This window comes from Streptomyces sp. NPDC058000, assembly GCF_042886435.1.
Lineage (GTDB): Bacteria > Actinomycetota > Actinomycetes > Streptomycetales > Streptomycetaceae > Streptomyces.
In genome coordinates this window covers 170,578-228,248 of the sequence record NZ_JBHVQS010000008.1, presented here as the reverse complement: position 1 = coordinate 228,248, position 57,671 = coordinate 170,578, and the positions used below count along the sequence as shown (strand labels likewise).

Below are 57,671 nucleotides of genomic sequence, written 5' to 3'. Positions count from 1 at the left end.
CCTCGACACCCTCTACCGGGCCCTGGAGGAGCGGCTGGGGGCCAAGAACCGCCCGCTGCCGCAGCGCGCCCAGGAGAACGGCGTGGGACGGCTGCCGCTGGCCCGCAACCGCGCGCTGGCGCAGCGCCGCGGGCCCGCCGGGCCGGTGCTCGACGCCGAGGTCCGCGCCGCCATGGTGGCGTCCGGCCTCAGCCTGGCGCGGATGCTGCGGGCGGCCGGCAACAGCCGCGATGCGCTGCCGGTGCTCCGGCTCGCCCTGAGGGAGCGCGGCCCGGACGGCGGGGGCGACCTGTTGCCCGTACAACTGGAGCTCTCCGAACTCCTCGCCGAGACCGGGCAGATCAAGGAGGCCATCGAGGTCCTGGAGCAGGCGTTCCACCGGGCCCGTCAGGTCTACGGCCCGGAGGCCGTGCTGGTCTGCCGGCGGCTGGCCGACCTGCTCCAGGAGTCCGGCAACCACATCCAGGCGTGCGAGGTGCTCAAGCACGCCCTGGACCTGATGGAGACCGGCAGCCGCAGCCGGCGGTGAACCGCCCCGACCACGCGGAACGGCCCGCCGGGAAACCCCGGCGGGCCGTTCCGCGTGCGGCACATCGGCCATCGATTGAGGAGCCCCCACGGCGAGCAACCACCTCCGCGAAAGCGGCGGCGGCTCAGCCGCAAAAAGGCGCGCTCAGCCGCCGAACTCCTCCAGGCCCTTCAGCGCCTGGTCCAGCAGCGCCTTGCGGCCCTCCAGCTCCCGGCCGAGCTTGTCGGCCTTGGCGGTGTTGCCGGCCGCCCGGGCCGCGTCGATCTGCTTCTGGAGCTTGTCGACGGCGTCCTGGAGCTGACCGGTCAGCCCCGCGGCGCGCGCCCGCGCCTCAGGGTTGGTCCGCCGCCAATCGGCCTCCTCGGCCTCCTGGATGGCCCGCTCGACCGCGTGCATCCGGCCCTCGATCTTGGGACGGGCGTCCCGCGGCACGTGACCGATGGCCTCCCACCGCTCGTTGACCGCCCGGAACGCGGCCCGGGCCGCCTTCAGGTCGGTGACCGGGAGCAGCTTCTCCGCCTCGGCGGCCAGTTCCTCCTTGCGGGTCAGGTTCTCCTGCTGCTCGGCGTCGCGCTCCGCGAAGACCTCGCTGCGCGCCTGGAAGAAGACGTCCTGCGCGCCGCGGAAGCGGTTCCACAGATCGTCCTCGTGCTCGCGCTGGGCGCGGCCGGCGGCCTTCCACTCCTGCATCAGGTCGCGGTAACGGGCGGCGGTGGTCCCCCAGTCCGTGGAGCCGGACAGCGACTCGGCCTCGGCGACCAGCTTCTCCTTGGCCTTGCGGGCCTCCTCGCGCTGCGCGTCCAGCGAGGCGAAGTGCGCCTTGCGCCGCTTGGAGAACGCCGACCGGGCGTGCGAGAAGCGGTGCCACAGCTCGTCGTCGGTCTTGCGGTCCAGCCGCGGCAGGCCCTTCCAGGTGTCGACCAGCGCCCGCAGCCGCTCGCCCGCCACCCGCCACTGCTCGCTGACGGCCAACTCCTCGGCCTCGACGACCAGCTTCTCCTTGGCCTGCCTGGCCTCGTCGCTCTGCTGGGCCTTCGCCGCCCGGCGCTCCTCGCGCCGCGACTCGACCGCGCTGACCAGCGCGTCCAGCCGCTTCTTCAGTGCCTCCAGATCGCCCACCGCGTGGTGCTCGTCGACCTGCACGCGCAGGTGGTCGATCGCGGCCTGGGCGTCCTTCGCCGAGAGGTCGGTGGTCCTGACCCGTCGCTCCAGGAGGTCGATTTCCACGACCAGGCCCTCATACTTGCGCTCGAAGTAGGCGAGGGCCTCTTCGGGAGTGCCCGCCTGCCACGATCCGACGACCTGCTCGCCGTCGGCGGTACGCACGTACACGGTCCCCGTCTCATCGACGCGGCCCCATGGGTCGCTGCTCACAGCGCCTCCTCCACATGATGCCGACGCGGGCCTGTGGCCCCCCGGCATCGTCCACAGTTTCTGTCCGGCGGGGCAGCGCCCCGGCCGGTCCGACGGGCTGAATTGCGGTGAGGGTGGCAGGCCGTCGGAGCAGGCACCCTACACAACGCCAATCTAGGCGACCGGCGGTCGGCTGTCCGCATCCAGCACGACCGAAATTCCAGCGGGGACGACGGAACGCGCCCCACACCTGTCGCCCCCGATCAGGACTTTTTGACCACCGCCTCATTGATGACGACCGTGGCGTTGGGTGCGGTGCTGCCGGTCGCCGGGTCGGGGTGCGAACCGGCGTCGGCGATCTTCTTCAGGACGTCCATCCCGCCGGTGATCCGCCCGAACGGCGTGTAGTTCGGGGGCAGCTGGCTGTCCTGGTAGACGAGGAAGAACTGACTGCCGCCGGAGTTGCGGGTCTTGGGGTTGCTGCCGTCGTAGCGGTTGGCCATGGCGACCGTGCCCGCCGGGTAGACGTCGCCCTTGAGCTGCGGGTCCTTGAGGTTCTCGTCCGGGAGGGTGTAGCCGGGCGTGCCCTCGCCGGTGCCCTTCGGGTCGCCGCACTGCAGGACGTGGATCCGCTGGTCGACCAGGCGGTGGCAGCGGCTGTGGTCGAAGTAGCCCTGGCCCGCCAGGAAGGCGAACGAGTTGACGGTGTGCGGCGCCTTGGCCGCGTCCATGGTGAAGGTGATCCGCCCGCAGGTGGTGGTCAGCTCGGAGGTGTACGACGCCGAGGTGTCGACCGTCATCGCCGGCTCCTTCGGCCAGGTCTTCTTCGACGGTGTGCCCTTGGCGGGCCGGGCGCACGGGTCGCCGGCCGGGGCGGCCGCGTCGTCGCTGGTCTTCCGATCGCCGCCGATCAGCGTGACGGAGGCGTACGCGGTGGCACCGGCGGTCAACGCGACGGCCACGACGCCCGCGATGATCACGTTGCGGCGCTTGGTGCGCCGCTTGGTCTCGACCCGCCGCTCGTGCTGGCGCGCGTACTTCTGCCGGGCGAGCTCGCGCCGCCGCCGGTCCTTGCTGGCCACCGGTCGTCTCCTTGTCCTGAGCGTCGATCGCTGCCGCTGGGCCCTGCCGTCGGACTCCCGCCTGCCGTTCGACGTCCGGCCCGCCCTCCGGGCGGACGAGGGGAGTCTGACGGCAGGGCCCAGCCGTGGCCGTACCGTATACGGGTTCGCCCTGCCGGGAGTCCCGCCGGTAGGCTCTGGAGCTGCCGAGATGTTCCGGGCGCGGTCCCGCAGGCCGCCCCCACCGATCTTTAAGGACGAACGTGCTGATTGCCGGGTTCCCCGCCGGGGCCTGGGGGACCAACTGCTACTTGGTCGCCCCCGCCGCCGGCGAGGAGTGCGTGATCATCGACCCGGGCCACCAGGCGGCCCCAGGAGTCGAGGACGCGCTCAGGAAGCATCGGCTCAAGCCCGTCGCGGTGATCCTCACCCACGGCCACATCGACCATGTCGCGTCTGTCGTCCCGGTGTGCGGCGCGCACGACGTCCCCGCCTGGATCCACCCCGAGGACCGCTTCATGATGAGCGATCCGGAGAAGGCGCTCGGCCGCTCCATCGGGCAGCAGCTCATGGGCGAGCTGACCGTGGGCGAGCCGGACGACGTCAAGGAGCTGACCGACGGGAGCGCGCTGGAGCTGGCCGGGATGGAGTTCTCGGTCGCACACGCCCCGGGCCATACCAAGGGGTCGGTGACCTTCCGGATGCCCGAGCAGGCCGACGTTCCGCCGGTCTTCTTCTCGGGCGACCTGCTGTTCGCCGGCTCCATCGGACGCACCGACCTGCCGGGCGGCGACCACGCCGAGATCCTCCGGTCGCTGGCACGTGTGTGCCTGCCCCTGGAGGACTCCACCGTCGTCCTGTCCGGCCACGGCCCCCAGACCACCATCGGCCACGAGCGCGCCACCAACCCCTTCCTCCGGCAGGTGGCCGCCGGCCTCGGAGACGGCACCCCGACCGCCGCTCCGCGACGAGGAATGTGACGAGAACCTTCCGTGAGCACCTTTCAGGCACCCAAGGGCACCTACGACCTGATCCCGCCGAATTCCGCGACGTACCTCGCGGTGCGCGAGGCGATCTCCGCACCGCTGAAGAACTCCGGATACGGCTACATCGAGACGCCCGGCTTCGAGAACGTCGAGCTGTTCGCCCGCGGTGTCGGTGAGTCCACCGACATCGTCACCAAGGAGATGTACGCCTTCGAGACCAAGGGCGGCGACAAGCTCGCCCTGCGGCCCGAGGGCACCGCGTCCACGCTGCGCGCCGCGTTGGAGGCCAACCTCCACAAGGGCGGCAACCTCCCGGTCAAGCTCTGGTACTCCGGCTCGTACTACCGCTACGAGCGCCCGCAGAAGGGCCGTTACCGGCACTTCTCGCAGGTCGGCGCCGAGGCGATCGGTGTCGAGGACCCGGCGCTGGACGCCGAGCTGATCATCCTGGCCAACCAGTCCTACCGTGCGCTCGGCCTACGGAACTTCCGCATCCTGCTCAACTCGCTGGGCGACAAGGAGTGCCGTCCCGTCTACCGCGCCGCGCTCCAGGACTTCCTGCGCGGGCTGGACCTGGACGAGGACACCCGGCGCCGGGTCGACATCAACCCGCTGCGCGTCCTGGACGACAAGCGCGAGGCGGTCCAGAAGCAGCTGACCGGTGCGCCGATGCTGCGCGACTACCTCTGCGAGGCGTGCAAGACCTACCACGAGCAGGTGCGCGAGCTGCTGACCGCGGCGGGCGTGGCCTTCGAGGACGACCTGAAGCTGGTCCGCGGCCTGGACTACTACACCCGCACCACCTTCGAGTTCGTCCACGACGGTCTCGGTTCGCAGTCCGCGGTGGGCGGCGGCGGCCGCTACGACGGCCTCTCGGAGATGATCGGCGGTCCCGCGCTGCCGTCCGTCGGCTGGGCGCTGGGCGTCGACCGCACGGTGCTGGCCCTGGAGGCCGAGGGCATCACCCTCGACCTGCCGGCCGCCACCTCCGTCTACGCGGTCCCGCTCGGCGAGGAGGCCCGCCGGGTGCTCTTCGGCAAGGTCACCGAACTGCGCCGGGCCGGGGTGGCCACGGACTTCGCCTACGGCGGCAAGGGCCTGAAGAACGCCATGAAGTCCGCCAACCGCTCCGGCGCGCGGCTGGCCCTGGTGGCCGGCGAGCGGGACCTGGCCGAGGGCGTGGTCCAGCTCAAGGACCTGCAGAGCGGTGAGCAGACCGCGATCGCGCTGGACGCGGTGGTCGACGAGGTCCGGCGGGCGCTGGCCTGAGCCGGGTGGTACCGACCCCGAGGGGGCCCGGACGGCAGTGCGCCGTCCGGGCCCCCTCGCGTCAACGCCGGGTGGTGCCGAATCACCCCGGATCCGCCCAGGGCACCCCAGGTTCACAGGGAGGTGCGGCACAATGAATGACGCGGCCGGGAACCGCCGGCCGAGCCCCATCTCCCCACGGGACCGACGGAACGGCCATATGACGACGACAGCGCTTGACGACGTGTCCACCGACGACGACCGCGCGAGCGCCGCGGAAACCATCGGCTCCGGTCGAGGCTTCGCCCTGCTCCTGGTGATCACCGGCGCGCTCGGCGGACTGGCCGCCTGGATCATCACCCTGGACAAGTTCGAGCTGCTGAAGGACCCGAACTTCAAGCCGGCCTGCAGCCTCAACCCGATCATCTCCTGCGGCAGCGTCATGCAGAGCAAGCAGGCGGCTGTCTTCGGCTTCCCCAACCCGATGGCCGGGCTGGTCGGTTTCGCGGTGGTCATCGCGATCGGCATGGCCCTGCTGGCGGGTGCCCGCTTCCGCCGCTGGTACTGGCTCGGTCTGAACGTGGGCACCTTGCTGGCCACGGTCTTCTGCATGTGGCTGATGACCCAGTCGCTGTACCACATCAACGCGCTCTGCCTGTGGTGCACGCTGACCTGGTGCGTGACCCTCCTGATGTTCTGGTACACCACCGTGCACAACCTCAAGCACGGCATCATCCCGGCGCCCCGGGGGCTGCGCGACGCGGTCGTGGAGTTCCACTGGGTGGTCCCGGTGCTCTGGTACGGCGTGATCGCGCTGCTGATCCTGACCCGCTGGTGGTCGTACTGGAGCAGCCTGCTCTGAGTCGTCCCCCGGAGTCGTCCCGGACGCCTCCGGAGCCTCTTCCGCGCCCCGGCCCGCCGACCCCGGCGGCCGGGGCGTTGTCAGTGCGGTGGCATAGGCTCCGTAGACGTGGAGCCCGACCTGTTCACCGCCGCCGCAGAAGACCGTCAGGAGAAGGACCCCGCGGGGTCCCCTCTCGCCGTACGCATGCGCCCCCGCACCCTCGACGAAGTCGTCGGCCAGCAGCATCTGCTCAAGCCCGGTTCGCCGCTGCGGCGGCTGGTCGGCGAGGGCGCCGGCGGACCGGCGGGGCCGTCGTCGGTGTTCCTGTGGGGGCCGCCCGGCATCGGCAAGACGACCCTGGCGTACGTCGTCAGCCAGGCGACCAACAAGCGCTTCGTCGAGCTCTCCGCGATCACGGCCGGCGTCAAGGAGGTCCGGGCGGTCATCGACGGCGCCCGCCGCGCCTCGGGCGGCTACGGCAAGGACACCGTCCTCTTCCTCGACGAGATCCACCGCTTCAGCAAGGCCCAGCAGGACTCCCTGCTGCCCGCGGTGGAGAACCGCTGGGTGACGCTGATCGCCGCCACGACCGAGAACCCGTACTTCTCGGTGATCTCCCCGCTGCTCTCCCGCTCGCTGCTGCTGACCCTGGAACCGCTCACCGACGACGACCTGCGGGGCCTGCTGCACCGCGCGTTGACCGCCGAGCGCGGGCTCGGCGGGGCGGTCACCCTCCCCGAGGACACCGCGGCCCATCTGTTGCGGATCGCGGGTGGCGACGCCCGGCGGGCGCTGACGGCGCTGGAGGCGGGTGCCGGTTCCGCGCTGGCCAAGGGGGAGGAGGAGATCACCCTCCAGACCCTGGAGGAGGCGGTGGACCGTGCGGCGGTGAAGTACGACCGGGCCGGCGACCAGCACTACGACGTCGCCAGCGCCCTGATCAAGTCCATCCGCGGCTCCGACGTCGATGCCGCGCTGCACTATCTGGCGCGGATGATCGAGGCGGGGGAGGACCCGCGGTTCATCGCCCGCCGGCTGATGATCTCGGCCAGTGAGGACATCGGCCTGGCCGATCCGTCGGCGCTGCAGACCGCGGTGGCCGCCGCCCAGGCGGTGGCGCTGATCGGCTTCCCCGAGGCCCGGATCACGCTGAGCCAGGCCACCATCGCGCTCGCCCTCGCCCCGAAGTCGAACGCCGCGTACATGGCGATAGACGCCGCCCTGGCGGACATCCGGGCCGGCAAGGCCGGGCCGGTGCCCCCGCACCTGCGCGACAGCCACTACCAGGGCGCCCAGAAGCTCGGCCACGGCCAGGGCTACCAATACCCGCACGATCTGCCGGGCGGTATCGCGGCCCAGCAGTACGCCCCGGACGAGGTGCACGGCACGCGCTACTACACCCCCACCCGGCACGGCGCCGAGGCGCGCTACGCCGATGTCGCCGAGCGGGTCCGGGCCCGGTTGCGCGGCGAGCACGGCGACTGACCGGGGCGCGGCCGGCGGGGCCGCGGCAGCGGTCAGCTGGCCGCGGCCTCGAAGAGCACGTGCATCGCCCGGCGCAGCTCGGCGACGTCCCGGACCGGCTTGGGGAAGTCGAAGCGGGCGTCGAAGGTCCGCCGGGCGCCGTCGGTGCCGCCGTCTCCCGGGGTACGACCCCCGGACCCCCGAACGAAACGGACCCGCAGTCCGAAGCGGTCCAGGCCCACCGGAACGGCCTGGTCCCGCAGTCCGCAGACCTCCTCGCGGTCGCCGAGCAGCGCGCACAGCCCGCGCACCTGCTCGGCGTGGGCCGCGTGCAGGTGTTGGAGCAGCTCCGCCTCGTGGGCGATCAGCGGGTCGGGTGCCGCGGCGGCGAACTCCTCCGGCTCGAAGGACTCGGCGCCCCACAGGTCGTCCACCGCGCCCTCGCCGACCTCCAGGCGCAGCAGCATCCAGGAGGGGCGTCCGTAGGTGCCCGGGGTCGGGTCCGGGGCCAGTGCCTCGCCGATGCCCAGCAGCTCGCCGACCGGGTGTCGCTCGGCGAGCAGCATCGCGGCCCGGGCGCGCTGCTCGTTGCGCACGGGGGTGAGCCAGCCGGCCACCCAGGCGCGGCCGCGGATCCGATGGGGCACCGAAACCGGCGCCACATCCGTGATCTCCATCACGGCCGGCAGGTCGTCGTCCTGGGCGTGTGCCGCCGCCCGGGCGGCCGAAGAGTCCCCAGGAACCAGGAGCAGCACGTCTCCTTCGGGCGTCACGGTCCGGCAGACGGGAGCCGAGAGGCCGCTCTCGTCGGGATCCTCGACTCCGGGGATGTCCAGTGACGCCATACCATGGGACTCGACGAGAGTTCGTGCACGCTCAGCCGCCGAGGGCCGCTGGGCGTCTTCCACGGGACGCGGCTGACCCGTCCCGGTGCGGTCTGCGCCGGGCAGGTGGATCCCAGGTCGAAACATGCGTTCTCCTCGCGCTAAGGTAAGCCTCACCTAACTTACATGGAGGAACGTTCCACGTGAACCAGTCGCGTCCCAAGGTCAAGAAGTCCCGTGCGCTCGGCATCGCGCTGACGCCGAAGGCCGTCAAGTACTTCGAGGCCCGTCCCTACCCGCCCGGCGAGCACGGCCGTGGCCGCAAGCAGAGCAGTGACTACAAGGTCCGACTGCTGGAGAAGCAGCGTCTGCGCGCCCAGTACGACATCAGCGAGCGCCAGATGGCTCGCGCCTACGACCGCGCTCGGAAGGTCGATGGCAAGACGGGCGAGGCCCTGATCATCGAGCTTGAGCGCCGTCTGGACGCGCTCGTCCTGCGTTCGGGCCTGGCCCGGACGATCTACCAGGCCCGCCAGATGGTGGTCCACGGCCACATCTCGGTCAACGACCGCAAGGTCGACAAGCCGTCCTTCCGCGTCCGCCCCGGCGACGTCGTGATGGTCCGCGAGCGCAGCCGTGACAAGCACCCCTTCCAGGTGGCCCGCGAGGGTGGTTACGCCCCCGACGGTGAGACCCCGCGCTACCTGGAGGTCAACCTCCAGGCCCTGGCGTTCCGCCTGGACCGGGACCCCAACCGCAAGGAGATCCCGGTGATCTGCGACGAGCAGCTCGTCGTCGAGTACTACGCTCGCTGATCCACTCGGCCGGCGCACCGCTCAGCCCGCCGACTCCCCTCCGCTCGCGGACGGGGAGGCGGCGGGCCGGTGCGGAGCCGGCGCGGTGATCCGCAACTCCCCGCGCGGGCCCGGGACGCCGTCCGCGGGCTTGAGGATCCGCGCCACCGCCGCGTCCAGGTTCAGCCGCCCGCCGGCCCGCAGGCAGTGCTCGTAGCGCGCCGCGCCCAGTCGATCGCGGGCCTGCCGCTCGCACAGCGCGTGCGGCTGGTTGAAATGGCGCGAGCCGAACAGCGGAAGCCCCACCGAGGGCCAGATCCGTCCCGCCGCGCCCTGGAGCACCGCCGCCTCCTCCACATCGCCCTCGCTCAGCGTGACCAGGGCCAGCAGCTCGATCGCCAGCACCGCGCCCAGCAGGTCGTGGAAGGAATGGTCGATCGCCAGCGCCTCCTCCAGCAGGGCTCGGGCCCGGCCGCCCTCCCCGCGCGACCACGCCGCGAAGCCCAGCACGAACAGGGCGTACGCCAGCGTCCAGCGCTCCCCGTGGTCCCCGCACACCTCCCGGACGTCCTCGCACAGCCGCACCGCGTCGTCCAGCTCGCCCTGGAAGGCCACCGCCAGCGCCAGTTCGACCTGTCCCATCAGCACGTTGCTGTTGAGCTCGCCGATCTCGCGGTAGTGGTGCAGCGCCCCGCGCAGCAGCTTCTCGGCGCGCGGCATGTCGTCGCAGACCAGCGCCAGACAGCCGGTGCGGTGCAGCGCGTACGCGGCGGCCGTGGCGTTACCGGTCCGCTCGGCCTCCTCGCGGCACTCCTGGAGCATCCCCAGCGCCCCCACCGTGTCGCCCTGGAGTACCGCCACGTAGCCCGCCACCCACAGCGCCTTCAGCCGGGCCTCGTCGTGGCCGCCGTCCAGCTCCAGCGCCCGGTCGAGCCAGTGCCGGCCCTCCGACAGGCGTCCGCAGCCCACCCAGTAGAACCACAGCGTGCCGGCCAGGTACTGGCCGAGGTGGGTGTCCCGGGGGCTTTCCAGGCTGTGCTCCAGCGCCACCCGCAGATTGGGCAGTTCGGCGTCGATCCGGGCCGCGATCTCGGCCTGCCGGGGGCTGAACCAGTCCAGCTCGCACCAGGTCGCGAGCCCCAGGTACCAGTCGCGGTGCCGGTGCCGCAGCCGCTCGCCGTCCCCCGTCGCCGCCAACCAGTCCGCGCCGTAGGCCCGTACGGTGTCCAGCATCCGGTAGCGCACCCCGGCCGCGGTCTCCTCCCGGACGAGCACCGATTGAGCGACCAACTCCCCGATGACGTCGAGGAGTTCCTCGATGGGTAGCTCCGGGCCCGAGCAGACGTACTCGGCCGCCTCCAGGTCGAACTGCCCGGCGAACACCGACAGTCGAGCCCACAGCAGCCGCTCCTCGGGGGTGCACAGCTCGTGGCTCCAGCCGATCGCGGTGCGCAGCGTCCGGTGGCGCACCGGCGCCCCGCGGACGGTGCCGGCCAGCAGTCGGAAGCGGTCGTCGAGCCGGTTCAGCACCTGCTCCAGGGAGAGCGCCCGCAGCCGCCCGGCGGCCAGTTCCAGCGCCAGCGGGATGCCGTCCAGGCGGCGGCACAGCTCGGTGACGGCCGGCTCGTTGCCGGACCCGACGGCGAAACCGGGCAGCACGGCGGCGGCCCGGTCGGCGAACAGCGCGGCGGCGTCGACGTCGCCCATCGGGGGCACCGGCAGGGTCTGCTCGCCCGGCAGGTCCAGCGGCCGGCGGCCGGCGGCCAGTACGTGCAGCCGGGGGGCGCGCCGCAGCAGTTCGGCGGTCAACTCGGCGCAGTCGTCGACCAGGTGCTCGTAGCCGTCGAGGACGAGCAGCAGCTCGCGGTCGGTGAGGTGGTCGCCGAGCGCCGTGCGCACCGGCCGGCCGGAGTGGTCGGCCAGTGCCAGGGCCTCGGCGACCGCGTGGTCCAGCAGGTGCCCCTCGCGCAGTGCGGACACCTCGACCAGCCACACCCCGTCGCAGAAGCGATCCTGCAAGATCGCTGCGCCGTGCCGGGCGAGCCGGGACTTCCCCACGCCGCCCAGGCCGATGAGGGTGACGAGGCGGTCGGCGGACAGGTGCCGATCGAGCGCGGCGAGTTCGTCCGCGCGGCCGACGAAGCGGTTCAGCTCCGCGGGGAGGTTCCCGCGGGCCCGCGGGCGGGCGGGGGAGCGGCGGGAAGGGGGGCCAGGGCGCGTGAGGCGTCGCATGGCACACGGAGCGTACTCGTGGCGATGCGGACCGTACAATCACCCCTTCCGGTGGCCGGACGGGACCGGGAACGCGGTACGGACGGACAGTCACGGCGCGATAAGGTCAAGGTTGCCGTTCGAGCAGGACGAGACCAGACCAGAGCAGACCAGTCGGAGAGTGGTGCCAGCGTGTCCGGTGGAGAGGTGGCCGGGATCCTCGTGGCCGTCTTCTGGGCGATCCTCGTGTCGTTCCTCGCCCTCGTGCTGGTGAGGCTCGCACAGACCCTCAAGGCGACCACCAAGATGGTGACCGAGGTGTCCGAGCAGGCCGTTCCGCTCCTGGCCGACGCGTCCGCGACCGTCCGCTCCGCGCACACCCAACTCGCCCGCGTCGACGCCATCGCCGCCGACGTCCAAGAGGTCACCGCCAACGCCTCCGCGCTCTCTTCGACCGTCTCCACCGCCTTCGGTGGACCGTTGGTCAAGGTCGCCGCGTTCGGCTACGGCGTACGGCGCGCGATCGGCAAGAAGGGCCTGCCCGAGCCGGACCGCACCGTCGTCGGCCGCACCCTGCCCGGCGCCCGCCGCGGCGGGCGCCGCTCCCGTCGCTCCAAGGACTGATCACCGCGATGTTCCGCCGCGCATTCTGGTTCACCACCGGCGCCGCCGCCGGAGTGTGGGCCACCAACAAGGTCCACCAAAAGCTGCGCAAGCTGCAGCCCGACAGCCTCGCCGCGCAGGCCGCGGACAAGGCCGTCGAGACCGGACACCGGCTGCGTCAATTTGCATTGGACGTACGGGCCGGAATGGCGGACCGTGAAGAGCAACTGCACGACGCCCTCGGGCTCGCGGAGCCCACCGAGGCGCCCGAGCTGCCCGCACCGCGCCGCGCGGTGCTCGAAACGTCGTACCGAACCACGAGAACACCCGGGCTGACCGGACCGACCGGAAAAGAGGACCACTGATGGAGTCGGCTGAAATCCGCCGCCGCTGGCTGCGCTTCTTCGAGGAGCGCGGGCACACCGTCGTGCCGTCGGCGTCGCTCATCGCGGACGACCCGACGCTGCTCTTGGTTCCGGCGGGCATGGTCCCCTTCAAGCCGTACTTCCTCGGCGAGGTCAAGGCCCCGTTCAAGACCGCCACCAGCGTCCAGAAGTGCGTCCGTACGCCGGACATCGAAGAGGTCGGCAAGACCACCCGGCACGGCACGTTCTTCCAGATGTGCGGCAACTTCTCCTTCGGCGACTACTTCAAGGAAGGCGCCATCAAGTACGCCTGGGAGTTGCTGACGACTCCCGTGGCGGAGGGCGGCTACGGCCTGGAGCCCGAGAAGCTCTGGATCACCGTCTACCTGGACGACGACGAGGCCGAGCGCATCTGGCACGAGGTCGTCGGGGTGCCCAAGGAGCGCATCCAGCGCCTGGGCAAGAAGGAGAACTACTGGTCCATGGGCGTCCCGGGCCCGTGCGGCCCGTGCTCGGAGATCAACTACGACCGGGGCCCCGCCTTCGGCGTCGAGGGCGGCCCGGCCGTCAACGACGAGCGCTACGTGGAGATCTGGAACCTGGTCTTCATGCAGTACGAGCGCGGCGCCGGCATCGGCAAGGAGGACTTCGAGATCCTCGGCGACCTGCCGTCGAAGAACATCGACACGGGCCTCGGTCTCGAACGCCTCGCCATGATCCTGCAAGGCGTCCAGAACATGTACGAGACCGACACCCTCCGGGTGGTCATCGACAAGGCCGGTGAGCTCACCGGCGTCCGCTACGGCGCCGCCGAGGACTCCGACGTCTCGCTGCGCGTGGTCGCCGACCACATGCGCACCTCGACGATGCTCATCGGCGACGGCGTCACCCCCGGCAACGAGGGCCGCGGTTACGTCCTGCGCCGCATCATGCGCCGCGCCATCCGCAACATGCGGCTGCTGGGCGCCCCCGGCCTGGTCGTCGCCGACCTGCTCGACGTGGTCATCCGGGCGATGGGCCAGCAGTACCCGGAGCTCCTGGAGGACCGCAAGCGGATCGAGACGGTCGCCATGGCCGAGGAGGTCGCCTTCCTCAAGACCCTCAAGGCCGGCACCAACATCCTCGACACCGCCGTCACCGACACCAAGGCCGCCGGCGGCACGGTGCTCCCCGGCGACAAGGCGTTCCTGCTCCACGACACCTGGGGCTTCCCGATCGACCTCACCCTCGAAATGGCCGCAGAGCAGGGCCTGTCGGTGGACGAGGACGGCTTCCGCCGCCTGATGAAGGAGCAGCGGGAGCGCGCCAAGGCCGACGCCCAGGCCAAGAAGCACGGCCATGCCGACATGTCGGCGTACCGCGAGATCGCCGACAAGTCCGGCTCCTCGATCTTCACCGGCTACACCGACACCGAGGGCGAGTCCACCGTCGCCGGCCTCGTGGTCAACGGCGTCTCGGCCCCGGCCGCCCACGAGGGCGACGAGGTCGAGGTCGTACTGGACCGCACCCCGTTCTACGCCGAGGGCGGCGGCCAGCTCGCCGACACCGGCCGCATCAAGCTGGACAACGGCGCCGTCATCGAGGTGCGCGACGTCCAGCAGCCGGTCCCCGGCGTCATCGTCCACAAGGGCGTGGTGCAGGTCGGCGAGGTGCTGCTCGGCTCCGCCGGGTACGCCGCCATCGACATCCAGCGCCGCCGGGCCATCGCCCGCGCCCACAGCGCCACCCACCTCACCCACCAGGCGCTGCGCGACGCCCTGGGCCCGACGGCCGCCCAGGCCGGTTCGGAGAACTCCCCGGGCCGCTTCCGCTTCGACTTCGGTTCGCCGGCCGCAGTGCCCGGTTCGGTCCTCACCGACGTCGAGCAGAAGATCAACGACGTCCTGGCCCGTGAGCTCGACGTGCACGCCGAGGTCATGAGCATGGACGAGGCCAAGAAGCAGGGCGCCATCGCTGAGTTCGGCGAGAAGTACGGCGAGCGGGTCCGGGTGGTCACCATCGGCGACTTCTCCAAGGAGCTGTGCGGCGGTACGCACGTCCACAACACCGCACAGCTGGGCCTGGTGAAGCTGCTCGGCGAGTCCTCCATCGGCTCCGGCGTGCGCCGCGTCGAGGCGCTGGTCGGCGTGGACGCCTACCGGTTCCTGGCGCGTGAGCACACCGTCGTCTCGCAGCTCACCGAGCTGGTCAAGGGGCGTCCGGAGGAGCTGCCGGAGAAGATCTCCGGTGTCCTGGCCAAGCTGAAGGACGCCGAGAAGGAGATCGAGAAGTTCCGCGCGGAGAAGGTGCTGCAGGCCGCGGCCGGGCTGGCCGGGGGCGCCAAGGACGTCCGTGGCGTGGCCCTCGTCGCCGCCCAGGTCCAGGACGGCACCGGCGCCGACGACCTGCGCAAGCTGGTCCTCGACGTGCGCGGCCGGATCCACGGTGACCGCCCCGCCGTGGTGGCCCTCTTCACCGTGGCCAACGGCCGCCCGCTGACCGTCATCGCCACCAACGAGGCCGCCCGCGAGCGCGGCATCAAGGCCGGCGACCTGGTCCGCACCGCCGCCAAGACGCTCGGCGGCGGGGGCGGCGGCAAGCCGGACGTCGCCCAGGGCGGTGGCCAGAACGCCGCCGCGGTGCCCGAGGCCATCGAGGCCGTCGAGCGCCTCGTGGTCGAGGCGGCCTGACGGACGTGAGTGAGATGCGACGCGGCCGCCGCATCGCCGTGGATGTCGGGGACGCCCGGATCGGGGTCGCCTCGTGCGACCCCGACGGGGTCCTCGCCACCCCCGTCGAGACCGTGCCGGGGCGTGACGTCCCGGCGGCGCACCGACGGCTCAAGGCGATCGTCGAGGAGTACGAGCCGCTCGAAGTCGTGGTCGGTCTGCCCCGCTCCCTCAGTGGGGGAGAGGGGCCGGCCGCGGCCAAGGTCCGGGCCTTCGCCCAGGAACTCGCCAGGAACATCGCCCCCGTTGGGGTCCGGTTGGTCGACGAGCGGATGTCGACGGTCACCGCGACCCACGGGCTTCGGGCCTCCGGAGTCCGCAGCAAGAAGGGCCGCTCGGTGGTCGATCAGGCCGCCGCGGTGGTCATCCTGCAGAGCGCGCTGGAAACCGAACGCACCTCCGGGCGGCCGCCCGGGGAGCACGTCGAAGTGGTCATCTGATCGCGGTACGGTAACGTTCCGCGCGTTGTGGCGGCGGTTCGAACAGCCGCGCGTGCAAGTAGAGGCGGATCGGTACGACAGGCGCTACCCGGATGGAGCGCCCCGCCTCTCGGCTCTAGGGGATCGATGACCGAGTATGGCCGGGGCTACGGCTCCGAACCGTGGCATCCGGACGACCCGCTCTACGGAGATCGGGGTCCTTACGGAGGCCAGGAGCAGCAGCCGCAGTGGGCCGGACAGCAGCCCACCGGGAATCCCCCACAGCACTACCCCCAGCACGAGCAGCACCCGCAGCACGAGCAACATCCGCAGCACGGGCAGTACCCGCAGCAGCAGTACCCCGCGGGCCACGGCGGCTGGGACGGCACCCAGCCGCCGGGCGGCCAGCCGGCGTACGACCCGTACGACCCCTACGGGCAGCACCAACCGGCCGACCCGTACCTCCAGCCGGGCCAGGAATACCCGGCCCCGCACCAGACCGGCCAGAACTACGCGGGTCATGACTACTACGGCGCGCAGGACGGCTACGGACTCCACGAGACCCATCAGCTGCCCGCCCAGCCGCCGGCCCCGCAGCACGGCATGCCCGAAGCGGCGCTGACCGACCCGCACCAGCAGCAGTACGGGCACGCCCCGCACCCCCAGCGGCCGGGCGACTACCCGCCGGGACCCGGCCCGCAGCAGCACCCGCCGGCCGGGGCGCCCTACGACGACCCGGCCGGCGGCGGCGACGACTGGCGGGCGGCACCGGACGCCGATGAGCCGGAACCGCGCAAGCCGGAACCGGAGCACCCGTTCTTCGCCGACGACCCGGACGACGAGGGCGCCGGTTACGACGACGAGGACGACCGGCGGTCCGGCCGTGAGCGCCGGGGCCGGAAGAACAAGAAGAACAAGAAGAACAAGAAGAACAAGCGGCGCAGCGGCACCGCCTGCCTGGTCGTGACGCTGGGGCTGGCCGGTGTCGTCGGCGGCGTCGCCTATTTCGGCCAGGACTTCTTGATGCGCCACTTCGGCTCGCCCCCCGACTACGAGGGCGAGGGCAGTGGCGCTGTGCAGGTCGACATCCCCCCTGGCTCCACCATCTTGCAGATGGGCCTGGTCCTGAAGCGCGAGGGTGTGGTCAAGAGCGCTGATGCGTTTACCGAAGCGGCTGTCGACAGCAAGAAGGACAAACTCCTGCAGCCCGGTTCGTATTCGCTGCGCGAGCACATGTCCGCGGCCTCGGCCGTAGCCCTGATGTCGGACCCGCGAAGCCGTAACGGCCTGACGATCCGGGAGGGCCTGCGGGCCGGCGCCGTATACGAGCTGATCGACAAGAAGCTCAAACTCAAGGCGGGCACCACCAAGGACATCGCGCACAGCCAGGCGAAGAACCTCGGACTTCCGTCGTGGGCCGACGACTCCCCGAAGATCAAGGACCCGTTGGAGGGCTTCCTCTACCCCTCGACGTACAGCGTCGGCGATCAGGCCAAACCCGCGGACGTGCTCCGGCAAATGGTCTCGCGAGCCACCCAGGAATACCAGAAGTACGATCTCGAATCGAATGCGAAGAAATTCCATCTGGATTCTCCGCTCCAGCTCATCACCGTCGCCAGCCTCACCCAGGCCGAGGGCATGACGCACGATGACTTCCGGAAGATGGCGGCGGTCGTCTACAACCGACTGGCCCCGACCAACACGGCTACGAACCAGAAGCTGGAATTCGACTCGACGTTCAACTACCTCAAGAACCAGAGCAAGATCAATATCAGTACGCAGGAGATCCGGCACTACGACGATCCCTACAACACGTACTTCTACCGGGGACTCCCGCCCGGTCCGATCGGAAATCCCGGCGCGGACGCGCTGAAGGCGACGATCAATCCGGACAATTCTGATAAGTGGCTCTACTTCATCTCGGTGGACGGCAAGAAGACCGACTTCACCACCAACTACGCCGACCACATGAAGCTCGTCGCGGAATTCAACAAGCGGCAGCAAGAGCAGAAGCAGAACGGAAACTGAAGGCCAGCCGGTGTCCCACAGCCCTGAGCACAAGAAGGCGGCGGTCCTCGGATCGCCCATCGCGCACTCCCTCTCGCCGGTGCTGCACCGCGCCGCCTATGACGAACTCGGGCTGACCGGCTGGGAATACGGCCGCCACGAGGTCGACGAGGCCGGGCTCCCCGCGTTCCTGGAGAAGCTCGGACCCGAGTGGGCGGGACTGTCGCTGACCATGCCGCTCAAGCGCGCGGTGATCCCGCTGCTGGACGAGATCAGCCCGACCGCGTCCTCGGTCGAGGCGGTCAACACCGTCGTGTTCACCTCCGACGGGCGCAGGCGCGGCGACAACACCGACATCCCCGGCATGCTCGCCGCGCTGCGCGAGCGCGGCGTTCAGCAGGTCGAGCGGGCCGCCGTCCTGGGCGCCGGCGCCACCGCCTCCTCGGCGCTGGCCGCGCTCGCCCGGATCTGCACCGGTGAGGTCACCGCGTACGTGCGGAGCGCGGCGCGCGCCGACGAGATGCGCGGCTGGGGCGAACGGCTCGGCGTCCCGGTCCGCATCGCCCCTTGGGACGACGCCGCCGCGGCCTTCGAGGCACCGCTGGTCATCGCGACCACCCCCGCGGGCAGCACCGACCCGCTCGCCGCCGCCGTACCCGACCGGCCCGGCACCCTCTTCGACGTGCTCTACGAGCCCTGGCCGACCGCGCTGGCCGCCGCCTGGACCGGCCGCGGCGGCGCCGTCGTCGGCGGGCTGGACCTCCTGGTCCACCAGGCCGTTCTCCAGGTCGAGCAGATGACCGGCCGGGCGCCGGCGCCGCTGGCCGCGATGCGCCGGGCCGGCGAGACGGCACTCGCCGCCCGCTGAGTGGTCCCTGGGGTCCGCACCCTGGACGGCGCGCCGCGCGCCCCGCCCGACGTGGGAGGATCAGAGGAGACGTACGCGGATGAGCAGCACATGAGCAGTAACTGAGGAGCACCGTTGAGCAGGTTGCGCTGGCTGACGGCGGGGGAGTCGCACGGCCCCGCACTCGTGGCGACGCTGGAGGGCCTTCCCGCCGGCGTGCCGATCACCACGGAGATGGTGGCGGACGCCCTGGCCCGCCGCCGGCTCGGCTATGGCCGCGGTGCCCGGATGAAGTTCGAGCGGGACGAGGTCACCTTCCTCGGCGGCGTGCGGCACGGCCGTTCGCTGGGCTCCCCCGTCGCGGTCATGGTCGGCAACACCGAGTGGCCCAAGTGGGAGCAGGTCATGGCCGCCGACCCGGTCGACGAGAACGTACTGGCCGAGCTGGCCCGTAACGCCCCGCTGACCCGGCCCCGCCCCGGCCACGCCGACCTCGCCGGCATGCAGAAGTACGGCTTCGACGAGGCCCGCCCGATCCTGGAGCGCGCCTCCGCCCGCGAGACCGCGGCCCGGGTCGCCCTGGGCGCCGTCGCCCGCTCCTTCCTCAAGGAGACGGCCGGCATCGAGATCGTCTCGCACGTCGTCGAGCTGGCCTCGGCCAAGGCCCCCTACGGCGTCTACCCCACGCCCGCCGACGTCGAGAAGCTGGACGCCGACCCGGTGCGCTGCCTGGACGCCGACGCGTCGAAGGCGATGGTCGCCGAGATCGACCAGGCCCACAAGGACGGCGACACGCTCGGCGGCGTCGTCGAGGTGCTGGCCTACGGCGTGCCGGTCGGCCTCGGCTCGCACGTCCACTGGGACCGCCGCCTGGACGCCCGACTGGCCGCCGCCCTGATGGGCATCCAGGCCATCAAGGGCGTCGAGGTCGGCGACGGCTTCGACCTGGCGCGGGTGCCCGGCTCGAAGGCACACGACGAGATCCTCGCCACCGACGACGGCATCAAGCGCGCCTCCGGCCGCTCCGGCGGCACGGAGGGCGGCCTGACCACCGGTGAACTCCTGCGCGTCCGGGCCGCGATGAAGCCGATCGCGACCGTGCCGCGGGCGCTGGCGACGATCGACGTGGCCACCGGCGAGGCGGCCAAGGCGCACCACCAGCGCTCCGACGTCTGCGCGGTCCCGGCCGCCGGCATCGTCGCCGAGGCGATGGTGGCACTGGTGCTGGCCGACGCGGTGCTGGAGAAGTTCGGCGGCGACAGCGTGCCGGAGACCCGCCGCAACGTCCGCAGCTTCCTCGACAACCTGGCGATCAAGTGACCGCGCCCGTCGTCGTACTGGTCGGCCCGCCCGGGGCCGGCAAGTCCACCGTGGGCGCACTGCTGGCCGAACGGCTGGGTGTCGGTTACCGCGACACCGACGCCGACATCGTCGCCACCGCAGGCAAGCCGATCGCCGAGATCTTCATCGAGGACGGCGAGCCGCACTTCCGCGAGCTGGAGCGGGCGGCGGTCCGTACCGCCCTCGACGGCCACCCCGGGGTGCTCTCCCTCGGCGGCGGCGCGATCATGGACGACGGCACCCGGAAGCTGCTGACCGGCCTGCCGGTGGTCTTCCTGGACGTCGAACTCGCCGACGCCGTAAAGCGGGTGGGACTGGACGCCCCCCGCCCGCTGCTCGCGGTCAACCCGCGCAAGCAGTGGCGCGAGCTGATGGAGCGGCGCCGCCCGCTCTACACCGAGGTCGCACAGGCCGTGATCGCCACCGGGGGCCGCACCCCCGAGGACGCCGCCGACGCGATCGTGGACGCTTTGGAGCTACGGCCGGCCGCGGACGCCGCGCGGTCCGCCGGCAGGGAGGAACAGGCATGACGGAGCACGCCACCCGCATCCAGGTCGGCGGTACCGCCGGCACCGACCCCTACGAGGTCCTCGTCGGGCGGCAGCTGCTGGGCGAACTCCCCGGCCTGATCGGCGCCGCGGCCAAGCGCGTCGCCGTGCTGCACCCCGAGGCGCTGGCCACCACCGGTGAGGCGCTGCGCGAGGACCTGGCCGGGCAGGGCTACGAGGCGATCGCCATCCAGTTGCCCAACGCCGAGGAGTCCAAGACCGCCGAGGTCGCCGCCTACTGCTGGAAGGCGCTCGGCCAGACCGGCTTCACCCGCACCGACGTGATCGTCGGCGTGGGCGGCGGCGCCACCACCGACCTGGCCGGCTTCGTCGCCGCGACCTGGCTGCGCGGGGTGCGCTGGATCGCCGTACCGACCACCGTCCTGGGCATGGTGGACGCCGCGGTCGGCGGCAAGACCGGCATCAACACGGCCGAGGGCAAGAACCTCGTCGGCGCCTTCCACCCGCCGGCCGGGGTGCTCTGCGACCTGGCCGCGCTGGACAGCCTCCCGGTCCACGACTACGTCTCCGGGCTGGCCGAGGTCATCAAGGCCGGTTTCATCGCCGACCCGGCGATCCTCGACCTGATCGAGGCGGACCCGGAGGGCGCCAAGCGTCCCGACGGCCCGCACACCTCCGAGCTGATCGAGCGGGCGATCCGGGTCAAGGCCGAGGTGGTCTCCGCGGACCTCAAGGAGTCCGGTCTGCGGGAGATCCTCAACTACGGGCACACCCTGGCGCACGCCATCGAGAAGAACGAGCGCTACAACTGGCGGCACGGCGCCGCGGTCTCCGTCGGCATGGTCTTCGCCGCCGAACTCGGCCGGATCGCCGGCCGGTTGGACGACGCCACCGCCGACCGGCACCGCGCCGTCCTGGCCTCCGTCGGACTGCCCCTGACCTACCGCGGCGACCAGTGGCCCAAGCTGCTGGAGACCATGAAGGTCGACAAGAAGTCCCGCGGCGACCGGCTCCGCTTCATCGTCCTGGACGGCCTGGCCAAGCCGACCGTCCTGGAGGGCCCGGACCCGGCGATGCTGCTCGCGGCGCACGCCGAGATCGCGGCGTGAGCCCGATGAGCCGCCGCGTGCTGGTCCTGAACGGCCCCAACCTCGGCCGGCTGGGCTCCCGCGAGCCCGACGTCTACGGCGCCACCTCCTACGCCGGGCTGGTCGCCGAATGCGCCCGGCTCGGCAAGGAACTCGGCTTCGAGGCCGAGGTGCGGGAGACCAACGACGAGGGCGAGATGGTCCGCTGGCTGCACGAGGCCGCCGACGGTGCCGTCCCCGTCGTCATCAACCCCGGTGCGTTCACGCACTACTCGTACGCGATGCGGGACGCGGCGGCCCAGCGCACCGCCCCGCTGATCGAGGTGCACATCTCCAACCCGTACGCCCGCGAGGAGTTCCGCCACACCTCGGTCATCGCGGCCGTCGCCAGTGGCACCATCGCCGGTTTCGGCATCGGCTCGTACCGTCTGGCGCTGCGCGCCCTCGCCGAGGAACTGAACGGCTGACCGGCGCGTCGTCCATACACCCGTACCCTCGGCCGTTCATTCGACGGACGCCGGGGGTAGGGAAACCTCCTGGCAGTTGCCGGGGGAGTACGGTTCACCGCAGCACCACCCGGCGGTGGGGCAGCAACGGCCCGTACCCGCCCCGCAGTTGCCGCCACGGCGCACCGGGCCACCCCGCCCGGTGCGCCGCCCCGCACCACGTCGACCGCACGAGACGGAGAGCCACCGGATGCAGTACGCAGTGGGGGCTCCGCTGCCACCGCCCCGCGGCCCGCTTCCCCCCCAAGGCGCCGGCATGACCATGAACTGGACGCCCCACCCCGGCCAGCCCCACCCGCCCGGCGTGCCGCACACCCCCGCGGCCCCGCCGCCGCCCGCCCCGCCGGCGCACACCGCCCCGGGCCAGGGCTGGCACGCCCCCGCGCCCCACCAGGCCCCGCCCACCCCGCACAGCAACGACATCACCGGCCACGTCCAGCTGCCCTCCGGCGCCCCCGTCCCGCTGCCCAGCCCGCCGCCAGGCAACGCCGCCCCGGACGCCGCGCACGCCGCCGTAGCGGTGCTGCTGATCGGCCCGGCCGGCGCCGGCAAGACCAGCGTCGCCCGCCACTGGGCCGACACCCGGCGGGTGCCGACCGCGCACATCAGCCTGGACGACGTCCGCGAATGGGTCCGGTCCGGTTTCGCCGACCCGCAGTCCGGCTGGAACGACAACTCCGAGGCGCAGTACCGCCTCGCCCGCCGCACCTGCGGCTTCTCCGCGCGCAACTTCCTCGCCAACGGCATCTCCTGCATCCTCGACGACGCGGTCTTCCCGGACCGCCCGGTCGTCGGCCTCGGCGGCTGGAAGCGTCACGTCGGCCCCGGTCTGCTGCCGATCGTGCTGCTCCCGGGCCTGGAGGTCGTCCTGGATCGCAACGCCCGGCGCACCGGCAACCGCCGCCTCTCCGACGAGGAGGTGGCCCGCATCCACGGCCGGATGGCCGGCTGGTACGGCTCCGGGCTGCCGATCATCGACAACTCCCAGCACGACGTCGCCACCACCGTGCGGGCGCTCGACGAGGTCGTCGCCCGCGGCATCGCCAGTCCGCCCAGCTGGTAGCCGGCCCCGTCCCCCGGCCGGCCGTCTCGAACGGCCGGTCCGGGAGAGCGGTCGTACGCTGACGATATGTCCGAGTTGTACGCGGTCCGACGCACGCAGCTGCGCGACCGCTGCGCCGCAACCGGAAGTACCGCCGCACTGATCTCGCGCCCCGCCAACGTCCGCTATCTCACCGGCTGCACCCCACCCGGCGCGGCCCTGCTGCTGGGCCCCGGCGACCCCGGCGATGACGTCCTGGTCTGCGGCCGGCCGCTCACCGGTGACCCCACCGAGGGGCACCCCGCCGACGACGTACGGGTCTCGGTGCTGCCGGCCCGCGGCAGCGACCCCGTGGTGGCCGCCGCCGGTCTGGCCGCCAAGGCGGGCGCGGAGATCCTCGCCGTGGAGGAGCACCACCTCACCGTCACCCGCCACCGGGCGCTGTCCCAGATCGCGCCCCGGATGCGACTCGCCGACCTGGCCTGCGCCGTCGAGGCGCAGCGGCTGGTCAAGGACGACGACGAGATCGCCTGCCTGCGGATCGCCGCCGAGATCAGCGACCAGGCACTGGGCGAACTCCTGGAGTCGATCCTGGTCGGCCGCACCGAACGCCACCTCGCGCTCGAACTGGAGCGCCGCCTGGTCGACCACGGCGCGGACGGCCCGGCCTTCCCCACCTCCGTCGCCACCGGCCCGAACTCCGGGCGCGCCGGCCACCTGCCCACCGACCGACGGGTCGAGGAGGGCGACTTCCTGACCGTCGGCCTGGGCGCGAACTACCGCGGCTACCGTTGCGAGATCGGCCGGACCTTCGTCATCGGCACCACCCCGGCGGACTGGCAGATCGACCTGTACGACCTGGTCTTCGCAGCCCAGAAGGCCGGTCGGGAGGCGCTGGCGCCGGGCGTGGAGTGCCATGAGGTGGACCGGGTGACCCGCCAGATCCTGGAGCGGGCGGGGCACGGTGAGGGGGTCGGGCCGTGGACCGGACACGGTGTCGGACTGGAAATCGACGAGGACCCTCAATTGTCACCCGGCGCCATGGGTAAACTGGACGCTTGCGTGCCGGTCACCGTCGAGCCAGGGGTCCACATCCCGGGCCGTGGGGGTGTCCGGATCGACGACACCCTCGTCGTCCGCCCCGAGGCGGACGGCGGACCCGAGCTACTCACGATCACGACCAAGGAGCTGCTCGCCCTGTGAGCCACCGAGCTCACTGCGGGCGGTTTCGAGGTACCCACCACCTGTAGTCCAGGAGATTCCGCAACCGTGGCTTCCACGAACGACCTCAAGAACGGCATGGTGCTCAAGCTCGAAGGCGGCCAGCTCTGGTCCGTCGTCGAGTTCCAGCACGTCAAGCCCGGTAAGGGCCCGGCCTTCGTCCGTACCAAGCTCAAGCACGTGCTCTCCGGCAAGGTGGTGGACAAGACCTTCAACGCCGGCACCAAGGTCGAGACGGCGACCGTCGACAAGCGGGGCATGCAGTTCTCGTACATGGACGGCGACTACTTCGTCTTCATGGACATGGACACCTACGACCAGCTGCACATCGACCGCAAGGCCGTCGGTGACGCCGCCAACTTCCTGATCGAGGGCTTCGAGGCCGTCGTCGCGCAGAACGAGGGCAACGTGCTCTACGTCGAGCTGCCGGCCGCCGTCGAGCTGGTCATCAAGGAGACCGAGCCGGGCGTCCAGGGCGACCGCTCCACGGGCGGCACCAAGCCCGCCACCCTGGAGACCGGCTACGAGATCCAGGTCCCGCTCTTCATCACCACCGGTGAGAAGATCAAGGTCGACACCCGTACCGGCGACTACCTCGGCCGGGTGAACAGCTAACCGTGGCTGCCCGCACCAAGGCCCGTAAGCGCGCCTTCCAGATCCTCTTCGAGGCCGACCAGCGCGGTGCCGATGTGCAGTCCGTGCTCGCGGACTGGATGCGCCATGCCCGGACCGACTCCCGCCAGCCGCCGGTGCACGAGTACACCCTGGAACTGGTCGAGGGGTACGCGGAGCACGTCGCCCGCATCGACGAGCTCATTTCCACCTACTCCGTGGACTGGGACCTGGACCGGATGCCGGCGGCCGACCGCTCCATCCTCCGGCTCGGGGCCTACGAGCTGCTCTGGGTGGACGGCACGCCGGACGCGGTGGCGATCGACGAGGCCGTGCAGCTGGCCAAGGAGTTCTCCACCGACGACTCGCCGTCGTTCGTCAACGGCCTGCTCGCTCGGCTCAAGGAGCTGAAGCCGGGGCTGCGCCGCGAGGAGACGCGCTGATCCGGCCGCGCGGCCGCTGATCGGCTGAGAGCCGAGGCACGGAACGGGCCCGGAGCGATGCGATATCGCTCCGGGCCCGTCGTCGTCCGTCTGCGCGCCGTCCGCCCGTCCAACCGGCTGTCGGGCCGGCCCCTGGCCGCAGCGCGCGGGAAACGCCGACCGCCGCCCTGGGAAGCCCAGGGCGGCGGTACGTTTCTGCGTGTGAAGCGCGGGGCTTCGGGCCGGTCAGATCTCCTCGTGCTGCACGGCCCGGCGGGCGTCCGCGTCCAGCACGCCCCAGCTGATCAGCTGCTCGGTGAGCACTGAGGGCGACTGGTCGTAGATCACCGCGAGGGTGCGCAGGTCGTCCTGACGGATCGAGAGGACCTTGCCGTTGTAGTCACCGCGCTGGCTCTGGATCGTGGCGGCGTAGCGCTGGAGCGGGCCGGCCTTCTCCTGCGGGACGTGGGCCAGACGCTCCAGGTCCAGCACCAACTTCGGCGGCGGCTCGGCGGCGCCGCCCGGCGTCGTGCCCGGCAGCAGCTCCTGCACCGGCACGCCGTAGAAGTCCGCCAGCTCGGCGAGGCGCTGTACGGTCACGGCACGGTCGCCGCGCTCGTACGACCCCACCACCACGGCCTTCCAGCGGCCCTGGGACTTCTCCTCGACGCCATGGAGAGAGAGGCCCTGCTGGGTACGGATGGCGCGGAGCTTGGCCCCGAGCTGTTTAGCGTATTCGCTGGACATAAAGCTCCCCAGACGGCTGTATCGACATGCGGCTCCGCCGCGTGGCTGGTAACTCACTGTGAGGTTACGCAGCGTAATCTGACTTCGTCAAGCCGAATGGGGCAGACCATCACCCGTCAGGGGGGCGTAGGGGGCCGAGAGGGCCTCCTGATAGCCTGAACCTCGTAATTCCGACGTCCTTTAAAGTCCGTCCCGTGAGGCGGAGAAGGAGGTCCGTTTCGTATGGACGCACGCAGTTCCGCATCGAGAACTCACACCCCGGCCCGGCCGGTGCTAGAGGGCCCCGACATCGCGCGGATGCTCACCCGCATCGCCCACGAAATCGTCGAGCGCGCCAAGGGCGCGGACGACGTGGTGCTGCTGGGAATCCCCACCCGCGGTGTCTTCCTCGCCCGGCGGTTGGCCGCCAAGCTCGAAGAGATCACCGGTCGCGCCATTCCGGTCGGCTCGCTCGACATCACGATGTACCGCGATGACCTGCGCCTGGGCCCGGCCCGCACGCTGGCTCGTACGGAGATCCCCACCGACGGCATCGAGGGGCGCCTCGTCCTCCTCGTCGACGACGTGCTCTTCTCCGGGCGCACCATCCGCGCCGCCCTGGACGCCCTGGGCGACATCGGGCGCCCGCGCGCCGTACAGCTCGCGGTCCTGGTCGACCGCGGCCACCGCGAGCTGCCCATCCGCGCCGACTACGTAGGCAAGAACCTCCCCACGTCGCTGCGGGAGGCGGTCAAGGTCCAGCTGACCGAGGAGGACGGTCGCGACGCCGTGCTGCTCGGCCTGCGCTCGGCTCCGTCCCGCCCCGGCTCCGATGTCGAGTCCCCGGCGGCCGAGCCGACCGCCCCGGCCGGCGAGCGCTAGCGCACGCGCGTACGGACCCGGTGACCCCGGGCCCGCACCCATGCCCGCTCAACGGACATTCCCGTACACCTCCCTCACTCCCGGAGTAAACCGGATGAAGCGCCACCTCATCTCGGCCGCCGATCTCACGCGGGACGACGCCGTGCTGATCCTCGACACCGCCGAGGAAATGGCCCGGGTCGCCGACCGGCCGATCAAGAAACTCCCCGCGCTGCGCGGGCGTACCGTCTGCAACCTCTTCTTCGAGGACTCGACCCGGACCCGGATCTCCTTCGAGGCCGCCGAGAAGCGGCTCTCCGCGGACGTCATCAACTTCGCCGCCAAGGGCTCCAGCATCTCCAAGGGCGAATCGCTCAAGGACACCGCCCAGACCCTGGAGGCGATGGGCGTCGACGCCGTCGTCATCCGGCACAGCGCCTCCGGCGCCCCGTACCGGCTGGCGACGTCCGGCTGGATCGACGCCCCCGTCATCAACGCCGGCGACGGCACCCACCAGCACCCCACCCAGGCCCTGCTGGACGCCTTCACCATGCGGCGCCGGCTCATCGGCCCGGACGCCGGGCTCGGCCGGGACCTCGACGGGAAGCGCATCACCCTCGTCGGCGACGTGCTGCACAGCCGCGTCGCCCGCTCCAACGTCGACCTCCTGCACACCCTCGGCGCCGAGGTCACCCTCGTCGCGCCGCCGACCCTGGTGCCGGTCGGCGTCGAGACCTGGCCGTGCGAGGTGTCCTACGACCTCGACAGCGTGCTGCCCAAGTCCGACGCCGTGATGATGCTGCGGGTGCAGCGCGAGCGGATGAACGCGGCCTTCTTCCCGACCGAGCGCGAGTACTCGCGGCGCTACGGCCTGGACGGCGACCGGATGGCGCGGATGCCCGAGCACGCCATCGTGATGCACCCCGGCCCGATGGTCCGCGGTATGGAGATCACCGCCGAGGTCGCCGACTCCGACCGCTGCACGGTCATCGAGCAGGTCGCCAACGGCGTCTCCATCCGCATGGCCGTCCTCTACTTGCTGCTCGGCGGCAACGAGCCCGCCGTCACCCACCCCCGTTCCGAGGAGAAGTAAGACCATGAGCAAGATTCTGATCCGCGGTGCGAAGGTGCTCGGTGGGGCTCCGCAGGACGTGCTGATCGACGGGGAGTTCATCGAGGCGGTCGGCACCGGCCTGTCCGCCGAGGGCGCCGACGTCGTCGAAGCCGACGGCAAGGTCCTCCTGCCGGGCCTGGTCGACCTGCACACCCATCTGCGCGAGCCCGGCCGGGAGGACTCCGAGACCGTTCTGACCGGTACCCGGGCCGCGGCCAGCGGCGGCTACACCGCGGTGTTCGCCATGGCCAACACCTTCCCGGTCGCCGACACCGCCGGCGTCGTCGAGCAGGTCTACCGGCTGGGCAAGGAGAGCGGCTACTGCGACGTACAGCCCATCGGCGCCGTCACCGTCGGGCTGGAGGGCAAGAAGCTCGCCGAGCTGGGCGCGATGCACGAGTCCGCGGCCGGCGTCACGGTCTTCTCCGACGACGGCAAGTGCGTCGACGACGCGGTGATCATGCGGCGGGCCCTGGAGTACGTGAAGGCGTTCGGCGGGGTCGTCGCCCAGCACGCCCAGGAGCCGCGGCTGACCGAGGGCGCCCAGATGAACGAGGGCATCGTCTCGGCCGAGCTGGGGCTCGGCGGCTGGCCGGCCGTCGCCGAGGAGTCGATCATCGCCCGGGACGTGCTGCTCGCCGAGCACGTGGGCTCCCGGGTCCACATCTGCCACCTCTCGACCGCCGGCAGCGTCGAGATCGTCCGGTGGGCCAAGTCCCGCGGGATCGACGTGACGGCCGAGGTCACCCCGCACCACCTGCTCCTCACCGACGAGCTGGTACGCAGCTACAACCCGGTCTACAAGGTCAACCCGCCGCTGCGCACCGAGCGCGACGTGCTGGCCCTGCGCGAGGCCCTCGCCGACGGCACGATCGACATCGTCGCCACCGACCACGCCCCGCACCCGCACGAGGACAAGGACTGCGAGTGGGCCGCGGCCGCGATGGGCATGGTGGGCCTGGAGACCGCGCTGTCCGTCGTCCAGCACACGATGGTCGAGACCGGGCTGTTGGACTGGGCCGGCGTCGCCGACCGGATGTCCGTCACCCCGGCGCGGATCGGCCGGCAGGCCGGCCACGGACGCCCGATCTCAGCCGGTGAGCCCGCCAACCTCACGCTGGTCGATTCCGCTTACCGTGGAGAGGTGGACCCCGCGGGCTTCGCCTCCCGCAGCCGCAACACCCCCTACGAGGGCCGTGAGCTGCCGGGACGCGTCACCCACACCTTCCTGCGGGGCCGCGCAACGGTCGTCGACGGGAAGCTGGCGTGACTCCTCCACTCATCCATCTGGCCGAGGCACCGCACTCCGCCCCGGTCACCGACTGGGCCGGGCGCATCGCCTGGGTGGTCGGTCTCCTGGTGTTCGTCGTTTTCGTCTACTGGCTGATGCGCCAGGGCTGGAAGTGGCGCGGCACCCTCCAGGGCGATCTGCCCGAGCTGCCGACCGCCCCGGCCGACGCCGGCGAGCCCCGGCTGACCCTCAGCGGCCGCTACCACGGCTCGACCACCGCCGGGCAGTGGCTGGACCGGATCGTCGCCCACGGCCTGGGCACCCGTAGCCGGGTCGAACTGACCCTGACCGACCAGGGCCTTGCGGTCGTACGGCCGGGCGCCACGGACTTCTTCGTACCGGTCGCCGCCCTGCGTGGCGCCCGCCTTGAGGCGGGCATCGCAGGCAAGGTCCTCCCTGAGGGCGGCCTGCTGGTCGTCACCTGGGAACACGGCGGCAAGCAGATCGACTCCGGCTTCCGCTCCGACCGGGCCGGCGAGCACCCGGCCTGGGTCGAGGCCATCGACCGGCTCAGCACCGAGCACACCACCGAGCACAGTGAAACGGAAGGCGCACGATGACGACCTCCACCAAGGGGACCGCCAAAATCCCCGCCGTACTCGTCCTGGAGGACGGCCGCACCTTCCGCGGCCGTGCCTACGGGGCCGTGGGGGAGACCTTCGGTGAAGCGGTGTTCTCCACCGGCATGACCGGCTACCAGGAGACCCTGACCGATCCCTCGTACCACCGTCAGGTCGTCGTCATGACCGCCCCGCACGTCGGCAACACCGGCGTGAACGACGAGGACCCCGAGTCCGCGCGGATCTGGGTCGCCGGCTACGTCGTCCGGGACCCCGCCCGGATCCCGTCCAACTGGCGCTCCCGGCGCTCCCTGGACGAGGAGCTGCGCCACCAGGGCGTCGTCGGCATCTGCGGCATCGACACCCGCGCGCTCACCCGCCACCTGCGCGAACGCGGTGCGATGCGGGTCGGCATCTTCTCCGGCAACGCGCTGCCCGACGCGGGCACGATGCTCGCCGAGGTGCGCCAGCAGCCCGAGATGCAGGGCGCCGACCTCTCCGCGCAGGTCGCCACCAAGGAGACGTACGTCGTCCCGGCGATCGGCACGAAGAAGTTCACCGTGGCCGCCGTCGACCTCGGCATCAAGGGCATGACCCCGCACCGGATGGCCGAGCGCGGCATCGAGGTGCACGTGCTGCCGGCCACCGCGACCGCCGAGGACATCTACGCGGTCGACCCCGACGGCGTGTTCTTCTCCAACGGGCCCGGCGACCCGGCCACCGCCGACCACGCGGTCGGCGTGATGCGCGAGGTGCTCTCCCGGAAGACCCCGCTGTTCGGCATCTGCTTCGGCAACCAGATCCTGGGCCGGGCGCTGGGCTTCGGCACGTACAAGCTCAAGTACGGGCACCGCGGCATCAACCAGCCGGTGCAGGACCGTACGACCGGCAAGGTCGAGGTCACCGCGCACAACCACGGGTTCGCCGTGGACGCGCCGCTCGACAAGGTTTCGGACACCCCCTTCGGCCGCGCCGAGGTTTCCCACGTCTGCCTGAACGACAACGTGGTGGAGGGGCTCCAGCTCCTCGACCAGCCGGCCTTCAGCGTCCAGTACCACCCCGAGGCGGCCGCCGGCCCGCACGACGCCGCGTACCTCTTCGATCGCTTCGTCGAGCTCATGCGAGACAACAATCAGCACAGCGTTTCTCTGATGGAGGGCCAGCGTGCCTAAGCGCACCGATATCCAGTCCGTCCTGGTCATCGGCTCCGGCCCGATCGTCATCGGTCAGGCCGCCGAGTTCGACTACTCCGGCACCCAGGCTTGCCGGGTCCTCAAGACCGAGGGCCTGCGCGTCATCCTGGTCAACTCCAACCCGGCCACGATCATGACCGACCCGGAGATCGCCGACGCCACGTACGTCGAGCCGATCACCCCGGAGTTCGTCGAGAAGATCATCGCCAAGGAGCGTCCGGACGCGCTGCTGCCGACCCTCGGCGGCCAGACGGCGCTCAACACCGCCATCTCGCTGCACGAGGCCGGCACCCTCGACAAGTACGGCGTCGAGCTGATCGGCGCCAACGTCGAGGCGATCAACAAGGGCGAGGACCGCGACCTGTTCAAGGGCGTCGTCGAGGCGGTCAACGCCAAGATCGGCCACGGCGAGTCCGCCCGCTCGGTCATCTGCCACTCCATGGACGACGTCCTCAACGGCGTCGAGGAGCTCGGCGGCTACCCGGTCGTCGTCCGCCCGTCCTTCACCATGGGCGGCGCCGGCTCCGGCTTCGCCCACGACGAGGAGGAGCTGCGCCGGATCGCCGGCCAGGGCCTGACGCTCTCGCCGACCACCGAGGTGCTCCTGGAGGAGTCCATCCTCGGCTGGAAGGAGTACGAGCTGGAGCTGATGCGCGACAAGCACGACAACGTCGTGGTCGTCTGCTCCATCGAGAACTTCGACCCGATGGGCGTGCACACCGGTGACTCGATCACCGTCGCCCCGGCGATGACGCTCACCGACCGCGAGTACCAGGTCCTGCGGGACATCGGCATCGCCGTGATCCGCGAGGTCGGGGTGGACACCGGCGGCTGCAACATCCAGTTCGCGGTCAACCCCGAGGACGGCCGGGTCATCGTCATCGAGATGAACCCCCGGGTCTCCCGCTCCTCGGCCCTGGCCTCCAAGGCCACCGGCTTCCCGATCGCGAAGATCGCCGCGAAGCTGGCCGTGGGCTACACCCTGGACGAGATCCCCAACGACATCACCCGGGAGACCCCGGCGTCGTTCGAGCCGACCCTCGACTACGTCGTCGTCAAGGTGCCGCGGTTCGCCTTCGAGAAGTTCCCGGCCGCCGACGCCACCCTCACCACCACCATGAAGTCGGTCGGCGAGGCGATGGCCATCGGCCGCAACTTCACCGAGGCGCTCAACAAGGCACTGCGCTCGCTGGAGAAGAAGGGCAGCCAGTTCGCCTTCACCGGCGAGCCCGGCGACAAGGCCGAGCTGCTGGAGCGGGCCAAGGTCCCCACCGACGGCCGGATCAACACCGTCATGGCGGCGATCCGGGCCGGCGCCACCCCGCAGGAGGTCTTCGACGCCACGAAGATCGACCCGTGGTTCGTCGACCAGCTCTTCCTGATCAAGGAGGTCGCGGACGAGATCGAGGCCGCCGACACGCTTGACCCGGAAATCCTTGCGGAAGCAAAGCGGCACGGTTTCTCGGACGCCCAGATCGCGGACCTCCGCGGCCTGCGCGAGGACGTCGTCCGCGAGGTGCGGCACGCGCTCGGCCTCCGCCCGGTCTACAAGACGGTCGACACCTGCGCGGCCGAGTTCGCGGCACGGACCCCGTACTTCTACTCGTCCTACGACGAGGAGACCGAGGTCGCGCCCCGCGAGAAGCCCGCGGTGATCATCCTCGGCTCCGGCCCCAACCGCATCGGCCAGGGCATCGAGTTCGACTACTCCTGCGTCCACGCCTCGTTCGCGCTCAGCGACGCCGGCTACGAGACCGTGATGGTCAACTGCAACCCGGAGACCGTCTCCACCGACTACGACACCTCCGACCGCCTGTACTTCGAGCCGCTCACGCTCGAAGACGTGCTGGAGATCGTGCACGCCGAATCCCAGGCGGGCCCGGTCGCCGGGGTCATCGTCCAGCTCGGCGGGCAGACCCCGCTGGGCCTGGCGCAGGCCCTCAAGGACAACGGCGTGCCGATCGTCGGCACCTCGCCCGAGGCCATCGACCTCGCCGAGGAGCGCGGCGCGTTCGGCCGGGTGCTGACCGAGGCCGGCCTGCCGGCCCCCAAGTACGGCACCGCCTTCTCCTTCGTCGAGGCCAAGGACATCGCCGCCGAGATCGGCTACCCGGTGATGGTCCGCCCCTCGTACGTGCTCGGCGGCCGCGGTATGGAGATCGTCTACGACGAGCCCTCGCTGGCCGAGTACCTGGAGCGGCACGCCGGCCTGATCGACCGGCACCCGGTCCTCATCGACCGGTTCCTCGACGACGCCATCGAGATCGACGTGGACGCGCTCTACGACGGTCACGAGCTCTACCTCGGCGGCGTCATGGAGCACATCGAGGAGGCCGGTATCCACTCCGGCGACTCCGCCTGTGCGCTGCCCCCGATCACCCTCGGCGGCTTCGACATCAAGCGGCTGCGCGCCTCCACCGAGGCCATCGCCAAGGGCGTCGGCGTCCGCGGGCTGATCAACATCCAGTTCGCGATGGCCGGGGACATCCTCTACGTCCTCGAAGCCAACCCGCGCGCCTCGCGGACCGTGCCCTTCACCTCGAAGGCCACCGCGGTCCCGCTGGCCAAGGCCGCCGCCCGGATCTCGCTGGGCGCCACCATCGCCGAGCTGCGCGCCGAGGGCATGCTCCCCAAGACCGGGGACGGCGGCACGCTGCCGCTGGACGCGCCGATCTCCGTCAAGGAGGCGGTCATGCCCTGGTCGCGGTTCCGGGACGCCTCGGGCCATGGCGTGGACACCATCCTCGGCCCGGAGATGCGCTCCACCGGCGAGGTCATGGGCATCGACTCGGTCTTCGGCACGGCGTACGCCAAGTCGCAGGCCGGCGCCTACGGTGCGCTGCCCACCAAGGGCCGCGCGTTCGTCTCCGTCGCCAACCGCGACAAGCGCTCGATGATCTTCCCGGCCCGTGAGCTGGTCGCCCACGGCTTCGAGCTGCTGGCCACCTCCGGCACCGCCGAGGTGCTGCGCCGCAACGGCATCAAGGCCACCGTGGTCCGCAAGCAGTCCGAGGGCGAGGGCCCCAACGGCGAGAAGACCATCGTCCAGCTGATCCACGACGGCCAGGTCGACCTGATCGTCAACACCCCCTACGGGACCGGCGGCCGGCTCGACGGCTACGACATCCGCACCGCCTCCGTGGCCCGCGGCATCCCCTGCCTGACCACGGTCCAGGCGCTGGCCGCCGCCGTCCAGGGCATCGAGGCGGTGTCCCGCGGCGATGTCGGGGTGCGCTCCCTCCAGGAGCACGCCCGACATCTGACCTCGGCCCGCGAGGAGTAGGCCCGAGAGGGGGACACCAGATGGTGTCCCCCTCTTCATGAGCCCACCGACCCCCTCGCGAAAAGGCCCGCCCACCATGTACCGCCTGTTCTTCCAGCTGATCTTCCAGCGCATGGACCCCGAGAAGGCCCACCACCTGGCCTTCCGCTGGATCCGTCTGGCCGCGCGCCTCCCCGTGCTGCGCACCTTCGCCGCGGCCGCCCTCGCCCCCCGCCACAAGGAACTGCGCACCGAGGCCCTGGGCCGCCGAATGCACGGCCCCTTCGGCCTGGCCGCCGGCTTCGACAAGAACGCCGTGGCCATCGACGGGATGGCCATGCTCGGCTTCGACCACGTCGAGATCGGCACCGTCACCGCCGAGCCGCAGCCCGGAAACCCCAAGAAGCGACTGTTCCGGCTGGTGCCGGACCGCGCGCTGATCAACCGGATGGGCTTCAACAACGACGGCTCGGCGGCGGTCGCCGCCCGCCTGGCCGCCCGCAACCCCGTCTTCCGGACCACGGTCGGCGTCAACATCGGCAAGACCAAGATCGTCCCGGAGGCCGAGGCGGTCGCCGACTACGTCACCTCCACCGAGCGCCTGGCCCAGCACGCCGACTACCTGGTCGTCAACGTCTCCTCGCCGAACACGCCGGGGCTGCGCAACCTCCAGGCCGTCGACCACCTGCGCCCGTTGCTCACCGCGGTCCGCGAGGCCGCCGACCGCACGGTCACCGACCGCCGGGTCCCGCTGCTGGTCAAGATCGCCCCCGACCTCGCCGACGAGGACGTGGACGCGGTCGCCGACCTCGCCCTGGAACTGGGCCTGGACGGCATCATCGCCACCAACACCACCATCGCCCGTGAGGGCCTCGGACTGGCCTCCGACCCGAAGCTGATCGCCGAGACCGGTGGCCTCTCCGGCGCCCCCCTCAAGGAGCGCTCCCTGGAGGTCCTGAGCCGCCTGTACGCCCGTGTGGGCGACCGGATCACCCTGGTCGGGGTCGGCGGCATCGAGACCGCCGAGGACGCCTGGCAGCGCATCCTCGCCGGCGCCACCCTCGTCCAGGGCTACAGCGCCTTCATCTACCAGGGCCCGTTCTGGTGCCGCGCGATCCACAAGGGCCTCGCCGCGCGCCTGCGCAACAGCCCGTACGCCACTCTCGCCGACGCGGTCGGCGCCGACCACAAGAAGGTGACCGGATGAGCCTCGAACCCTTCGGTGCCCGTCTCCGCCGTGCCATGGACGAGCGCGGCCCGCTCTGCGTCGGCATCGACCCGCACGCCTCGCTGCTGGCCGACTGGGGCCTGAACGACGATGTGGCGGGCCTGGCCCGGTTCACCCGGACCGTGGTGGAGGCGCTCGGCGAGCAGGTCGCGGTCTTCAAGCCGCAGTCGGCCTTCTTCGAGCGGTTCGGCTCGCGCGGCATCGCCGTCCTGGAAACCGCCGTCGAGGAGGCGCGGGAGCGCGGTGCACTGATCCTCATGGACGCCAAACGCGGTGACATCGGTTCCACCATGAGCGCCTACGCCGCGGCGTTCCTGCGCCCGGACTCGCCGCTGTTCTCGGACGCGCTGACGGTCTCCCCGTACCTCGGCTTCGGCTCTCTGAAGCCCGCCGTGGAACTGGCGCGGGAGAGCGGCGCCGGCCTCTTCGTGCTCGGCCTGACCTCCAACCCGGAGGGCGCGGAGGTCCAGCGGGCGGTCCGCGAGGACGGCCGCACGGTCGCCGCCACCATGCTCGGCCACCTGGCCGCCGAGAACGCCGGGGCGGAGCCGCTGGGGTCCTTCGGCGCGGTCGTCGGTGCCACGCTCGGCGATCTCTCCACCTTCGACCTGGCGATCAACGGCCCGCTGCTGGCACCCGGCATCGGGGCGCAGGGCGCCACCCCCGCGGACCTGCCCACCGTCTTCGGCAAAGCGGTCCGCAACGTGGTGCCGAGCGTCAGCCGGGGAGTGCTGAAGCACGGCCCGGACACCGGCGCACTGCGCGCGGCGGCGACCCGCTGCGCCGACGAAGTGCGCGCGGCGGTCGCATAACGCGGTTATTTGGTCCCGAAATGTCCTGGTCAGCTGAGTCTGACCAGGACTTTTCGTCTGTTCTCGCTGACTCCAGCGCCATCGGCCGCTAGTCTCCGACGAGAGCACTGCACGTAAGCGCGTTGCTCGTTGCTCCGCTGTTGCGGGGCGACTAGGTTCCACACCGGTCCGTATCCGACAGTTCGACATCCGAGGTGACGTAGGCGTGGCTCTTCCGCCCCTTACCCCTGAACAGCGCGCTGCCGCGCTCGAAAAGGCCGCCGCGGCTCGCCGGGAGCGCGCCGAGGTCAAGAATCGGCTCAAGCATTCCGGGGCCTCCCTGCACGAGGTCATCCAGCAGGGCCAGAAAAACGATGTCATCGGCAAGATGAAGGTCTCCGCCCTCCTGGAGTCCCTGCCGGGCGTGGGCAAGGTCCGCGCGAAGCAGATCATGGAGCGACTCGGCATCTCCGAGAGCCGCCGGGTGCGCGGTCTGGGCTCCAACCAGATCGCCTCACTGGAGCGTGAGTTCGGCAGCACGGGTTCCTGAGTTTCTCGGCACTGCCGGGTAGCTGGAATAATCGCTGCATGAGTTCAGCAGTCTCCCGGGGGTCCGCCCCCGTTCCCCCGGCCAGACAACCGCGCCTGACCGTGCTCTCCGGCCCTTCGGGGGTCGGCAAGAGCACGGTCGTCGCGCATCTGCGCAAGGTCCATCCCGAAATCTGGCTCTCGGTCTCGGCCACCACCCGCAAGCCGCGCCCGGGGGAGCGCCACGGCGTCCAGTACTTCTTCGTCGAGGACGAGGAATTCGACAAGCTGGTCGCCAACGGTGAGCTGCTGGAGTGGGCCGAGTTCGCCGGCAACCGCTACGGGACCCCGCGCAAGGCGGTGCTGGACCGGCTGGCGGCCGGCGAGCCGGTCCTCCTGGAGATCGATCTGCAGGGCGCCCGCCAGGTGCGCGAGTCCATGTCGGACGCCGACCTGGTCTTCCTGGCTCCGCCGAGTTGGGACGAACTGGTCCGCCGTCTCACCGGTCGCGGCACGGAGGCGCCGGAGGTCATCGAGCGGCGCCTGGAGGCGGCCGGGATCGAGCTCGCGGCGGAGAAGGAGTTCGACGTAACGCTCGTCAACACCTCCGTCGAGGACGTCAGCCGTGAGCTGCTAGCCTTGATGCTGCGCCGCCCTGAAGACCGGACCACCGGCGACTGACTCCGGTCCCGCTCGCGGCGCCGCGGATTTTCGGCGCTTACGCGCCATCACCTGCTTTATCCCCTTTCGGAAGGTCAGAGAGTGTCCTCTTCCATCACTGCACCCGAGGGCATCATCAACCCGCCCATTGATGAGCTTCTCGAGGCCACCGACTCGAAGTACAGCCTCGTGATCTACGCCGCCAAGCGCGCGCGCCAGATCAACGCGTACTACTCCCAGCTCGGCGAGGGCCTGCTGGAGTACGTCGGCCCGCTGGTCGACACCCACGTGCACGAGAAGCCGCTGTCGATCGCGCTCCGCGAGATCAACGCCGGTCTGCTGACCTCGGAGGCCATCGAGGGCCCGGCCGGCCAGTAAGCGGCACCGCATTCCTCACCAAGGGCCCGGCAGGGGCACCTCTCGGCAGATAGCCGGGGGACCTGCCGGGCCCTTGGCATGCCGTGAGGGCATAGGTTGAGGGACATGCGTTCGGACCTAGGCTCGGGGAGCGGGGAATCGATGGACAAGCGGGAGCGGCCCAGGGTCGTCCTGGGGGTCAGTGGCGGGATCGCCGCGTACAAGGCGTGCGAGCTGCTACGCCGACTCACGGAGTCCGGTCACGACGTACGGGTGGTGCCGACCGCCTCGGCGCTGCACTTCGTCGGCGAGGCCACCTGGTCGGCGCTGTCCGGCAACCCGGCCACCACCGAGGTCTGGGAGTCCGTCCACGAGGTCCCGCACGTGCGCATCGGGCAGGCCGCCGACCTCGTCGTGGTCGCCCCGGCCACCGCCGACATGCTGGCCAAGGCCGCCCACGGCCTCGCGGACGACCTGCTGACCAACACCCTGCTCACCGCCCGTTGTCCGGTGATCTTCGCGCCCGCGATGCACACCGAGATGTGGGAGAACCCCGCCACCCAGGAGAACGTCGCCACGCTGCGGCGCCGCGGCGCGCTCGTCATCGAGCCCGCGGTGGGCCGGCTCACCGGCGTCGACACCGGCAAGGGCCGCTTCCCGGACCCGGTGGAGATCTTCGACCTGTGCCGCCAGGTGCTGGCCCGCGGCGCCGAGGGCCTGCCGCAGGACCTCGGGGGTCGCCACGTCGTGGTCAGCGCGGGCGGCACCCGGGAGCCGCTGGACCCGGTGCGCTACCTGGGCAACCGCTCGTCCGGCAAGCAGGGCTACGCCCTCGCCCGTACTGCCGCGGCCCGCGGTGCCCGGGTCACCCTGGTCGCCGGCAACACCGAGCTGCCCGACCCGGCCGGTGTGGACGTGATCCGGATCGGCACCGCCCGGCAGCTGCGCGAGGCCGTGCTGAAGGCCGCGGCGGACGCCGACGCGGTGGTGATGGCCGCCGCGGTGGCCGATTTCCGCCCCGCCGTTTACGCCACCGGCAAGATCAAGAAGCAGGAGGGGCAGGAGCCGGAACCCGTCACCCTGGTACGGAATCCGGACATCCTTGCCGAGCTCTCCGCCGACCGGGCCCGCCCCGGTCAGCTGGTCGTCGGCTTCGCCGCCGAGACCGACGACGTCCTCGCCAACGGTCGCGCCAAGCTCGCCCGCAAGGGCTGCGATCTCCTGGTCGTCAACGAGGTCGGCGAACACAAGACCTTCGGTTCGGCCGAAAACGAGGCCGTGATCCTGGCCACGGACGGCACCGAGACCCCCGTCCCCTACGGTCCGAAGGAAGCCCTCGCCGACACCGTTTGGGACCTGGTCATCGCCCGTCTGGCCGATCCGCGCCCCTGACGGTCACCCCTGCGGGTAACCCCCGGAGCGGGCCGTCGAGGGCCCTTATCGGCCCCTGAAAATCGGCGTGTCCTCTTGACCCGACTGATTCTCAAGGTGATCGTCACTACCGTGAGTCAGTGGTGTCCCAGGTCACGGGGGTTCCATAAATCGAGACTGCGTGCCCAAGCGCCACATTCGACCGATAAACTGGCAGTGGATTTGGCCGAGCGCAGCTCTCGGCCGTTCCGCTAAATGATCAGCCAGCAGCCGCTGCAACCCCAGGGAGCGATGTGTCCCGCCGCCTGTTTACCTCGGAGTCCGTCACCGAGGGCCACCCCGACAAGATCGCTGACCAGATCAGCGACACCATTCTCGACGCGCTCCTCAAGGAGGACCCGACCTCCCGGGTCGCCGTGGAGACGTTGATCACCACCGGCCTGGTGCACGTGGCCGGCGAGGTGACGACCAAGGCGTACGCCGACATCCCCAATCTCGTCCGGAACAAGATCCTGGAGATCGGTTACGACTCGTCCAAGAAGGGCTTCGACGGCGCCTCCTGCGGCGTCTCGGTGTCCATCGGTGCGCAGTCGCCGGACATCGCCCAGGGCGTCGACACCGCCTACGAGAACCGCGTCGAAGGCGACGACGACGAGCTGGACCGGCAGGGCGCCGGCGACCAGGGTCTGATGTTCGGGTTCGCCTGCGACGAGACCCCCGAGCTGATGCCGCTCCCGATCTACCTGGCGCACCGCCTCTCGCGGCGTCTGTCGGAGGTCCGCAAGAACGGGACCATCCCCTACCTCCGCCCCGACGGCAAGACCCAGGTCACCATCGAGTACGACGGCAACAAGGCCGTCCGCCTCGACACCGTGGTGGTCTCCTCCCAGCACGCCAGCGACATCGACCTGGACTCGCTGCTCGCGCCCGACATCCGCGAGTTCGTCGTCGAGCACGTCCTCAACCAGCTCGTCGAGGACGGCATCAAGCTGGACACCGACGACTACCGCCTGCTGGTCAACCCGACCGGGCGGTTCGAGATCGGTGGCCCGATGGGCGACGCCGGCCTGACCGGCCGCAAGATCATCATCGACACCTACGGCGGTATGGCCCGCCACGGTGGCGGTGCCTTCTCCGGCAAGGACCCGTCCAAGGTCGACCGCTCCGCCGCGTACGCGATGCGCTGGGTCGCCAAGAACGTGGTCGCCGCCGGCCTCGCCTCGCGCTGCGAGGTCCAGGTCGCCTACGCGATCGGCAAGGCCGAGCCGGTCGGTCTCTTCGTCGAGACCTTCGGTACCAACGCGGTCGACACCGACAAGATCGAGGCCGCCATCGGTGAGGTCTTCGATCTCCGCCCGGCCGCGATCATCCGCGACCTCGACCTGCTCCGCCCGATCTACTCCCAGACCGCCGCCTACGGCCACTTCGGCCGCGAGCTGGAGGACTTCACCTGGGAGCGCACCGACCGGGTGGACGCCCTCCGCAAGGCCGCGGGCCTGTAAAAGGGCTCCGCACCGCCAGGGCTTCCCCCGAGGGCCCCGGACCGCTGGACGGTCCGGGGCCCTCGGCCGTTCGTGAGCTCCGGCCGCTGTCGGTGGGGTCTGCTAAGACTGGTTGCTGTGAGCAGGGAGAACGGGCGGGATCCGGGGGAGCAGGGCGAGCAGCTGGCCCTGATCCGGGAGGCCGTACGGGAGACGAAGGCGGAGCGGGCCAAGCCGCGCACGTGGCGGGGGGCTGCCCTGGCCGAGGAGCTTCCGGTGGCGCGGGTGCTGGTGGACAAGGGGCTGGTGCACCTCGACCGGTTCTTCGACTACGCGGTGCCGGCCGCACTGGACGCCGAGGCGCAGCCCGGGGTGCGGGTGCGGGTGCGGTTCGGGGCGGGGGAGAAGGGCGGCCGGCGCGAGGGTGGCCGGTTGGTCAGCGGCTTCATCGTGGAGCGGGTGGCGGAGAGCGAGTTCCGCGGGGTACTGGCGCCGATCGCCCAGGTGCTCTCGCCGGAGCGGGTGTTGACACCGGAGCTGCTGGGGCTGTGCCGGGCGGTCGCCGACCGATATGCCGGGTCGCTGGCGGATGTGGTGCAGCTGGCGGTGCCGCCGCGCCGGGCGCAGGTCGAGGCCGAGCCGTCGCCCGCGCCCTTGCCGCCCAACGCCCCGCCGGATTCCGGGAGTTGGGAGCGGTACGGGGCCGGTCCGGGGTTCCTGGCGGCGCTGGCGCGAGGGGACGCGCCGCGGGCGGTGTGGACGGCACTGCCCGGGCCGAGCTGGCCGGAGGAACTGGCGCGGGCGGCGGCCGCGGCGCTCGCCGGCGGGCGCGGGGCGCTGGTGGTGGTGCCCGACGGGCGGGCCGCGGCCCGGGTGGACGCGGCGCTCGGCGAGTTGATCGGGGCCGGTCGGCACGTGGTGCTGACGGCCGAATGCGGGCCCGAGGAGCGGTACCGGCGCTGGCTGGCGGTCAGCCGGGGCTCGGTGCGCGCGGTGATCGGGACGCGCGCCGCGATGTTCGCGCCGGTCGCCGGGCTGGGGCTGGTCGCGCTCTGGGACGACGGGGACGCCAGCCACAGTGATCCGCACGCCCCCCAGCCGCACGCCCGGGAGGTGCTCCTCCAGCGTGCGGTCGGCGAGCGGGCCGGCTTCCTGGTCGGCGGCCTGAGCTGCACGGTCGAGGCGGCCCAACTGGTGGAGACCGGCTGGGCGCGGCCACTGGCCGCCGACCGGGAGCGGGTGCGGGCCGCCGCCCCCCTGGTGCGTACGGTCGGGGACGGCGACGAGGCCCGGGACGCCGCGGCGCGCGCCGCCCGGCTGCCGTCGATGGCCTGGCAGATAGTGCGGGACGGGCTCACCCGCGGTCCGGTGCTGGTGCAGGTGCCGCGGCGGGGCTATGCCCCCCGGTTGGCGTGCGAGCGGTGTCGGGAAGCGGCCCGCTGCCGGGCGTGCGCCGGCCCGTTGGAGGCACGCGAGGCGGGCGAGTTGGCCTGCGCCTGGTGCGGCCGCGAGGAGTCGGACTGGCACTGCGCCGAGTGCGGCGGGACCCGGCTGCGGGCGCGGATCGTCGGGGCGCGGCGTACGGCGGAGGAGCTGGGCCGGGCGTTCCCGGCGGTTCCGGTGCGCACGTCGGGGCGTGATCATGTCCTGACGTCGGTGCCCGCCGCCCCCGCGCTGGTGGTGAGCACACCCGGCGCCGAACCGGTCGCCGAGGGCGGGGGTTACGCCGCAGCGCTGCTGCTGGACGGCTGGGCACTGCTGGGGCGGCCGGACCTGCGGGCCGGCGAGGAGGCGCTGCGCCGCTGGCTGGGTGCGGCCGCGTTGGTCCGCGGTCAGGCGGAGGGCGGCACGGTCGCGGTGATCGCGGAGCCGACGCTGCGGCCGGTCCAGGCGCTGGTGCGCTGGGACCCGGTCGGCCATGCGGTGCGGGAGCTGGCCGAGCGGGCCGAGCTGGGGTTCCCGCCGGTGTCGCGGATGGCTGCGGTGGCGGGCCGTGCCGAGGACGTGGCCGGTCTGCTGCGGGCGGCCGAACTCCCCGAGGGAGCCGAGGTGCTGGGCCCGGTGCCGCTACCGGTACCGGATCCCGGGCGGCCGCGGCGGCCGGGCGATCCTCCGCCGGGCGAGGTCTGGGAGCGTGCGCTGGTCCGGGTCCGCCCGGGGCAGGGCGCGGCACTGGCGGCGGCGCTGAAGGCCGCGCGGGCGGCCCGGCTGGTCAAGCGGGAGGGCGAGCCGGTCCGGGTGCGGATCGATCCGCCGGATCTGGGCTGAGCCGGGTTCGCGGGCCCGGTCTCCAAGCCCGTCTCCAGGCTCCGTTCGTGCCGCACGTCGCCCGGGACCGTGGTCGGCGGGCGGTCCCGGGTTCCGGTGCGGGGCGTCCGTGGGGGAAAGCGGAGGGGGATGCCGGAGGGGGAAGTCAGCCGTTGCGGGGACCGGGGAAGGCGCCGGGGCGGGCCTCGTCGCGGGAGGAGGCGGAGGGCTGGGTGGGCAGGGAGCGGGCGGCGGGGACGGCCGGGCTCCCGGTCAGGCCGCCGGCCATGCTGATCGCGCGGGCCGCGGAGGCGTCGGAGGGGCGCACCGCGGTCTCGCCGCCGTCGACGGACGGCTGGGTGGTGGCCCGTCGGGCGCCGTAACGGCGGTGCACCGCCTGCTTGGTGACGCCGAGTGCGGAGCCCACCGCGTCCCAGGAGAAGCCCAGCGAGCGGTCGAAGTCGACCGCCGCGGTGACGAGCGTTTCGATGCTGTCGCGGAGTTCCTGGGCGAGGCGCACGGTGGGGGCGGGCGCCCGTCCGTAGACGACGAAGCCCGCGGAGGGGCCCGTGCGTCGCGGCCGGTAGACGTTGCCGAGCTGCGCGGTGAGCGTGCGCAGGGCGTCCACCTGCCGGCGGACCCGCTCGATGTCCCGCACCAGGAGATGCAGGCTGGCGCGCGCCTGGGCGTCGTGGGTTGCGTGGTCGGCCATGAGCAAGCCTCTCGAACCGGCGTGGAAAGGATGGGTGAAAGCGTTCGGGCCGCCAAAGCGGCCCGGAATCGGTCAATGCTGCTTGACCAACGCGCCAGGAGCGACTCTGGTCACGGTGCAGGGGCGTATGAGCGTGTGCGCGGGGCGCGGGTGACTTCGCACGCCCCCCGGCGTTCCGGCCCATGACCTGCGTCAAGGCCAATAGACTGGTGCGTCGTTCCGCAGCGTGTGAGAGGTAGTCCGTCACCCATGAGGCTTGTCTTCGCCGGTACCCCCGAGGTTGCCGTACCCGCCCTCGATGCCCTGATCGCCTCGGACCGGCATGAGGTGGTGGCCGTCGTGACCCGGCCCGACGCGCCGGCCGGGCGGGGCCGCCGGCTGGTGGCCAGCCCGGTCGCGGAGCGCGCGGAGGAGGCCGGCATCGAGGTGCTCAAGCCCGCCAAGCCGCGCGACGACGACTTCCTGGCCCGGCTGCGGGAGATCGCGCCGGACTGCTGCCCGGTGGTCGCGTACGGCGCCCTGCTGCCCCAGGTCGCGCTGGACGTCCCGGCCCACGGCTGGGTCAACCTGCACTTCTCGCTGTTGCCCGCATGGCGGGGGGCGGCGCCCGTGCAGCACGCGGTGCTCGCCGGTGACGAGATCACCGGTGCCACCACCTTCCAGATCGAACGGGGGCTGGACTCCGGCCCGGTGTACGGGGTGCTCACCGAGGAGGTCCGGCCGACCGACACCAGCGGGGATCTGCTGACCCGGTTGGCGTTCGCCGGCTCCGGTCTGCTCGTCGCCACGATGGACGGCATCGAGGACGGCACCCTCGACGCGGTGCCGCAGCCGGAGGAGGGGGTCACCCTGGCCCCGAAGATCGAGGTGGAGGACGCCCGGATCGACTGGACCGCCCCGGCGCTGCGGGTGGACCGGGTGGTGCGGGGTTGTGCGCCGGCGCCCGGTGCCTGGACGGTGTTCCGCGGGGAGCGGCTCAAGGTGATGTCAGCCGCCCCCGCCGCCGATTACGACGGGCCGGCCCTGCCGGCGGGCGAACTGGCCGTCACCAAGAAGGCGGTGCACGTGGGCACCGGCAGCCACCCCGTTCAGCTGCTCTGGGTGCAGCCGCAGGGCAAGAAGCCGATGCAGGCGGCGGACTGGGCGCGCGGGGTGCGGATCGCGACCGGGGAGCAGCTGGGCGGCTGACCGGGGCGGGGTGCGTTCGAAGGGGCCGTCCGCGCGCCGCCGACTTCGGGCCCGCGTAGGCTGGGGCGAACCCCCGTCCCGTAATACCGGAGCACCTTTTCTGTGAGTCAGCAGCCGCCGCGCCGCCATGGCACCCGCAAGCCCTACCGCCGCCCGAAGAAGGACCCGGTCCGGATCCTCGCGTTCGAAGCGTTGCGGGCCGTGGACGAGCGGGACGCGTACGCGAACCTGGTCCTGCCGCCGCTGCTGCGCAAGGCGCGGGACGCCGGTGACTTCGACGCCCGGGACGCGGCGTTGGCCACCGAGCTGGTCTACGGGTCGCTCCGTCGCCAGGGCACCTACGACGCGATCCTGGCCAACTGTGTCGACCGGCCGCTGCGCGAGGTCGACCCGCCGGTGCTGGACGTGCTGACGCTCGGTGCGCACCAGTTGCTCGGCACCCGGATCCCCCCGCACGCCGCGGTCAGCGCCACCGTCGAACTGGCCCGGGTGGTGCTGGGCGACGGCCGGGCGAAGTTCGTCAACGCGGTGCTGCGCAAGCTCACCGCGCACGATCTGGACGGTTGGCTGGAGCGGGTGGCCCCGGAGTACGACGAGGACCCGGAGGACCATCTGGGGATCGTGCACGCCCATCCGCGCTGGGTCGTCTCCGCGCTCTGGGACGCCCTCGGCGGTGGCCGCGCGGGCATCGAGGAGCTGTTGGCGGCGGACAACGAGCGTCCCGAGGTGACGCTGGTGGCGCGGCCGGGCCGGTCCACCGCCGAGGAACTGCTGGCGGCTACGGGCGAGGACGGCGCGGTGCCGGGCCGGTGGTCGCCGTACGCGGTCCGGCTCGCCGAGGGCGGGGAGCCGGGTGCGCTGGACGCGGTGCGCGAGGGGCGCGCCGGTGTGCAGGACGAGGGCAGTCAACTGGTGGCGCTGGCGTTGGCCGCCGCGCCGCTGGACGGCCCGGACCGCATCTGGCTGGACGGCTGCGCGGGACCGGGTGGCAAGGCGGCGCTGCTGGGCGCGTTGGCGGCGCAGCGGGGTGCGGCGCTGGTGGCGTCGGAGAAGCAGCCGCACCGGGCGCGGTTGGTGGCCCGGGCGCTGGACGGCAATCCGGGCCCGTACGTGGTGATCGCGGCCGACGGCACCCGTCCGGCGTGGCAGCCCGGGGCCTTCGACCGGGTGCTGGTGGACGTGCCGTGCACCGGCCTGGGGGCGCTGCGCCGCCGGCCCGAGGCGCGCTGGCGGCGGCGCCCCGAGGATCTGGACGGTTTCGCTCCGCTCCAGCGGGAGTTGCTGCGGCAGGCGCTGGCGGCGGTGCGGATCGGTGGCGTGGTGGGCTATGCGACCTGTTCGCCGCATCCGGCGGAGACCCGGGCCGTGGTGGAGGACGTCCTCAAGGGGCGCGGTGGCCCGGCTGCCGAGGCCGAGTGGATCGACGCCCGGCCGCTGATGCCGGGCGTGCCGGAGCTCGGCGACGGGCCGGACGTCCAGCTGTGGCCGCATCTGCACGGGACCGACGCGATGTATCTGGCGCTGCTGCGCCGGACCGCCTGACGGGTCCGCGGCCGCGGTGGCCGGTTCCCCTCCTACGAGGGAGCGACCGCCGGGTGAGCGGGTCGATGCACGAGATATCTTGATGTCGAGCAATCTTGATATCTTGATGTCGAGCAATATTTGAGACGTGGATGGAGCGGAGTACCCGGTGACTGACTCGACCATCATTTACACCCACACTGACGAGGCCCCGGCCCTGGCGACGTACTCGTTCCTGCCGGTGGTCGAGGCGTACGCCTCGACGGCCGGGGTGACGCTGGAGACCCGCGACATCTCGCTGTCGGGTCGGATCATCGCCAGCTTCCCGGAGCACCTGAAGGAGGACCAGCGGATCGCCGACGCCCTCGCGGAGCTCGGCGAGCTGGCCAAGACCCCCGGCGCGAACATCATCAAGCTGCCGAACATCTCGGCCTCCATCCCGCAGCTGAAGGCGGCCGTCGCCGAGCTTCAGGAGCAGGGTTACGCGCTTCCGGACTACCCGGACGACCCGAAGACCGACGAGGAGCGGGAGATCCGCGCCCGCTACGACAAGGTCAAGGGCAGCGCCGTCAACCCCGTGCTGCGCGAGGGCAACTCGGACCGCCGGGCGCCCGCGTCGGTCAAGAACTACGCCAAGGCCCACCCGCACCGCATGGGTGCCTGGACCGGCGACTCCAAGACCAACGTGGCGACCATGGGCGCCGACGACTTCCGCTCCACCGAGAAGTCCGCGGTGATCGCCGAGGACGGCGTGCTCCGCATCGAGCTGGCCGGCGACGACGGCTCCACCACCGTGCTGCGCGAGTCGGTGCCGGTCCTGGCCGGTGAGGTCGTGGACGCCTCCGCGATGCGGGTCGGTCCGCTGCGGGAGTTCCTGGCCGCGCAGGTCGCCCGGGCCAAGGCCGAGGGCGTGCTGTTCTCCGTGCACCTGAAGGCCACGATGATGAAGGTCTCCGACCCGATCATCTTCGGCCACGTCGTGCGGGCCTTCTTCCCCAAGACCTTCGCCCAGTACGGCGAGGCGCTGGCGACCGCCGGGCTGACCCCGAACGACGGTCTCGGCGGCATCTACAAGGGCCTCGCGGCGCTGCCCAACGGCGCCGAGATCAAGGCGTCCTTCGACGCCGAGCTGGCCGCGGGCCCGGAGCTGGCGATGGTCGACTCCGACCGCGGCATCACCAACCTGCACGTCCCCAGCGACGTCATCGTGGACGCCTCGATGCCGGCCATGATCCGCACCTCCGGCCACATGTGGGGCCCGGACGGTCAGGAGGCCGACACCCTCGCGGTGCTCCCCGACAGCAGCTACGCCGGCATCTACCAGGCCGTCATCGACGACTGCCGGGCGCACGGCGCGCTCGACCCGGCCACCATGGGCTCGGTGCCGAACGTCGGTCTGATGGCGCAGAAGGCCGAGGAGTACGGCAGCCACGACAAGACCTTCGAGATCCCGACCACCGGTACGGTGCGGGTCCTCGACGGCGCCGGCAACGTCGTCCTGGAGCAGACCGTCGGCGCGGGCGACATCTTCCGGATGTGCCAGACCAAGGACGCGCCGATCAAGGACTGGGTCAAGCTGGCCGTCACCCGCGCCCGCGCCACCGGCGACCCGGCGGTGTTCTGGCTCGACGCGACCCGCGCGCACGACGCCCAGCTGATCGAGAAGGTCACGACGTACCTGTCGGAGCACGACACCGAGGGCCTGGAGATCAAGATCCTGGCTCCGGTCGAGGCGATCGCCTTCTCCCTGGAGCGGATCCGCCGCGGCGAGGACACCATCTCGGTCACCGGCAACGTCCTGCGTGACTACCTGACCGACCTGTTCCCGATCCTGGAGCTGGGCACCAGCGCCAAGATGCTCTCGGTCGTCCCGCTGATGAACGGCGGCGGCCTGTTCGAGACCGGCGCCGGTGGTTCCGCCCCCAAGCACGTCCAGCAGCTGGTCAAGGAGAACTACCTGCGCTGGGACAGCCTGGGCGAGTTCCTCGCGCTCGCGGTCAGCTTCGAGCACCTCGCGACGACCACCGACAACGCCCGTGCCAAGGTCCTCGCCGAGACCCTGGACCGCGCGACCGGTTCGTTCCTCAACGAGAACAAGTCGCCGAGCCGCAAGCTGGGCGGCATCGACAACCGCGGCAGCCACTTCTACCTGGCGCTCTACTGGGCCCAGGAGCTGGCCAAGCAGACCGACGACGCGCAGCTCGCGGAGGCGTTCGGGCCGCTGGCCAAGACGCTGTCCGAGCAGGAGCAGACCATCGTCGACGAACTGATCGCGGTGCAGGGCTCCCCGGTCGACATCGGTGGCTACTACCGCCCCGACCCGGCCAAGGCGTCCGCGGTGATGCGTCCGTCGAAGACGCTGAACCAGGCGCTGGCGGTTCTGAAGGGCTGATCGCCGCAGCACCACCTCGTCCGCCCCGGCCGGGCCGCGTGTCCGGCCGGGGCGGCCCGGTGCGTACCGGCGTCGCGGGGTGACGGGGCTCTCCCGGCCCGGCGGGGTCCGGCCGCGCACGGACCGCCATACTGGGGGCATGGCCTTGATCAACCCCAGCATCCTGTCCGCCGACTTCGCCCGCCTCGCCCAGGAGGCGAAGGCCGTCGAGGGCGCCGACTGGCTCCACGTCGACGTGATGGACAACCACTTCGTCCCCAACCTCACCCTCGGCGTGCCGATCGTCGAGTCGCTGAGCAAGGCGACGGACACCCCCCTCGACCTGCACCTGATGATCGAGGACCCGGACCGCTGGGCGCCGCAGTACGTGGAGGCCGGGGCCGGTTCGGTCACCTTCCACGCGGAGGCGGCCGCGGCGCCGGTGCGGCTGGCGCGGGAGATCCGGGCCAAGGGCGCGCGGGCGTCGATGGCGCTCAAGCCGGCCACCCCGATCGAGCCGTTCGAGGACCTGCTGCCCGAACTGGACATGGTGCTGATCATGACCGTCGAGCCCGGCTTCGGCGGTCAGGCGTTCCTGGACATCATGCTGCCGAAGATCCGCCGCACCCGTGAGCTGATCTCGCGGCACGGCCTTCAGATGTGGCTCCAGGTGGACGGCGGCGTCTCGGCGGAGACCATCGAGCGGTGCGCGGAGGCCGGCGCCGACGTGTTCGTCGCGGGTTCCGCGGTGTACGGCGCGGACGACCCGGCCAAGGCCGTCCGTGACCTGCGGGAGAAGGCCGAGGCGGCGACGGCCGGGAGCTGGGGCTGCGCCCACTGATCGAGTCGGCCCGGCCTGTACGGGGCCCGGAACCGGTCCGTCCGGTGTGGTTCGTGCCATCGGTTGTCCTGGTGGCAACCGAGCGTTCATGCCTGTCGTGCCGCTCGTGGTCCCCGTACACCTCGGGTTTCTGAAAGGATGAGCAAAGACTCGATCAGATGCGCAAAAGGGGAGAATTTCGTGGTAGCCAGCCGCCCACAGTCCGGAATGGGCCCCGCCGAGCTGGTGCAGGCTGCGGCCATGGCCCGCCGCTTCTATCTTGAGGGCAAGTCCAAGATCCAGATCGCGGAGGAGTTCGGCGTCAGCCGCTTCAAGGTCGCCCGCGTGCTGGAGACGGCCCTGGAACGTGATCTCGTACGGATCGAGATCCGGGTGCCCTCCGAACTGGACGCGGAGCGCTCCGACGCTCTGCGCGCCCGCTACGGCCTGCGGCACGCGGTCGTCGTCGAATCGCCCGCGGACGCTTCCGAGGACGCCGCCGACCCCGAGAACCTCGGTGAAGTCGCCGCCGACCTGCTCGGCGAGCTCGTCGCCGAGGGCGATGTGCTGGGGCTCGCCTGGGGCCGCTCGACGATCCACATGGCGGCCGCCCTGCACCGGTTGCCGCCGTGCACGGTCGTCCAGTTGACCGGGGTCTACGACGCCGGCACCGCCGACCGCGGTTCGGTCGAGGCGGTCCGCCGCGCGGCCGACGTCTCCGGCGGCGAGGCGCACCCGATCTACGCGCCGATGCTGCTGCCCGACTCGGCGACCGCCGCCGCGCTGCGCGGCCAGACCGGCATCGCCCGCGCCTTCGAGTACTTCGACAAGGTCACCGTCGCCTGCGTCTCCATCGGTTCGTGGGAGCCGGGCGTCTCGACCGTCTACGACATGCTGTCGGAGGAGGAGCGGGAGCACTACGCCTCGCTGGGCGCGGCCGCCGAAATGTCCGCGCACCTCTTCGACGGCGAGGGGCGGCGCATCGGCCGCGACCTGGGCGAGCGGTGCATCACCGTCGAGGCGGACCGGCTGCGCCGCATCCCTGAGGTGGTGGCGATCGCCGGCGGCCGCCGCAAGGCCGCGGCCATCGGCGCGGTGCTGCGTTCCGGACTGGTGACGAGCCTGGTGACCGACACCGCGGCCGCCGACCACCTGTTGCTGGAGACCGGCCCGGGCCCGCGGCCGGCCCTGGACCGGGCGGACCCCGACGGGAAGTGAGCGGGCCCGACGCGCACGCCGGCGGGCAGCCGGCGCGTGGCTGTGACAGCATCGGCGCATGCTGATCCACACCGCCCCGCGCCGGGCCGCCGCCGTCGTCGGCGCGCTGCTCGCCGCGCTGCTTCTCGTCCTGACCGGGTGTTCCACCGGCGGTGACGGCAAAGGGAGTTCGGCCGGCACGCACCGGCCGGCCGCGACCGCCACGGCCGGTACCCGGTCGCCCGGCGGCGGCGCCGCACCGGGCTGGGCGAAGGGCCTGCCGACCGTGCCGGCGGACCGGTTGCCCACGGAGGCGCAGCGCACCCTCAAGCTGATCGACGCCGGTGGGCCGTTCCCGTACCCCAAGGACGGCACCGTCTTCGGCAACTACGAGAAGCAGCTGCCCAAAGAGCCGCGCGGCTACTACCACGAGTACACGGTCGACACCCCGGGTTCCCGGAACCGCGGCACCCGCCGCCTGATCACCGGCAAGCACCACGAGTTCTTCTACACCGACGATCACTACAAGAGCTTCAAGGCGGTGCTGCGGTGAGCGCCGAGGTGCCCCGGGCGCTGGCCGCGGTGCTCGACGGGCGGACGCCCGCGGGGGTGCTGCCCTGGCCGGCGGACCGCCCGGTCGCGGACGCCCTGGCCGCGGCCCGGGACGCGGGGTGGGACGGTGCCGCGCTGGACCTCGCCGGGGTCGCGGACAAGGCCGGGTTCCTGGACAGGTGCGCTGCCGCCCTGGAATTCCCGGCGTACTTCGGCCACAACTGGGACGCGTTGGCCGACTGCCTCACCGACCTGTCCTGGTGCCCCCCGTCGCGCGGTCGGCTGCTGGTCATCACCGGCTGGCAGGAGTACGCGGCTGCCGCGCCGGAGGACTGGAGTGTGGTGGAGACGGTGCTGGCGGACTCCGTGGGGTACTGGCGGGACACCGACACCGGGCTTGCGGTGATCATGGCCGGCGGGCGCGGCCGGCAGGGGGCGTAGCCCGGGGAACCGGCTCCCGCGGGCGCCGTTCCGCGACCTTACGCATGCGTCCCGTGAGCCGGCGTCCCGGTGCGTGGACACCGGATTGGCGGATCACACACACGGCCCACGAGGCCGTAGGACTATCACATGAGTCCTGGTCAGGGCCCGTATCCTGGCAGTATGCGATTCCTCAATCCGAAGAACGGCGCCCTCGAAGAGAGTTCTTCGGTGCCCTACGACCTGACCTACGACGATGTGTTCATGGTGCCCAGCCGCTCGGCGGTGGGCTCCCGCCAGGCCGTGGACCTCGCCTCGCGCGACGGCTCCGGCACGACCATCCCGCTCGTGGTCGCCAACATGACGGCGATCGCCGGCCGCCGTATGGCCGAGACGGTGGCCCGCCGCGGTGGTCTGGTCGTCATCCCCCAGGACATCCCGAACGACGTCGTCACCGACGTCATCACCTGGGTCAAGCAGCGCCACCTGGTGCTGGACACGCCGATAGTGCTGTCCCCGGTCTCGACCGTGGCGGACGCGCTGTCGCTGCTGCCGAAGCGGGCGCACGGTGCGGGCATCGTCGTCGAGGGCGGCCGGCCGGTCGGCGTCGTCACCGAGCACGACCTGGCCGGAGTGGACCGCTTCACCCAGGTGTCCGAGGTCATGTCCAAGGACCTGCTGGTCCTGGACGCGGACATCGACCCCCGTGAGGCGTTCAACCGCCTCGACGCCGCCAACCGCAAGCTGGCCCCCGCGGTCGACGCGGACGGCAGGCTGGTCGGCATTCTGACCCGCAAGGGCGCGCTGCGCGCCACCCTGTACACCCCCGCCACGGACGCGGGCGGCAAGCTGCGGATCGCGGCCGCCGTGGGCATCAACGGCGATGTGGCCGGTAAGGCCAAGGCGCTGCTGGACGCGGGTGTGGACACCCTCGTCGTGGACACCGCGCACGGCCACCAGGAGTCGATGATCAGCGCGGTCAAGGCGGTCCGGGCGCTGGACCCGCACGTCCCGATCGTCGCGGGCAACATCGTCGCCGCCTCCGGTGTGCGCGACCTCATCGAGGCCGGCGCGGACATCATCAAGGTCGGTGTCGGGCCGGGCGCGATGTGCACCACCCGCATGATGACCGGTGTGGGCCGGCCCCAGTTCTCCGCGGTGCTGGAGTGCGCCGCCGAGGCGAAGAAGTACGGGAAGCACGTCTGGGCCGACGGCGGTGTCCGCCACCCCCGCGACGTGGCCATGGCGCTGGCCGCGGGCGCGTCCAACGTCATGATCGGCTCGTGGTTCGCCGGCACGCTGGAGTCGCCGGGCGACCTCCAGCACACCGCCGAGGGCCGGCCGTACAAGGAGAGCTTCGGGATGGCCTCGGCGCGTGCGGTGCGCAACCGCACCAGCGAGGAGTCGGCCTACGACCGCGCCCGCAAGGCGCTGTTCGAGGAGGGCATCTCCACCTCCCGGATGTTCGTCGACCAGGCCCGTCCCGGCGTCGAGGACCTGATCGACTCGATCATCGCGGGCGTCCGCAGCTCCTGCACGTACGCCGGCGCCGCCTCCCTGGCGGAGTTCGCGGAGAAGGCCGTGGTCGGCGTGCAGAGCGCCGCCGGCTACGCCGAGGGGAAGCCGCTGCACGACAGCTGGAGCTGACCCCTGAGCCGGCTTCCGGCTCCGCATTCGCCGCTCACCGGCCCCGCACCGACCTGGTGCGGGGCCGGTGGCGTTCTCCGGGTGCGACCGTGATTGACTGCGGTGGAGCGCAACATTCCGCCGCCCTTCGCCGCCGTGCGCAACGAACCACCGTAGTTGCGCAAGGATCCTGCATTACGGCAGGTCAACGAGGGGCCGTAGTGTCATGCGCTGTACGTGGAGTGGCGGAGACCGCCTGCTCGGCGGTCTCCTGCTGCAGGGTGGTTCGTCCTGCCTGCCTGGCCGCTGCGGTCTAGTCACCGGAATGTGCCGGAATGTGTCAGTCTGACCGGCAGCGACGAAGGAGCCCCCAGTGTTGGAGAACGGCGCCGCCCCGCCCCCAGGGGACAGCTATTCCCCGCCGCCCGTCGGCGGCGGACTCGGCACTCGGCTGATGCGCCGCAAGCCGGTCGAGCGGTTGGTCGCCGAGGGCGGCCAGGGCGAGGGGGGCACGCTCCGCCGCTCGATGGGCGTCTGGCAGCTGACCATGATCAGCATCGGCGCCACGCTCGGCACCGGCATCTTCGTGGTGCTCGGCCAGGCCGTCCCGGACGCCGGCCCCGCGGTCGTGCTCTCCTTCGTCATCGCCGGCATCACGGCGCTGTTCTCCGCGCTCTCCTATGCCGAACTGGCCGGCACCATCCCGGTCTCCGGCTCGTCGTACTCCTACGCCTACGCCACCCTCGGTGAGCTGATCGCCTGGGTCTGCGGCTGGTGCCTGATCCTGGAGTACGGCGTCTCGGTCGCCGCGGTCGCGGTCGGCTGGGGCCAGTACCTCAACGAGTTCCTCAACGGGACGCTGGGCGTCACCATCCCCGCCGCGCTGTCCGCGCCGCCGGGTCAGGGCGGCTACTTCAACCTGCCGGCCCTGCTGGTCGTGCTGCTGGCGATGGTGTTCCTGCTGGGCGGTGCCAAGGAGAGCGCCCGGGCCAACACCATCATGGTGGTCGTCAAGATCCTCACGCTGCTGATGTTCTGCGGTGTCGCGATCCAGGGCGTGAAGTCCGGCAACTACGCCAACTTCATGCCGATGGGCATGGCGGGGGTCAGCGCCGCCGGTGCCACGCTGTTCTTCTCCTACATCGGCTTCGACGCCGCCTCCACGGCGGGCGAGGAGGCCAAGAACCCGCAGCGCGACCTGCCCCGCGCGATCATGCTGTCGCTGGTGATCGTCACCGCCCTGTACTGCCTGGTCGCGGCCATCGCGGTGGGCGCCCTGCCGTGGCAGGAGTTCAAGGGCTCGGAGGCCGCGCTGGCCGGGATCCTCAAGACCGTCACCGGTCAGGGCTACTGGTCGGTGCTGCTGGCCTTCGGCGCCGTCGTCGCCATCGCCAGCGTCGTACTGACCGTGCTCTACGGCCAGACCCGGATCCTGTTCGCGATGTCCCGGGACCGGCTGGTGCCCACGGTGTTCTCCAAGGTTCACCCCAAGACCGGCGTGCCCCGGGTCAACACCGTGATCGTCTCCCTCTTCTGCGGCGTGCTCGCCGCCGCGGTGCCGCTCGGTGAGCTGGCCGACGCCACCAGCATCGGCACCCTCTTCGCGTTCGCGCTGGTCAACGTGGCCGTGATCGTGCTGCGCCGGACCCGGCCGGACATGCCGCGGGCGTTCCGCACGCCGTTCTCGCCGGTCTTCCCGGCGATCGGTTTCCTGCTCTGCCTCTACATGATGGGCAGCCTCGGCCTGGTGACCTGGGTGGTCTTCGGTGTCTGGATGGCGGTCGGCCTTGTGATCTACTTCGGATACGGCATGCGCCGCTCCCGATTGGCCACCGCAGAGAAGTGACCCACCCGCAGTGCGACTGAACGATCTCGACGAACGCATCGTCCACGCCCTCGCCGAGGACGCCCGCCGCAGCTACGCGGACATCGGCCAGGAGGTCGGACTGTCCGCACCGGCGGTCAAACGCCGGGTGGACCGGCTGCGGGCGGACGGCGCGATCACCGGGTTCACGGTGCGCGTCGACCCGGCCGCCCTCGGTTGGGAGACCGAGGGGTTCATCGAGATCTTCTGTCGCCGCAACACCTCGCCCGAAGCGATCCACCGCGGTCTGTCGCGCTACCCGGAAGTGGCGTCCGCCTCCACCGTCACCGGTGAGGCGGACGCCCTGGTGCAGGTCTTCGCGTCCGACATGCGGCACTTCGAGCGGGTCCTGGAGCGGATCGCCGGCGAACCCTTCGTCGAGCGCACCAAGTCCGTCCTGGTCCTCTCCCCGCTGCTGCGCCGCTACGGGTCGGGCGCGCCCAGCTAGCGGCCCTTCGTGCCGGGCCGCTGGGCGGCGTGCGGCGGGCCCATTTCCGGCGGCAGGTGCGGCGGGGTGCCCCCGGTCCACGCGATGCGGAGCGCGGAGGCGGCGATCCGCCAGCCGTCCGGGGTCCGTACCAGCTCGGTGTCGGCGTGGCCGCCGGAGACGAAGAGTGCCTCGGATCCGTCGGCCAGGACGTGGGTGCTGAGCTGGGCCCCGCGGGCGGTGGCCCGGTCGCCGTCGATCTCGATGGCGGCGTTGCCGCCCAGGTGCACGGTCCGGTCGAACAGGGCCATCCCCTCCCGGATCCGGGCCACCACGGCGTCCCGGCCGCGGACGGTACCGAGGGGCATCTCGGCTGTGGCGTCCTCGGCGTAGAAGGCGCGGCCCCATGCCTCGTCGAACACCCCCTCGTCCAGGGAGCGCAGGTAGCGGTCCAACAGGTCGGCGATGTCGGCGCGGTCGGTGAGGTGCTGGAGCTGCCGCGCGGTGCGGAGGTGGGCGGGCTCGGCGGCCGGCGGGGTGGGGTCGGTGGCTGCGGCTTCGTGCGTGGTCATGCAGTGATCTTGCTACCTCAGGTGGACTTGAGGTCAAGGGTGGGGGAGGCGGACGCCTCCACGGGTGTCACGCCGGCGGGCCGCCGGGAGCGCAGCCCGACCGTCACCACGGCGCCCACCACCAGCACCACGGCCGCCGCGATCCGGTAACCCAGCGCGGCGGCGTCGGTGAACGCGGCCGCCGCGGACGTCCCGTGCCCGGTGCCCGCGGCGTAACGGACCGACAGCGCGGTGCCGACCACCGCGATGCCCAACGCCGCGCCCAACTCCCGTGCCGCGCCCTGGAGTCCGGAGCCCATGCCGGCCTGGTGGGCCGGCACCGACGTCACGATCGCGTGCGACAGCGTCGGCATCGCCAGACCCGCGCCGACCGCCATCAGCAGCAGGTACGCCAGGTAGCGCAGGTAGGGGGTGCCGGCGTCGGCGGTGGAGAGCAGCAGCAGGCCGGTGGCCACCAGGAGCAGCGCGGCGCCGGACGTCCGGGCCTCGCCGATCCGCTGTGCCAGGCGCATCCCGTACCGCGTCACCGCCAGCATCCCGAAGGCCAGCGGCACGATCGCGAAGCCCGTCCGCAGCGGCGCATAGCCCTTCACGTACTGGAGGAACTGCGCGTTGACGTAGAACAGGGCGAACATCCCGAAGAAGCCGACGGCGATCCCGGCGCTGCCGGCGCGCAGGCGCGGCAGCCGGAACAGCCGGGGGTCCAGCACCGGGTGCGCGGCCCGCAGGCCGTGCCGGACGAAGACCGTGAACAGCAGCAGGGCCAGGGCGAAGGCGCCGAGGACCGGCGTCGAGGCCCAGCCCAGTCCGGGGCCCTCGATGATGCCGAAGAGCAGGGCGAAGGACCCGAGGACCAGCAGCGCCGAGCCCGGCAGGTCCAGCGTCGCGGTCTGCCGCGGCACCGCGGGCGCGGACCGCGCCACCCAACCGAGCAGGAGCAGCGCCAGCGGCACGTACCCCCAGAACAGCCCCTGCCAGGGCAGGTATTGGAGGATCAGCGCGCCGCCCGCGTTCCCCACCAGTCCGCCGACGCCCATCGCCGTGCTCCACGCCGCGATCGCCGCCGCCTTGCGTCCGGGCGGGGATGCGTGGAGGAGTACGGACATGGTGGCCGGCACCAGGAGTGCGGCGCCGGCGCCCGAGACGGCGCGGCCGGCCAGCAGTACCGGGAGGGTCGGGGCCAGTGCGCTGAGCAGCGCGCCGGTGCCGAAGACCGCGAGCCCGGTGAGCAGGGTGCCCTTGCGGCCGTAGCGGTCGCCGAGCGCGCCGGCCGGGATCAGCAGACCGGCGAAGACCAGGACGTAGGTGTCGACGATCCACAGCAGTTGGGCGGGGGTGGGGTGGAGGTCGCTCGCGGCGATCTTCGGTATGGCCAGGTTCATGGCGGCCACGAGGGACTGTGCCACCAGGACGCAGGCGCACATCAAGGCGGTGACGGAGCGCCGGCCGGCGCTCCGGGTCGAGGTGCCGTCGGTCGACGGTGGTGCTGACGTGGTCATGGCGGGGACGCTAGAGTCCCGTTCAGTTGATCTCAAATGCAAGGTGTGCACTCCATGATTGCGCGAAACGCAAACATCGACTTCAACCTGCTGATCGCCCTGGATGCGCTGCTGGAGGAGGAGAGCGTGACCGCGGCCGCCGACCGGCTCGGGCTCTCCGCGCCTGCCATGAGCCGGGCGCTCGGCCGGATCCGGCGGACCCTCGGCGATCCGGTACTGGTCCGCGCC

Annotated in this window: 53 protein-coding genes (2 of these 53 only partly in view); 45 read left to right on the top strand and 8 right to left on the bottom strand. The window is 71.7% G+C overall.

Annotated elements, in window-relative coordinates; genetic code table 11:
- A protein-coding gene (locus tag ACFVT2_RS11695; RefSeq protein ID WP_390015377.1) for a caspase family protein crosses the window boundary here: on the top strand, positions 1-529 show its final stretch. It extends 614 nt beyond the left edge of the window; only the last 529 of its 1,143 coding nucleotides appear in the window; its start codon lies off the left edge, out of view; it ends in the stop codon at positions 527-529.
- 144 nt (positions 530-673) lie between these two features.
- Here ACFVT2_RS11695 and ACFVT2_RS11690 read toward each other — a convergent pair whose 3' ends face one another.
- Both ACFVT2_RS11690 and ACFVT2_RS11685 read right to left on the bottom strand, forming a co-directional pair.
- Positions 674-1,903, bottom strand: coding sequence for a DUF349 domain-containing protein (locus ACFVT2_RS11690; protein ID WP_390015374.1), 1,230 nt, complete (start codon positions 1,901-1,903; stop codon positions 674-676).
- 242 nt (positions 1,904-2,145) lie between these two features.
- Positions 2,146-2,964 (bottom strand): peptidylprolyl isomerase, encoded by an 819-nt coding sequence (locus ACFVT2_RS11685; protein ID WP_390015371.1) that lies wholly within the window; start codon positions 2,962-2,964, stop codon positions 2,146-2,148.
- Between the two features lie 242 nt (positions 2,965-3,206).
- Here ACFVT2_RS11685 and ACFVT2_RS11680 point away from each other — a divergent pair, with 242 nt between their 5' ends.
- The 4 genes from ACFVT2_RS11680 (at position 3,207) to ACFVT2_RS11665 (ending at position 7,506) form a co-directional block, all read left to right on the top strand.
- Complete coding sequence (locus ACFVT2_RS11680) at positions 3,207-3,923, top strand: MBL fold metallo-hydrolase (protein WP_390015368.1); 717 nt, start codon at positions 3,207-3,209, stop codon at positions 3,921-3,923.
- Positions 3,924-3,935: 12 nt separating this feature from the next.
- Positions 3,936-5,198: a histidine--tRNA ligase gene (gene hisS / locus ACFVT2_RS11675; RefSeq protein WP_390015365.1), complete on the top strand. Its 1,263-nt coding sequence runs from the start codon at positions 3,936-3,938 to the stop codon at positions 5,196-5,198.
- A gap of 199 nt (positions 5,199-5,397) precedes the next feature.
- Positions 5,398-6,039, top strand: a complete 642-nt coding sequence (locus ACFVT2_RS11670) for a vitamin K epoxide reductase family protein (RefSeq protein WP_390015362.1) — start codon at positions 5,398-5,400, stop codon at positions 6,037-6,039.
- 108 nt (positions 6,040-6,147) lie between these two features.
- Positions 6,148-7,506: a replication-associated recombination protein A gene (locus ACFVT2_RS11665; RefSeq protein ID WP_390015359.1), complete on the top strand. Its 1,359-nt coding sequence runs from the start codon at positions 6,148-6,150 to the stop codon at positions 7,504-7,506.
- Positions 7,507-7,538: 32 nt separating this feature from the next.
- On the opposite strand, the gene ACFVT2_RS11660 is transcribed toward ACFVT2_RS11665, so the two are convergent.
- Positions 7,539-8,330, bottom strand: a complete 792-nt coding sequence (locus ACFVT2_RS11660; protein ID WP_390015357.1) for a DUF2470 domain-containing protein — start codon at positions 8,328-8,330, stop codon at positions 7,539-7,541.
- 182 nt (positions 8,331-8,512) lie between these two features.
- On the opposite strand from ACFVT2_RS11660, the gene rpsD reads away from it, so the two are divergent.
- Positions 8,513-9,124 (top strand): 30S ribosomal protein S4, encoded by a 612-nt coding sequence (gene rpsD, locus ACFVT2_RS11655; RefSeq protein WP_390015354.1) that lies wholly within the window; start codon positions 8,513-8,515, stop codon positions 9,122-9,124.
- Between the two features lie 21 nt (positions 9,125-9,145).
- Here the strand turns inward: rpsD and ACFVT2_RS11650 are convergent, their stop codons facing one another.
- A complete protein-coding gene (locus ACFVT2_RS11650; protein WP_390015351.1) occupies positions 9,146-11,335 on the bottom strand; it encodes an ATP-binding protein in 2,190 nt (729 codons plus the stop codon).
- Positions 11,336-11,506: 171 nt separating this feature from the next.
- On the opposite strand from ACFVT2_RS11650, the gene ACFVT2_RS11645 reads away from it, so the two are divergent.
- From ACFVT2_RS11645 to nusB, 14 genes are all read left to right on the top strand, one after another.
- Complete coding sequence (locus tag ACFVT2_RS11645) at positions 11,507-11,938, top strand: DUF948 domain-containing protein (RefSeq protein WP_257980435.1); 432 nt, start codon at positions 11,507-11,509, stop codon at positions 11,936-11,938.
- A gap of 8 nt (positions 11,939-11,946) precedes the next feature.
- Positions 11,947-12,282, top strand: a complete 336-nt coding sequence (locus tag ACFVT2_RS11640; protein ID WP_390015348.1) for a DUF6167 family protein — start codon at positions 11,947-11,949, stop codon at positions 12,280-12,282.
- Positions 12,282-14,951 (top strand): alanine--tRNA ligase, encoded by a 2,670-nt coding sequence (gene alaS, locus ACFVT2_RS11635; RefSeq protein ID WP_390015345.1) that lies wholly within the window; start codon positions 12,282-12,284, stop codon positions 14,949-14,951. The genes ACFVT2_RS11640 and alaS overlap by 1 nt, the downstream gene beginning before the upstream one ends.
- Positions 14,952-14,965: 14 nt before the next feature.
- Complete coding sequence (ruvX, locus tag ACFVT2_RS11630) at positions 14,966-15,430, top strand: Holliday junction resolvase RuvX (RefSeq protein ID WP_073450312.1); 465 nt, start codon at positions 14,966-14,968, stop codon at positions 15,428-15,430.
- Between the two features lie 126 nt (positions 15,431-15,556).
- Complete coding sequence (gene mltG, locus ACFVT2_RS11625; RefSeq protein WP_390015342.1) at positions 15,557-17,437, top strand: endolytic transglycosylase MltG; 1,881 nt, start codon at positions 15,557-15,559, stop codon at positions 17,435-17,437.
- Between the two features lie 10 nt (positions 17,438-17,447).
- Positions 17,448-18,284, top strand: coding sequence for a shikimate dehydrogenase (locus tag ACFVT2_RS11620; protein WP_390015339.1), 837 nt, complete (start codon positions 17,448-17,450; stop codon positions 18,282-18,284).
- A 114-nt stretch (positions 18,285-18,398) separates the two neighbouring features.
- Positions 18,399-19,583 (top strand): chorismate synthase, encoded by a 1,185-nt coding sequence (gene aroC, locus ACFVT2_RS11615; RefSeq protein WP_390015336.1) that lies wholly within the window; start codon positions 18,399-18,401, stop codon positions 19,581-19,583.
- Positions 19,580-20,134: a shikimate kinase gene (locus ACFVT2_RS11610; protein WP_390015333.1), complete on the top strand. Its 555-nt coding sequence runs from the start codon at positions 19,580-19,582 to the stop codon at positions 20,132-20,134. Before aroC ends, ACFVT2_RS11610 begins: the two co-directional genes overlap by 4 nt.
- Positions 20,131-21,222 carry a 3-dehydroquinate synthase gene (aroB, locus tag ACFVT2_RS11605; protein WP_390015330.1) on the top strand — a complete coding sequence of 364 codons (1,092 nt, stop codon included), beginning with the start codon at positions 20,131-20,133 and terminating at the stop codon, positions 21,220-21,222. The genes ACFVT2_RS11610 and aroB overlap by 4 nt, the downstream gene beginning before the upstream one ends.
- Before the next feature lie 5 nt (positions 21,223-21,227).
- On the top strand, positions 21,228-21,668 hold the full coding sequence (aroQ, locus tag ACFVT2_RS11600; protein ID WP_100602420.1) for a type II 3-dehydroquinate dehydratase: 441 nt from the start codon (positions 21,228-21,230) through the stop codon (positions 21,666-21,668).
- Positions 21,669-21,897: 229 nt separating this feature from the next.
- Positions 21,898-22,770 carry a Pro-rich N-terminal domain-containing protein gene (locus tag ACFVT2_RS11595; RefSeq protein WP_390015326.1) on the top strand — a complete coding sequence of 291 codons (873 nt, stop codon included), beginning with the start codon at positions 21,898-21,900 and terminating at the stop codon, positions 22,768-22,770.
- A 66-nt stretch (positions 22,771-22,836) separates the two neighbouring features.
- The gene (locus ACFVT2_RS11590) at positions 22,837-23,952 is read left to right on the top strand and encodes an aminopeptidase P family protein (RefSeq protein WP_390015323.1); all 1,116 of its coding nucleotides are present in this window, start codon (positions 22,837-22,839) and stop codon (positions 23,950-23,952) included.
- A gap of 66 nt (positions 23,953-24,018) precedes the next feature.
- The gene (efp, locus tag ACFVT2_RS11585; protein ID WP_390015320.1) at positions 24,019-24,585 is read left to right on the top strand and encodes an elongation factor P; all 567 of its coding nucleotides are present in this window, start codon (positions 24,019-24,021) and stop codon (positions 24,583-24,585) included.
- 2 nt (positions 24,586-24,587) lie between these two features.
- Positions 24,588-25,025 carry a transcription antitermination factor NusB gene (gene nusB, locus ACFVT2_RS11580; protein ID WP_390015317.1) on the top strand — a complete coding sequence of 146 codons (438 nt, stop codon included), beginning with the start codon at positions 24,588-24,590 and terminating at the stop codon, positions 25,023-25,025.
- A gap of 225 nt (positions 25,026-25,250) precedes the next feature.
- Here nusB and bldD read toward each other — a convergent pair whose 3' ends face one another.
- The gene (gene bldD, locus ACFVT2_RS11575) at positions 25,251-25,751 is read right to left on the bottom strand and encodes a transcriptional regulator BldD (protein ID WP_018539834.1); all 501 of its coding nucleotides are present in this window, start codon (positions 25,749-25,751) and stop codon (positions 25,251-25,253) included.
- Positions 25,752-25,973: 222 nt separating this feature from the next.
- Between bldD and pyrR the strand changes: the two genes are divergently transcribed.
- The 14 genes from pyrR (at position 25,974) to ACFVT2_RS11505 (ending at position 42,695) form a co-directional block, all read left to right on the top strand.
- Positions 25,974-26,612, top strand: coding sequence for a bifunctional pyr operon transcriptional regulator/uracil phosphoribosyltransferase PyrR (pyrR, locus tag ACFVT2_RS11570; RefSeq protein ID WP_390015313.1), 639 nt, complete (start codon positions 25,974-25,976; stop codon positions 26,610-26,612).
- A 94-nt stretch (positions 26,613-26,706) separates the two neighbouring features.
- Complete coding sequence (locus ACFVT2_RS11565; RefSeq protein ID WP_390015311.1) at positions 26,707-27,684, top strand: aspartate carbamoyltransferase catalytic subunit; 978 nt, start codon at positions 26,707-26,709, stop codon at positions 27,682-27,684.
- Positions 27,685-27,688: 4 nt separating this feature from the next.
- A complete protein-coding gene (locus ACFVT2_RS11560; RefSeq protein WP_390015308.1) occupies positions 27,689-28,975 on the top strand; it encodes a dihydroorotase in 1,287 nt (428 codons plus the stop codon).
- Positions 28,972-29,556: a hypothetical protein gene (locus ACFVT2_RS11555; RefSeq protein ID WP_390015305.1), complete on the top strand. Its 585-nt coding sequence runs from the start codon at positions 28,972-28,974 to the stop codon at positions 29,554-29,556. Before ACFVT2_RS11560 ends, ACFVT2_RS11555 begins: the two co-directional genes overlap by 4 nt.
- A complete protein-coding gene (gene carA / locus ACFVT2_RS11550) occupies positions 29,553-30,728 on the top strand; it encodes a glutamine-hydrolyzing carbamoyl-phosphate synthase small subunit (protein ID WP_390015302.1) in 1,176 nt (391 codons plus the stop codon). Before ACFVT2_RS11555 ends, carA begins: the two co-directional genes overlap by 4 nt.
- Complete coding sequence (gene carB / locus ACFVT2_RS11545; RefSeq protein WP_390015299.1) at positions 30,721-34,032, top strand: carbamoyl-phosphate synthase large subunit; 3,312 nt, start codon at positions 30,721-30,723, stop codon at positions 34,030-34,032. The genes carA and carB overlap by 8 nt, the downstream gene beginning before the upstream one ends.
- Before the next feature lie 76 nt (positions 34,033-34,108).
- Positions 34,109-35,218 carry a quinone-dependent dihydroorotate dehydrogenase gene (locus ACFVT2_RS11540; RefSeq protein ID WP_390015438.1) on the top strand — a complete coding sequence of 370 codons (1,110 nt, stop codon included), beginning with the start codon at positions 34,109-34,111 and terminating at the stop codon, positions 35,216-35,218.
- Complete coding sequence (gene pyrF, locus ACFVT2_RS11535) at positions 35,215-36,051, top strand: orotidine-5'-phosphate decarboxylase (protein WP_390015296.1); 837 nt, start codon at positions 35,215-35,217, stop codon at positions 36,049-36,051. The genes ACFVT2_RS11540 and pyrF overlap by 4 nt, the downstream gene beginning before the upstream one ends.
- A 205-nt stretch (positions 36,052-36,256) precedes the next feature.
- Positions 36,257-36,580, top strand: a complete 324-nt coding sequence (locus ACFVT2_RS11530; RefSeq protein ID WP_016572363.1) for an integration host factor — start codon at positions 36,257-36,259, stop codon at positions 36,578-36,580.
- A gap of 38 nt (positions 36,581-36,618) precedes the next feature.
- A complete protein-coding gene (gmk, locus tag ACFVT2_RS11525; RefSeq protein WP_390015292.1) occupies positions 36,619-37,239 on the top strand; it encodes a guanylate kinase in 621 nt (206 codons plus the stop codon).
- Positions 37,240-37,320: 81 nt separating this feature from the next.
- On the top strand, positions 37,321-37,596 hold the full coding sequence (rpoZ, locus tag ACFVT2_RS11520) for a DNA-directed RNA polymerase subunit omega (protein ID WP_039638039.1): 276 nt from the start codon (positions 37,321-37,323) through the stop codon (positions 37,594-37,596).
- Between the two features lie 141 nt (positions 37,597-37,737).
- On the top strand, positions 37,738-38,967 hold the full coding sequence (gene coaBC / locus ACFVT2_RS11515) for a bifunctional phosphopantothenoylcysteine decarboxylase/phosphopantothenate--cysteine ligase CoaBC (RefSeq protein WP_390015435.1): 1,230 nt from the start codon (positions 37,738-37,740) through the stop codon (positions 38,965-38,967).
- 272 nt (positions 38,968-39,239) lie between these two features.
- Complete coding sequence (metK, locus tag ACFVT2_RS11510; protein WP_390015289.1) at positions 39,240-40,448, top strand: methionine adenosyltransferase; 1,209 nt, start codon at positions 39,240-39,242, stop codon at positions 40,446-40,448.
- Between the two features lie 117 nt (positions 40,449-40,565).
- On the top strand, positions 40,566-42,695 hold the full coding sequence (locus ACFVT2_RS11505; RefSeq protein WP_390015287.1) for a primosomal protein N': 2,130 nt from the start codon (positions 40,566-40,568) through the stop codon (positions 42,693-42,695).
- Positions 42,696-42,840: 145 nt separating this feature from the next.
- Here the strand turns inward: ACFVT2_RS11505 and ACFVT2_RS11500 are convergent, their stop codons facing one another.
- Entirely contained in the window at positions 42,841-43,386 is a 546-nt protein-coding gene (locus tag ACFVT2_RS11500) for a hypothetical protein (protein ID WP_390015285.1), read from the bottom strand.
- A gap of 249 nt (positions 43,387-43,635) precedes the next feature.
- Between ACFVT2_RS11500 and fmt the strand changes: the two genes are divergently transcribed.
- The 10 genes from fmt to ACFVT2_RS11450 all read left to right on the top strand — a co-directional run bounded on the left by fmt (position 43,636) and on the right by ACFVT2_RS11450 (position 55,393).
- On the top strand, positions 43,636-44,574 hold the full coding sequence (gene fmt / locus ACFVT2_RS11495) for a methionyl-tRNA formyltransferase (RefSeq protein WP_390015282.1): 939 nt from the start codon (positions 43,636-43,638) through the stop codon (positions 44,572-44,574).
- 102 nt (positions 44,575-44,676) lie between these two features.
- Entirely contained in the window at positions 44,677-46,116 is a 1,440-nt protein-coding gene (locus tag ACFVT2_RS11490) for an RsmB/NOP family class I SAM-dependent RNA methyltransferase (RefSeq protein WP_390015279.1), read from the top strand.
- Positions 46,117-46,264: 148 nt separating this feature from the next.
- Entirely contained in the window at positions 46,265-48,487 is a 2,223-nt protein-coding gene (locus ACFVT2_RS11485) for an NADP-dependent isocitrate dehydrogenase (protein WP_390015276.1), read from the top strand.
- A 139-nt stretch (positions 48,488-48,626) separates the two neighbouring features.
- The gene (gene rpe / locus ACFVT2_RS11480; RefSeq protein ID WP_390015275.1) at positions 48,627-49,307 is read left to right on the top strand and encodes a ribulose-phosphate 3-epimerase; all 681 of its coding nucleotides are present in this window, start codon (positions 48,627-48,629) and stop codon (positions 49,305-49,307) included.
- 207 nt (positions 49,308-49,514) lie between these two features.
- Positions 49,515-50,504, top strand: a complete 990-nt coding sequence (locus ACFVT2_RS11475; RefSeq protein ID WP_390015433.1) for a sugar-binding transcriptional regulator — start codon at positions 49,515-49,517, stop codon at positions 50,502-50,504.
- A gap of 58 nt (positions 50,505-50,562) precedes the next feature.
- On the top strand, positions 50,563-51,036 hold the full coding sequence (locus ACFVT2_RS11470; protein ID WP_390015272.1) for a ribonuclease domain-containing protein: 474 nt from the start codon (positions 50,563-50,565) through the stop codon (positions 51,034-51,036).
- Positions 51,033-51,476 (top strand): barstar family protein, encoded by a 444-nt coding sequence (locus ACFVT2_RS11465; protein WP_390015269.1) that lies wholly within the window; start codon positions 51,033-51,035, stop codon positions 51,474-51,476. Before ACFVT2_RS11470 ends, ACFVT2_RS11465 begins: the two co-directional genes overlap by 4 nt.
- Positions 51,477-51,638: 162 nt before the next feature.
- Positions 51,639-53,102 (top strand): GuaB1 family IMP dehydrogenase-related protein, encoded by a 1,464-nt coding sequence (locus ACFVT2_RS11460; protein ID WP_390015266.1) that lies wholly within the window; start codon positions 51,639-51,641, stop codon positions 53,100-53,102.
- 352 nt (positions 53,103-53,454) lie between these two features.
- A complete protein-coding gene (locus ACFVT2_RS11455; RefSeq protein WP_390015263.1) occupies positions 53,455-54,927 on the top strand; it encodes an amino acid permease in 1,473 nt (490 codons plus the stop codon).
- Between the two features lie 10 nt (positions 54,928-54,937).
- Complete coding sequence (locus tag ACFVT2_RS11450) at positions 54,938-55,393, top strand: Lrp/AsnC family transcriptional regulator (protein ID WP_390015260.1); 456 nt, start codon at positions 54,938-54,940, stop codon at positions 55,391-55,393.
- Here the strand turns inward: ACFVT2_RS11450 and ACFVT2_RS11445 are convergent.
- A complete protein-coding gene (locus ACFVT2_RS11445; protein WP_390015257.1) occupies positions 55,390-55,944 on the bottom strand; it encodes a nuclear transport factor 2 family protein in 555 nt (184 codons plus the stop codon). The two genes, ACFVT2_RS11450 and ACFVT2_RS11445, sit on opposite strands and share 4 nt — an antisense overlap.
- 17 nt (positions 55,945-55,961) lie before the next feature.
- Entirely contained in the window at positions 55,962-57,443 is a 1,482-nt protein-coding gene (locus tag ACFVT2_RS11440; RefSeq protein WP_390015254.1) for an MFS transporter, read from the bottom strand.
- A gap of 54 nt (positions 57,444-57,497) precedes the next feature.
- On the opposite strand from ACFVT2_RS11440, the gene ACFVT2_RS11435 reads away from it, so the two are divergent.
- A protein-coding gene (locus tag ACFVT2_RS11435; RefSeq protein WP_390015252.1) for a LysR family transcriptional regulator crosses the window boundary here: on the top strand, positions 57,498-57,671 show its beginning. It continues 741 nt past the right edge of the window; 174 of the gene's 915 nt are visible here — the first part of the coding sequence; the start codon lies at positions 57,498-57,500; its stop codon lies beyond the right edge, outside the window.

Bases quoted from the DNA above. Each gene is read 5' to 3' on its own strand.
- ACFVT2_RS11595 (WP_390015326.1), top strand. From the start codon at position 21,898: ATGCAGTACGCAGTGGGGGCTCCGCTGCCACCGCCCCGCGGCCCGCTT.
- ACFVT2_RS11460 (WP_390015266.1), top strand. From the start codon at position 51,639: ATGCGATTCCTCAATCCGAAGAACGGCGCCCTCGAAGAGAGTTCTTCG.
- ACFVT2_RS11560 (WP_390015308.1), top strand. From the start codon at position 27,689: ATGAGCAAGATTCTGATCCGCGGTGCGAAGGTGCTCGGTGGGGCTCCG.
- gmk (WP_390015292.1), top strand. From the start codon at position 36,619: ATGAGTTCAGCAGTCTCCCGGGGGTCCGCCCCCGTTCCCCCGGCCAGA.
- ACFVT2_RS11475 (WP_390015433.1), top strand. From the start codon at position 49,515: ATGGGCCCCGCCGAGCTGGTGCAGGCTGCGGCCATGGCCCGCCGCTTC.
- ruvX (WP_073450312.1), top strand. From the start codon at position 14,966: ATGCGACGCGGCCGCCGCATCGCCGTGGATGTCGGGGACGCCCGGATC.
- pyrR (WP_390015313.1), top strand. From the start codon at position 25,974: ATGGACGCACGCAGTTCCGCATCGAGAACTCACACCCCGGCCCGGCCG.
- ACFVT2_RS11540 (WP_390015438.1), top strand. From the start codon at position 34,109: ATGTACCGCCTGTTCTTCCAGCTGATCTTCCAGCGCATGGACCCCGAG.
- ACFVT2_RS11500 (WP_390015285.1), bottom strand. From the start codon at position 43,386: ATGGCCGACCACGCAACCCACGACGCCCAGGCGCGCGCCAGCCTGCAT.
- fmt (WP_390015282.1), top strand. From the start codon at position 43,636: ATGAGGCTTGTCTTCGCCGGTACCCCCGAGGTTGCCGTACCCGCCCTC.
- ACFVT2_RS11470 (WP_390015272.1), top strand. From the start codon at position 50,563: ATGCTGATCCACACCGCCCCGCGCCGGGCCGCCGCCGTCGTCGGCGCG.
- alaS (WP_390015345.1), top strand. From the start codon at position 12,282: ATGGAGTCGGCTGAAATCCGCCGCCGCTGGCTGCGCTTCTTCGAGGAG.
- aroB (WP_390015330.1), top strand. From the start codon at position 20,131: ATGACGGAGCACGCCACCCGCATCCAGGTCGGCGGTACCGCCGGCACC.
- ACFVT2_RS11565 (WP_390015311.1), top strand. From the start codon at position 26,707: ATGAAGCGCCACCTCATCTCGGCCGCCGATCTCACGCGGGACGACGCC.
- bldD (WP_018539834.1), bottom strand. From the start codon at position 25,751: ATGTCCAGCGAATACGCTAAACAGCTCGGGGCCAAGCTCCGCGCCATC.
- aroQ (WP_100602420.1), top strand. From the start codon at position 21,228: ATGAGCCGCCGCGTGCTGGTCCTGAACGGCCCCAACCTCGGCCGGCTG.
- ACFVT2_RS11640 (WP_390015348.1), top strand. From the start codon at position 11,947: ATGTTCCGCCGCGCATTCTGGTTCACCACCGGCGCCGCCGCCGGAGTG.
- ACFVT2_RS11440 (WP_390015254.1), bottom strand. From the start codon at position 57,443: ATGACCACGTCAGCACCACCGTCGACCGACGGCACCTCGACCCGGAGC.
- ACFVT2_RS11670 (WP_390015362.1), top strand. From the start codon at position 5,398: ATGACGACGACAGCGCTTGACGACGTGTCCACCGACGACGACCGCGCG.
- rpe (WP_390015275.1), top strand. From the start codon at position 48,627: ATGGCCTTGATCAACCCCAGCATCCTGTCCGCCGACTTCGCCCGCCTC.
- ACFVT2_RS11590 (WP_390015323.1), top strand. From the start codon at position 22,837: ATGTCCGAGTTGTACGCGGTCCGACGCACGCAGCTGCGCGACCGCTGC.
- ACFVT2_RS11445 (WP_390015257.1), bottom strand. From the start codon at position 55,944: ATGACCACGCACGAAGCCGCAGCCACCGACCCCACCCCGCCGGCCGCC.
- ACFVT2_RS11650 (WP_390015351.1), bottom strand. From the start codon at position 11,335: ATGCGACGCCTCACGCGCCCTGGCCCCCCTTCCCGCCGCTCCCCCGCC.
- coaBC (WP_390015435.1), top strand. From the start codon at position 37,738: ATGGACAAGCGGGAGCGGCCCAGGGTCGTCCTGGGGGTCAGTGGCGGG.
- mltG (WP_390015342.1), top strand. From the start codon at position 15,557: ATGACCGAGTATGGCCGGGGCTACGGCTCCGAACCGTGGCATCCGGAC.
- ACFVT2_RS11660 (WP_390015357.1), bottom strand. From the start codon at position 8,330: ATGGCGTCACTGGACATCCCCGGAGTCGAGGATCCCGACGAGAGCGGC.
- carA (WP_390015302.1), top strand. From the start codon at position 29,553: ATGACGACCTCCACCAAGGGGACCGCCAAAATCCCCGCCGTACTCGTC.
- pyrF (WP_390015296.1), top strand. From the start codon at position 35,215: ATGAGCCTCGAACCCTTCGGTGCCCGTCTCCGCCGTGCCATGGACGAG.